Origin of the sequence: Nocardia sp. NPDC005746 (assembly GCF_040630785.1) — a bacterium.
Taxonomy (GTDB): Bacteria; Actinomycetota; Actinomycetes; order Mycobacteriales; family Mycobacteriaceae; genus Nocardia.
Genome location: NZ_JBEXYE010000009.1, coordinates 56189 through 111901 on the forward strand (window position 1 = coordinate 56189; position 55713 = coordinate 111901).

Below are 55713 nucleotides of genomic sequence, written 5' to 3' on the forward strand. Positions count from 1 at the left end.
CGAGCGGCCGGCTCGGCCGGGTGGGCGTGCTGCGCTGGGGAACGGCCGTGGCGGCCATCGGTTTCGGGGTCGTCGTGCTGTCCGGGTGGCTGCCGCTGACCGTGGCGGGGTGGGCGCTGTGCGGGATCGGCTTGTCCGGCGGCGTCCCGCAGGTGTTCACAGCCGCGGGCAATCTGGGCTCGGCGACGGCCGCGACGGATATGTCACGGGTCTTCGGGCTCGGCTATGTGGGCCTGCTGGCCGGTCCGGCCGTCATCGGCTGGCTCGACAAGCTGGTGCCGCTGACCGCGGCCATGACGGTGCCGCTGGCCGCGATGGCGTTGTGCGCGTGGGGCGCACGCGCGGTCGCCGCGCCCGTTCCGGCGCCGGCGAGCGACTGACGCTCAGCAAGGTCATGACGCCGACCACGGCGATGGCGGTGCCGTTGCTCGCAATGCTGTTGTGCGCGTAGGCCGCCCGCGCCGGCGCGGGACCCGCGCGCGGCTGACGATCAGGCGGTCTCGGGCCGGTCGCGGGCGGTGGCGCCGAGGTCGCCGATCGATTCGGCGTGGTCGAGGAAGGCGTCGACCATGCGGTGGTTGAGGGCGGAGACGGCCTTCAGGTCGTCGGTGGTCCAGTCGGCCAGGGCCTCGGCCATCCAACCCCGCATGACCTCCCTGATCGCCTCGACGGCGCGGCGGCCCGAGGCGGTAGGCCCGACCCGCTGGGCGCGGCCGTCGTCGGGATCCTGGACGCGTTCCACGTACCCGGCCTTCTCCAGGCGCTGGATCTGGCGGCTCACGTGCGGGGCCTCCACGTCCAGGCGGGTGGCGAGCTCGCCCAGCCGCATGGGTTCGGGGGCGTCGGCGAGCAGCCGCAGCAGCGGGACGCTGGCCCGGTCCATGGTCAGGCCGCACTGCACCATCGCTTTGTCGTGGCGGCGGACCCGGGTCAGCAGGTAGGCGACACGGGCCAGCGCGCGTTCCAGTTCGACGATGTGAGCTGCGTCAACTTCGATGGCGGGAATGGCTTCCGGTCGCGGCATGTGGTTATCTTACGAAACCATTTACTTAATTTTGGTAAGTAAACCAAAGGACCAACTTCATGACTACGACCGCTGTCGGTCAGGTCGACGTGACGAAACCCGTCGAACCTTCGAAGGCCCACCTCGGCCTCACCCTCCTGGCGCTGTGCGCGGCCGGACTGGTCGTGTCGCTGCAGCAGACCGTCGTGATTCCGCTGCTGCCCCGCTTCATCGTGCAGCTGCACACCGACGTCGCGGGCGTCACCTGGCTGTTCACCGCCGCGCTGCTCTCCGGCGCGGTCGCCACGCCCCTGCTGTCCCGCTTCGGCGACATGTACGGCAAGAAGCCGATGGTCATGGTCGCCATGGGCGTGCTCATCGCCGGCTCCGTGGTCTGCGCCTTCGCCACCACGCTGCCCGTCTACATCATCGGCCGTGCGCTGCAGGGCATCTCGTCGGCCATGATCCCGCTCGCCATCGGCATCATCCGCGACACCTTCCCGCGCGAACGACTGGTCAGCGCCATCGGCATCGTCTCCGGCACCATGGGCGTCGGCGGCACCATCGGCCTGCTCGCCACCGGCGTCATCGCCGACCACACCACCGACCCGCACCCCGTCTTCTGGCTCACCGCGGCCCTCGGCGTCATCGCCACCGTGCTGATCCAGGTGAGCGCCAAGAACAATGGCGTCCGCCACGGCGGCAAACCCGACTTCATCGGCGCGGCCCTGCTCGCCGCCCTGCTCGTCTGCCTGCTGCTCGGCATCAGCGAGGGCCCGCGCTGGGGCTGGGGTTCCGGCTCGGTGCTCGCGCTCTTCGCGGCCGCCGCGGCGCTCACCGCCGTGTGGGTGTTCGTGGAGCTCAAGGTGGAACAGCCGCTGGTGCGGCTGCAGCTGCTGGTCGGCCCGCAGTCGCTGTCCGCCAATGTCGCCTCGGCGCTGCTGGGCTTCTCGATGTTCGGCGCGTTCTCGCTGATCTCGAACTTCATCCAGACCCCGGCGGACAAGGTCGGCTACGGACTGTCCGGCACCGTGCTCTCGGTCGGCCTCTACGGCATCCCCAGCGCGGCGCTGATGACCTTCTTCTCCTTCAATACCGGGCGCATCTCCGCCAAGATCGGGCCCGCGTACACCCTGGCCATCGGCGCGGTGTTCGCCGGACTGTCCATGGGGTGGCTGGCCGTCTCGCACGGGCACGGCTACGACATGATCATCGCGAACATCCTGCAGGGCACCGGCTTCGGCATCGGCTACGCCGCGCTGGGCACCCTCGCCGTGCAGCACGTGCCGATGAGCGAGAGCGGCATCGCCTCGGGCATCAACTCGCTGGTGCGCACCGCGGGCGGCTCGATCGCCGGTGCGATCACGGGCTCGATCCTCACCGCGCACGTCCTGCACCTGGGCCCGCACGCCACCGTGCCGACCGAGGGCGCGTACGTCGCGAGCTTCGCGACCCTGGCCATCGGCGCCTTCGGCGCGGCGGCCGTCGCCCTGGGACACGGCCTGCGCCACAAGGGGAATTGACAGCTCTCGCCACTCGGGCCTCCCCGCGGCCGGCTTCGCCCTGAAACCCCGGCCCGAGACGACCGGAAAGCCTGCGCACTCCTCGGTGTGCGCGGGCTTTTTCCATGTCCTAGGTCAGGACCGTGGTGCTCTCACCGTCGACGACGACCACGTGGTCGTCGGTGAGCGCCCAGTGGGGAATCCCGGCGGAGACGTAGTCGCGCACCAGTTTCCGGGACAGGCCCTGCGGGTCGGTCGGGGAATCCAGATGCGGGACGATGCGTCGGTCGACCAGGCCGAGACCGTCCCAGCGCGGCTCGACACCGCAGGCGGCGCGGACCTCGCCCGGATCGTCGATGGCCTCGATGCCGTGGAAGTCGGGGGTCATCACGCAGGCTCCCGCGCTGTAACCCGCGTACACCAGGGCATCCTCGGCGAGCAGTTTCCTCAGGGCGAGATCGGCTCCGCTGCGGGCGAATTGGGCGCGCAGCACGAAGGTATTGCCACCGCGCACCCACACCGCCGGGAACTCGCGCAGCCGTCGCTCCACCTCGTCCGGGCGGCCGAGGTAGTCGCGCAGGTCCAGGACCTCGGGCTGGAAACCCAAGCGGCGCAGCGGAACCAGATCGCTGGTGACCGCGCTCTGCCAGGCCGAGGGCCAGGCGTCACAGGCATTGGCGATGACGGCCACCGGGCCGGGCGCACCCGTCAGTTCGAGCAACCGCCGCTGGTGCGCGCCGAAGCGGTAGCTGGACAGGAACAGTCGCACGGGTCAGATGGTGAAGGCGAGGCTGCGGACCAGGCGGTTGCCGAGATCCGTGTCACCGGCGAGGGTGATCTCCCCGGCGTGCGCGTCGGCGGTCGTGCGGCCGCCGCGCAGCCGGGCGAACAGGCGCGAGTCCAGGGTGACGACGGTGGTGGCCGGACCGTCGAGCGCCTCGACCAGGTTCGCCCGGCCGCCGTCGACCGCCACGTGCAGGGTCTGCGGCACCGGACCGGTCAGCTCGAAGGTGATGCGCGAACCGTCCGGCGCGCCCGCGCCCTTGACCGCGGCCCGGCCGAGAGCGGTCAGCAGTTCGGCGTAGGCCCGGGCGCCGCGCGCACCGCCCTCATCGACGGAGACGCCGAGCGCATCGGCGATGTCGTGCTCGTGCATCCAGCAGTCGAACAGGCGGATACGCATGAACCGGCCGTAGGGGGCCATACCCACCGGGGTCGGCACGAGCTCGGCCCACGTTTCGGGGGTGGTCTGTTCGAGGGCCTTCAGGCGGCGGCCGGTGACGTCGAGGAAACGCTCCAGCAGTTGCGTCCCGGCGAGCGGGCGCAGGGATTCGATCCACTTCTCGTTGAGCGCGCCGATGTCGTTGCGGATGTGGTCGCCCGACACCTCGGCGTCGGGGGTCGGCTCACCCAGCAGCATCGATTCGATGCCGATGACATGGGCGATCACGTCGAAGACCGTCCAGCCCGGCAGCGGCGATGACGTGCGCCACACGTTTTCGTCCAGCCCGTCCACCAGCCGGGTGAGGGCGTCCCACTGGTCGGATAAAAGGGCGGTGATCTCGGCGCGGTCCGGCACCGTGTCGGTCATGCGGTGGTCTCCCTCTCCTCGTCGGCGAGCCGGTCCAATCCGGCTCGCAGTGCCGCGGCGGTGCGCTCGGTGTCGTGCGGGCGGCGCAGCACGAAGCCCTTCGCGAAGCGCAGGGTGTCGCCGTGATGGCGGGGAATCACGTGCAGGTGCACGTGATGAACGGTCTGGAAGGCGGCCTTGCCGTCATTGATGAGCAGGTTCGCGCCGTCGGCCGTGAGGCCCGCCCGGCGCATGGACTTGGCCAGGCGGTGGCCGAAGCCGAACAGGCGGGCGCCCATCTCCGGGTCGAGCTCGTCGAGATCGGTCGCGTGCCGCTTGGGGATCACCAGGGTGTGCCCCCGGGTGATCGGCCGGACGTCGAGGAAGGCCACCAGATGGTCATCCTCGAAGATCTTGGTCGCGGGTGCGTCGCCCGCGACGATCCGGCAGAAGATGCAGCCACTCACCATGCAGACATTACGGCGTACAGGTGATGCGCGACACCCCCTACTCGACCCCGATACGGGCACAACCGGACCCAGAGCTACTGACCAGTAGCATCAGGGATTCGATCGTGTTCGACGCCGGGAGAACCCCGGCCGAGCACGGAGTTGTCCGGTTTTCTCGCCACACCATGTGATGGGCATCTCCGCTACGCTCACCGCGAACCAGGTACAGTTGCGAGAATTCTCACGAACTTACTGCACAGTAAGTTCGGACCACCGTTCAACCGGTGACACGGCTTGGAACCGACAGGTGGCCTGGACTCACCACGAGAAGGAAGTTTGACAAGTGGACACAACGCAGAGCGCACAGACCGCTGCGCCCCGCGGTGCGCGCGTCGGAGTGGTTCGCGAGACGAACCCGGACGAACGACGCGTCGCATTGGTGCCGAAGATCATTCCGGCCCTGCTGAAGCAGGGTGTCGAGGTGATCGTCGAGGCCGGTGCCGGTCTGGGCGCGTTGATTCCGGACGAGGCGTACACCGAAGCCGGTGCGACGCTGGGCGATCCGTACAGCGCCGACGTCGTCGTGAAGGTCGCGCCGCCCAATGACGGCGAGATCGGCAAGCTCGCGCCGGGCCAGACCCTCATCGGGTTCCTCGCGCCCCGCAACGCCGACACCAAGATCGGCGCGCTGAAGGCCGCGGGCGTGCAGGCCTTTGCCGTGGAAGCGATTCCGCGCATCTCCCGCGCCCAGGTCATGGACGCGCTGTCCTCCCAGGCGAATGTCGCCGGCTACAAGGCCGTGCTGCTCGCCGCGTCGGAATCCACCCGATTCTTCCCCATGCTGACCACCGCCGCGGGCACCGTGAAGCCGGCGACCGTGCTGGTCCTCGGTGTCGGTGTCGCCGGTCTGCAGGCCCTGGCCACCGCCAAGCGCCTCGGCGGCCGCACCACCGGTTACGACGTTCGCCCCGAGGTCGCCGACCAGGTGCGCTCGGTCGGCGCGCAGTGGCTCGACCTCGGCATCGACGCCGCCGGTGAGGGCGGGTACGCCCGCGAGCTCACCGATGACGAGAAGGCTCAGCAGCAGCAGGCCCTCGAGGACGCCATCAAGGGCTTCGACGTGGTCATCACCACCGCGCTGGTGCCCGGCCGCCCGGCCCCGCGCCTGGTCACCGCCGCCGCCGTCGAGGGCATGAAGCCCGGCAGCGTGATCATCGACCTGGCCGGCGAGACCGGCGGTAACTGCGAGTTGACCGAACCCGGCAAAACCATTGTGCGCCACGGCGTCACCATCGCCTCGCCGCTGAACCTGCCGGCCACCATGCCGGAGCACGCCAGCGAGCTGTACTCCAAGAACATTGCCGCCCTGCTCGAACTCATGCTCAAAGACGGTGCGCTGGCACCCGATTTCGAGGATCAGGTGCTGGCGGACTCCTGCGTCACGCGCGAGCGCAGCGAGCAGAGCACTCAGAAGGTGGAAGCCTGATGTACACCGAATTGTTGGCGAACATCGCGATCCTGGTGCTGTCCGGGTTCGTCGGTTTCGCCGTGATCTCCAAGGTGCCCAACACCCTGCACACCCCGCTGATGTCGGGCACCAACGCCATTCACGGCATCGTGGTGCTCGGCGCGCTGGTGGTCTTCGGCAAGATCGAGCACCCCTCGGTCCTGATGCAGATCATCCTGTTCGTCGCCGTCGTGTTCGGAACCCTGAACGTCATCGGCGGTTTCGTCGTGACCGACCGCATGCTGGGCATGTTCAAGGCGAAGAAGCCTGCTGCGCAAGAGAAGGCGGGCGAGTAACCCCATGGACAATCTGGTCAACGTTCTCTACATCGCCGCGTTCGCGCTGTTCATCTACGGTCTGATGGGCCTCACCGGCCCCAAGACCGCGGTGCGCGGCAACTGGATCGCCGCGGTCGGTATGGGCATCGCGGTCGTCGCGACGCTCATCTCCATCCGGCACACCAACAACTGGATCCTGATCGTCGCCGGTCTGGTCGTCGGCATCGGCCTGGGCGTGCCGCCCGCCAAGTTCACCAAGATGACCGCCATGCCGCAGCTGGTCGCCGCGTTCAACGGCGTCGGCGGTGGCACGGTCGCGCTCATCGCGTGGGCGGAATTCCTCGACACCAAGGGCTTCTCCCAGGTGCACGAGCAGCCGTCGGTGCACATCGTGATCGCCTCGCTGTTCGCGGCCATCATCGGCTCGGTCTCGTTCTGGGGCTCCTGCATCGCGTTCGCGAAGCTGCAGGAACTGCTGTCCGGGCGCCCGATCACCGTCGGCCGCCTGCAGCAGCCGCTGAACCTGCTGCTGCTCGCCGGCGCGATCGCCGCGGCCGTGGTCATCGGCATCGGCGCCACCAATGACGGTGTGCCGCAGTACTGGATGATCCTGGTGCTGGTGCTCGCCGGCATCCTCGGCCTGATGGTCGTGCTGCCCATCGGCGGCGCGGACATGCCGGTCGTCATCTCGCTGCTCAACGCCCTCACCGGTCTGTCGGCCGCGGCCGCGGGTCTGGCGCTGAACAACACCGCCATGATCGTGGCGGGCATGATCGTCGGCGCGTCCGGCACCATCCTGACCAACCTGATGGCCAAGGCCATGAACCGGTCCATCCCCGCGATCGTCGCCGGTGGATTCGGTGGCGGCGGAACGGCTCCGGGCGCGGGCGGCAGCGGCGAGCAGAAGCAGGCCAAGGCCACTTCCGCCGCCGACGCCGCGATCCAGATGGCCTACGCCAACCAGGTCATCGTGGTCCCGGGCTACGGCATGGCCGTCGCCCAGGCCCAGCACGCGGTCAAGGAGATGGCGGCCCTGCTCGAGGCCAAGGGCGTCGAGGTCAAGTACGCCATCCACCCGGTCGCCGGTCGTATGCCCGGCCACATGAACGTGCTGCTGGCCGAGGCCGAGGTCTCCTACGACGCCATGAAGGAAATGGACGACATCAACGGCGAGTTCGCCCGCACCGATGTCGCCCTGGTCATCGGCGCCAACGACGTCACCAACCCGGCCGCCCGCGAGGACGCCTCGTCCCCGATCTACGGCATGCCGGTCCTGAACGTCGACCAGGCCAAGTCGGTCATCGTGCTCAAGCGCTCGATGAACTCCGGCTTCGCCGGCATCGACAACCCGCTGTTCTACGCCGACCACACCTCCATGCTGTTCGGCGACGCCAAGAAGTCCGTCGGTGCGGTCACCGAGGAACTCAAGGCGCTGTAACCGCGACTCGACAGCGACGGCCCGCATCCCGGAAGGGATGCGGGCCGTTGGCGTTTCAGGGCTTGTCGATCAGCTGGGAGACGGTGACGAAGCGGTAGCCCTGGTCTTGGAGAGCCTTGGCGATGCGGGGGATGGCGCCGAGGGAGGGATCGCCGGCGGGATACATGGTGTGCAGCAGGATGATCGAGCCGGGGCGGACGTTCGCGAGGGTTTCGGTGACGATCTCGTCGGTGGTGGGGGTCTTGCCGGAGTCCGGTTCCACGTCCCAGGTGACGGTGGTGCGGTTGTGCTCGGACAGGTACCACGGGAGGGCGATCAGCTTCTTGCCGTTGGGCGGGCGGAAGGTGATCGGGCCGCGGTAGCCGGTTTTCGCGATCTCGGCGTCGGTGCGCTCGACCTCGTCGCGGACGAAACCGGGGGTCACGAAGATCATGCGTTCGTGGTGGTAGGTGTGGTTGCCGATCTCGTGGCCGGAGTCGGCGATGGCGCGGCCCTCGTCCGGGTGGGCGGCCAGTTCGCTGCCGATGAGATAGAAGGTGGCGGGGATGCCCGCGTCGGCCAGGGCCCGCAGGATCGCCGGGGTGCGTTCGGTGGGGCCGTCGTCGAGGGTGAGGGCCACGACCTTCTCGGCGGTGTCGACACGGGAGACCAGGCGGCCCGCCACCTGGTAGGTGCGGGAGTTCATGAGCACGTACAGACCGGTCGAGATCAGCACCAGCCCGGCCAGGATGAGCGCGCCCCGGACGAGCAGCTTGCGTCCCATAGTTCTTGACCTCCAGGTTCAAAACGGCTAGGTTCGATCACATGGGCAGACCACGCGGCTTCGACGCGGACACGGTAGTGGACCGCGCCATGGACGCGTTCTGGACCCATGGGTACGCCAACACCTCACCCGCACAGCTCGCCAACGCTACGGGAGTCGCGAAAGGCAGTCTCTACAACGCCTTCGGGAGCAAGCGGGAACTGTTCGACCTGTGCGTGGCCCGCTACGACCGAATGGGTACAGAGCTGGCCACCGAGGTGCTGAACCAGCCCGGCACCACCAAGGAACGGCTGCGGGCCTGGATGCGACAGGTCGTGGACAGCGACCTGGGACGGCCGGTGCGGCGGGGCTGCCTGGTGGCCAATACCGCCATGGAGCTGGGCGGGCACGACCCCGAGGCGACCACCGCGGTGGGTGTCGCGGTCGAGCACATGGTCGAGGCGTTCACCGCGCGCATCGAGCAGGGGCAACGCGACGGCGACGTGCGAGCCGAGATCGACGCCCGCGCGTACAGCGAGTTCCTGATGAATACCGTTGGCGGACTCCGCATCACCACGAAGGTCTCGGACGCGCAGACGCTGTACCGGATCATCGACACCGCCCTGTCCACCCTCTAGTTCCCGGGCCGCACCCTGCGGCCTTTTCTTTTACCCCAGTTTTTGACCCAGAGTTCAAGAAAGGTACGGATCATGGATCTCGGACTGAACGGAAAGACCGCACTCGTCACCGGCGCCAGCCGGGGCATCGGACTCGCGGTGGCCGAAGCGCTGGCCGACGAAGGCGTGCGGGTGGTGGGTGTGGCTCGCACCATCTCCCCTGAGCTCGAAAAGGTCGCGACGGCAACCGTTTCCGCCGATCTCAGCACCACTGAAGGCGCACTCGCCGCGGTCACGGGGGCGCTGGAGGAGCTCGGCGGCCTCGACATCCTGGTCAACAATGTCGGCGGCGGCGACGCCGACAAACTGGCCCTGGGCGGCTTCCTCGACATCCCGGACGAGCAGTGGCGAAAACTGTTCGACCTCAACCTGTTCGGCGTGGTCACCACCACCCGCGCGGCGCTGCCCAGCCTGATCGAGCGCCGGGGCGCGATCGTCACCGTGTCCTCGATCAACGCGCGGATGCCGGCATCCGGTCCCGCCGGCTACAGCGAGGCCAAGGCAGCACTCACCAATTTCGGCAAGCGGCTCAGCGAGGAGTTCGGCCCGCGGGGCGTGCGTGTGAACACCGTGTCACCGGGCCCGGTCGGCACCGACATCTGGCGTGGGCCCGACCATCTCGGGGCCCGGCTCGCCGCGGCGAACGGCGTGACGCAGGAGGACTTCCTGGCGGCTGTCCCGGCACAGTTCGCCATCGCGTCGGGCCGGATCGCCGAGGCCGACGAGATCGCCGCGCTCGTGACCTTCCTGACCTCGGAGCGGGCCGCGATCATCAACGGCGCGGATTACGTCATCGACGGCGGCATCGTGAAGACGGCCTGAGCTACAGGTACAGGCCGGTGCCGTGTTCGGGGTGGGTGTTGGCGACGGCGTGCAGATCACGTTCGCGCAGTACGTAATACGCCTGCGCCTGGATCTCCACCTCGAACTGGTCATCGGCGCTGAACAGCACCTGATCGCCCACGCTCACCGCGCGCACGTGCGAACCGACGCCGCACACCTCACCCCAGGACAGGCGCTTGGCGACCTGGGCGGTGGCGGGAATGAGGATGCCGCCACTGCTGCGCCGCTCGCCCGCCTCGGGGCTGAGTTTGACCATGACGCGGTCGTGCAGCATTTGGATTTCGAGCTTGGCATCGGACACCGCGGCAGTGTACTGCGCGGGATTGTCCGGTTCCGCCCCGGTGCCCGCCCGACCGCGTAGGTTCGGAACCGTGACGGGCCAAATCTCCGATATCGACGGTCTCCGGGCTCTCCTGCCCACGGGCATGGTGGTGACCGATCCGGATGTGCTGGGCGGTTATCGGCAGGACCGGGCGCTGGACCCGGACGCCGGGACCGCGCTCGCCCTGGTGCGGCCGCTCACCACGGCGCAGGTCGCGGTCACCGTGCGGTGGGCGGCCGAACATCGGGTGCCGATCGTGCCGCGCGGGGCCGGCACCGGGCTCTCCGGCGGGGCCACCGCCCAGCACGGGGCGCTGCTGCTGAGCACCGAGAAGATGCGTGAGATCAGCGTCGACACCGTGACACGCACCGCGGTGGTGCAGCCGGGGCTGCTCAATGCCGAAGTGAAGCGGGCCGTCGCCGAGAAAGGGCTCTGGTATCCGCCGGATCCCTCCTCCTTCGAGATCTGCTCGATCGGCGGCAACGCGGCCACCAACGCGGGCGGGCTGTGCTGTGTGAAGTACGGGGTCACAACCGATTACGTGCTCGGCATGGAGGTGGTGCTGGCCGACGGGACCGCGGTGCGGCTGGGCGGGCCGCGGCTCAAGGACTCCGCGGGCCTGTCGCTGACCAAACTGTTCGTGGGCAGCGAGGGGACGCTGGGCATCATCACCGAACTGACCCTGCGGCTGCTGCCCGCGCAACCGCCGCAGTCCACGGTGGTGGCGAGCTTCCCGACGCTCACCGCCGCCACCGACGCCATCCTGGCCATCACCGGCCAATTGCGGCCCTCCATGCTGGAATTCATGGATTCGGTGGCCATCAACGCCGTCGAGGACGAGCTGCGGATGGGGCTCGACCGGCAGGCGGCCGGGCTGCTGGTGGCGCGCTCCGACGCCCCGGGCGAGCACGCCGGGCACGAGGCCGACCTCATGCTGGCGGCGTGCGAGAAGGCCGGGGCCACAGAGGCTTTCCGCACCGACGATCAGGAGGAGGGCGAAGCCTTCTGCGCGGCACGGCGATTCGCCATTCCCGCCGTGGAGCGCAAGGCGCCGCTGCTGCTCGAGGATGTCGGGGTGCCGCTGCCCCGGCTGGGAGACCTGGTGAACGGGATCGCGGAGATCGCGGCTAACCGCCAGGTTTTGATCTCCGTCATCGCGCACGCGGGTGACGGCAACACCCACCCGCTGATCGTGCACGACCCGGCGGACCCGGAAGAATCCGAACGGGCGCATCTGGCATTCGGCGAGATCATGGAGCTGGCCATCGCCCTGGGCGGCACCATCACCGGCGAACACGGTGTCGGCCGTCTGAAGAAGCCGTGGCTGCCCGACCAGCTCGGCCCCGAAGTGATGGGGCTCACGCGCCGGATCAAGGATGCGCTGGATCCGGACGGGATACTCAATCCGGGTGCGGTGATGTGAACCCCTCAGGAACAATCGGCATCACAGAGGAGTTCACACAGGTCATGAGCACCAAGCTGGAACACAATGCCGACGCGACCCGCTACGAGATCTACCTCGACGGCACTCTCGCGGGCTACGCCGACTACGCGGAGCAGGTCGACGGCGACGTCAAGGTCCGCGATATCCAGCACACCATGACCTTTCCCGAGTTCCGGGGCCGCGGCGTGGCCGCGCAGGTGGTGGAGTACGCGTTGCGGGACGCCCGCACCGAGGGCTTCTCGATCATCCCCACCTGCTGGTATGTGGAGAAGTACATCGGCGAGCACCCCGAATACGCCGACCTGGTGGCCTGATTCGCTAGTTGGCGCGGTGGTGCCGGCGCTGCCAGACCCGGAAATGCCGGTCGGCGCTGCCCACCATCGCCTCCCCCACCTTCGCGTCGTCGAACCCCGGCAACGACTGCAACTTCGTCAGGAACACGGTGTCGGCGGCCGAGTAGGGCACCACGCACCCCTTACCGGTCGCCCCGATGAGCACGAAGAACACGTCCCCGGCGAACGGCCCGTCCGCCGCGGTGATGATGCGCACTTCCGCCAGTTCCGTCCACGCGACCTCTTCCACCCGCCCGTCGGCCAGTGTCCGCCGCACGAAGGTGTCGTTGATTTCGACTCCGGACATGGCTCCATAGTGCCCCCGGCATCCCGGCCCGAACAGCCCTCGAACCCGTGGTTCACCTGAGGAAGCGGGAAAGAAGAGTCCTGGCGAATCCCCCTGCCGCACATCGAGGGCGAACCGTTTCCCAGAGCAATTCTCCAGCTACTGAAGAGTTTTCGACGCGCCACGGACCCGCGCGTCATCCGGGCAACCGGTGGGTTCGCCGCGCCCGGCGAACCCGTCGGGGCGGGCCGGGTCGACCTCGGGTCCGCCCCGGCGGATTGCCTAATGCAGCAGGCTGCTGAGCAGGCCCCCGATCACAGGGATCGAGGAGGCGCTGCCCGCTCCTGCGCTCGAGCAAATTTCGGTTCGCCATCGCGAACCACGCAGAAGCTACAGCAAACCCGGGCGTCGACCGCGACAGGCGAATAGGCCATCGAATCGGTCTCTTCGAGCAGCGATTCACAGCAGATTCCATGCTGTGTGAAGTATTTACATTTCACCAGGCGGGCTAGTGTCCCGAAGCCCCCTCGACACAGGGGTTTTCGACAACTCGGGAGACACAGTCCTTATGAAGAAGTCGGTTCTCGCTCGATCGGGCGCCGGAATCGCGGGGGCCGCGGCCGTCGCCGCCGTCACCATCGCGATGGCCCCCGCCGCCTCGGCCCAGATCGCCATCACCACCTCGACGGCCTATTGCGCCGACACCACCTACACCGTCACGCTGCCCGCGGCCGACGCCGCCACCATGGCGAGCCAGTACGGGGACAACAACTTCGTGCTGCAGGCCACCAACACCAGCACCAATGTCACCTGGTGGTCGGCCGCGCAGGCCTCGGTCTCCGGGCAGGACCTGACCTTCCAGTGGACGCCGTCGCAGTCGATCCCGGCCTCGGGGACCGCCACCGGTACCTGGAGCCTCTACATCACCGAGGCGCACGTCGCGGCCACCGCGCTCGGGCCGGTGTCGGTCACCGTCGTGCAGACCGCGCCGCAGGGCACCACCTGCCTGCCGCAGACCAGCACCGGCAGCTCGACGCTGACGCCGCTGGGCAGCATCATCAGCAATCTGCTGAGCAGCCTCTCCGCCCAGTAGAGGCGAACTTCGGTCCAGCCCAACCCTGGACCGAAGCGACCGGAGGCGGCCCGAACGAAAGTCGGTGCCGCCTCCGGGTGTTCGTCACGTCGTCCGGAACGGAATCAGCGCAGGATCTGGCGGGACATGACCAGACGCTGGATCTGGTTGGTGCCCTCGTAGATCTGGGTGATCTTGGCGTCGCGCATCATGCGCTCCACCGGGAAGTCGGTGGTGTAGCCGGCACCACCGAAGAGCTGGACGGCGTTGGTGGTGACCTCCATGGCCACATCCGAGGCGAAGCACTTGGCTGCCGCGGAGATGAAGCCCAGGTTCTTCTCGCCACGCTCGGCGCGGGCGGCCGAGGTGTAGACCATCAGGCGGGCGGCCTCGACCTTCATGGCCATGTCGGCCAGCATGAACTGGGTGTTCTGGAAGTCGGCGATGGCCTTGCCGAACTGCTTGCGATCCTTGGTGTAGGCGATCGCGGCGTCCAGCGCGCCCTGCGCCAGACCGACGGCCTGCGCGCCGATGGTCGGGCGGGTGTGGTCCAGGGTCTGCAGCGCGGTCTTGAAACCGGTGCCCGGCTCGCCGACGATGCGGTCGCCCGGAACCTTGCAGTTCTCGAAGTACAGCTCGGCGGTCGGGGAACCCTTGATGCCCAGCTTGTGCTCCAGCGGGCCGACCACGAAGCCCTCGTCGTCCTTGTGGACCATGAACGAGGAGATGCCGTTGGCGCCCTTGTCGGCGTCGGTCACGGCCATGACGGTGTACCAGTCGGACTTGCCGCCGTTGGTGATCCAGCACTTGGAGCCGTTGATGATCCAGCCGTCGCCGTCCTGACGGGCACGGGTGCGCATCGAGGCGGCGTCGGAGCCGGCCTCACGCTCGGACAGCGCGTAGGAGGCCATCTTGCCCGCGACGATGTCGGCGAGCACCTTGGTCTTGAGCTCCTCGGAACCGTTCAGGATCAGGCCCATGGTGCCGAGCTTGTTGACGGCCGGGATCAGCGAGGAGGAACCGCAGACGCGGGCCACTTCCTCGATCACGATGCAGGTGGCGACCGAGTCGGCGCCCTGGCCGCCGTAGGCCTCGGGCACGTGCACGGCGTTGAAGCCGGCGGCGTTGAGGGCGGTCAGCGCCTCCTCGGGGAAGCGGGCGTTGCCGTCCACGTCCTTCGCGTAGGGGGCGATCTCCTTCTCACACAGGCCGCGGATGGCCTCGCGCAGCTCGTGGTGGAAGTCCTCGAGCTGGAACAGGTTGAAATCGGGGTTGCCCGCCATGGGGTTGTCTCCTGGTCGTCGCCAACTGATACGGCACTCAGTGCCATTTGCAGCCAACTATACGCCGCGATATCGCGAATACGTGCGGGTACTTCCTCACAAAGTTGTGGCACGCAGTGTCAAACCCCGCACTGCGGTCACTTCACAGCGTATCGAGACGACGGGCCAGCAGGTCCGCGACCTGCCGAGGCGCCAGATCACGGGGGAACACCGCCACCACCATCTGATCCGAACCCGCCGCCGCCTCGCGGCCCGCTCCCCCGCGCGGAATCGCCGCCAGCGCCGACCGCAGATCCTCCGGACTGGCCGCGGACTCGCCGCGCACCATGCGCCGCAGCAGATAGTTGTGGGTCGCCGTCACCGCGGCGGTGAACTGCACCAGCGCCAGATCCGAAATGCCCGGCAGCTTCCGGCGCAGGTAATCGGTGAACAACCGCTCGTAGCGGAACACCGTCACGATCTCGCGCTCGCGCAGGGTCGGCACCTGCCGCACCACCCCGTAGCGGCGGGCCGCGAGGTCACGCCACTGCGTGAACCGCTCGAACACCTCGACCACGGCCTCGCACACGGCATCCCAGGCATCCCCGCGCGCGGCCTCCAGGAAGGCCCGCGCCTGCGTCAGCTGCGACTCGTGATCGGCGAAGACCACATCTTCCTTGGACCGGAACTGCCGGAAGAAGGTGCGCCGCGAGATCCCCGCGGCCTCCGCGATCTCGTCGACCGTCGTTGCCTCGTAACCCTTCTCGGCGAACAACCGCAGCGCCTGGTCCACCACCGTCAATCGGCGTTCGGTCGAATCCGCGTCGGCGCGCGGCCGCGCGGGCTGGTCGTTGGGCATCCGCCAACGGTAGCCCGGCGCGGGAGCCCGGTGGCTCAGCCCAGCAGTTTGGTCCGCAGCGCCTCGTCCTTCTCCAGGACGAGGGTTTCCAGGTTGGCCTGGAATCGTTCCATGCGCGAACGCAATTCGGGGTTCGCGGTGGCCAGGATGCGCGCCGCCAGCAGGCCCGCGTTACGAGCGCCGCCGATGGAGACGGTGGCGACCGGCACACCGGCCGGCATCTGCACGATCGACAGCAGCGAGTCCATGCCGTCGAGGTACTTCAGCGGCACCGGGACGCCGATCACCGGCAGCGGCGTGGCCGAGGCGACCATGCCCGGCAGGTGCGCCGCGCCGCCCGCGCCCGCGATGATCACCTTGATGCCGCGGTCCGCGGCGGTCTTGGCGTAGTCGAGCATGCGCTGCGGGGTGCGGTGCGCGGAGACCACGCCCACCTCGAAGCGGATCCCGAACTCGGCCAGCGCTTCCGCGGCGGCTTCCATGGTGGGCCAGTCGGAGTCCGACCCCATGATGAGGCCAACCTGGGCGGTGTCAGTCATGGTGCGGATCCCATCCGTCGGTCCAGATCGCGTGCGACATCCAGTGCGCCGCGCGCTCGGCTTTCTCCCGGGTCTCGGCGGCGTCGTCGCCGAGGACATTGATGTGGCCGATCTTGCGGTCGGGGCGTTCGCCCTTGCCGTAGAGGTGCACCTTGGCCTCGGGGAGACGGGCCGAAAGATGGTGCAGGCGTTCGTCCATCGACATCTCGGGGGCTTCGGGCGCGCCCAGGATGTTGGCCATCACGGTGACCGGGGCCAGCGGCTTGGTGCTGCCCAGCGGGTAGTCGAGCACCGCGCGCACGTGCTGCTCGAACTGCCCGGTGCAGGCGCCGTCCATGCCCCAGTGGCCGGAGTTGTGCGGGCGCATGGCCAGCTCGTTGACGAACAGTTCGCCGGCGTGGGTCTCGAACAGCTCCACCGCCATCGCACCGGTGACGCCCAGTTCGGCGGCCAGCCGCAGGGCCAGCGCCTCGGCCTCGGTGGCCTTCGCCGACGACAGGTTCTGGGCGGGCGCGATCACGACCGCGCACTGGCCGTTGCGCTGCACGGTCTCGACGACCGGCCAGGCCGCGGCCTGGCCGAACGGGGACCGCGCCACCATGGCCGACAGTTCACGCTTCAGATCCACCTTGGCCTCGGCCATCAGCGAGACCCCGTGCGCCAGCTGGTCCTCGATGATCGGGGCGGCCTCGGCGGCGTCGGCGGGCATCCAGACGCCGCGGCCGTCGTAGCCGCCGCGCACCGCCTTCAGCACGAAGGGCCAGCCGTGCTCGTCGGCGAAGGCGACGGCGTCGGCGACCGAGTTCACCTCGGTGTAGGCCGGGATCGGCACGTCCAGCTCGGCCAGCTTGCGGCGCATGCGCAGCTTGTCCTGCGCGAAGATCAGCGCCTGCGGCCGCGGCTGCACATTGACGCCCTCGGCGATCAGCGCCTCGAGGTGCTCGGTGGGCACGTGCTCGTGGTCGAAGGTCAGCGCGTGCGAACCCATCGCGGCCTTGCGCAGCGCGGCCAGATCGTGGTGGCTGCCGAGCACCAGGTCCGGGGTGACCTGCGCGGCCGGGTCGTCGGGTCGTTCGGCGAGCACGCGCAGCCGCTGGCCCAGCGCGATGGCCGCCTGGTGGGTCATGCGCGCGAGCTGGCCGCCGCCGATCATGGTGACGGTGGGCATCGCGGAGGTATCGAAGGAACGGGCGCTCACGCTGCACTATGTTGTCATGACACCCACCGGCGGCTCGCCCGTGGGTCGCATGACAGGTATCGGCGAGTCTCCCGAAAGGCCGCTGCCCCGATTTGTACCGGCCCGACACAGCCCAGCCGAGAGACGTAGACTCGGCCCGTGTCATTTGTCGATGAAGTGGTCAATCGCCTGCCCGCGCCGCTGCGGGCCCTCGCGGACCGCCATTACGAACTCCTGAAGTTCGCGATTGTCGGTGCGACCACGTTCGTCATCGACCTAGGAATCTTCTACGTCCTGAAATGGACGATCATGGACACCAAGCCCACGGTGGCCCGCATCATGTCGGGCATCGTCGCGGTCATCGTGTCCTACATCCTCAACCGGGAATGGACGTTCGACAAGCGCGGTGGTCGCGAGAAGCACCACGAAGCGCTGTTGTTCTTCCTGGTCAGCGGTATCGGCGTCGGCCTGGCCGCGCTACCGCTGTGGGTGTCGAGCTACGTGTTCGACCTCCGCCAGCCCAATGTGAGTTTCACCGTCGAGAACATCGCGGACTTCTTCAGCGCCTTCATCGTCGGCAACCTGCTGCAAATGGCATTCCGATTCTGGTCCATGAAGAAGTGGGTCTTTCCGGACGAAATGCAGGAACTCCAGGACGAATTCGAGGACCTCGTCAACGAGAACGAGGAACAGCTGGGTCACAGCTGAGGGTGATGGTCAGGCGGACACCGCCTGCCGGATTTTCCCCGATTGTCGCGGTTCCGCCGTGTAAGCGGGCTTGCTGAACCACCAGCGCGAGACCCAGGCCACTGCCCTGCGTCGGGCTCGCCCGATAGAACCGTTCGAAGACCCGCTCGCGATCCGCAGCGGGAATGCCGCATCCGTTGTCGTCGATGGTCAGCACCGCGTGACCGTCCGCCGGGTGCGCCGCGATCTCGATCCGATCCGCGCCGCCGTGCCGCACCGCATTGGTGACGGCGTTGTCGACCACCGAGCGCAGGCCCGCGGCCAAGCCGCGCAGGCGAATCGGCTCGACCCCGTCCGTGCTGATCGTCACCCCCGGATACTGCCGCCGGGCGTCGTCCACCACCTGGTCGACCACCTCCCCCAGATCCAGATCCGCCCAATCGGATTCGGTGGTGAGATCACCGACCGCGAGCCGCTCCAGGGCGTGCAGGGTGGCCTCGACCGAGCTCTGCGCGCTCAGCACGTCATCCAGGATCTCGGCGCGTTCGGTCTCCGACAGCGGCATCGACCGCAGCACCTGGAGATCGGTGCGCATGGCCGTCAGCGGGGTGCGCAGTTCGTGCGCGGCGGTCGCGGCGAAATCCCGCGCCGTGACCAACGCCTCGTCGGTGTGGCGGCGCTCGGTGGCGATCCGCCCGAGCATGGTGTTCATGGCTCGCGCCAATTCCGTTGTCTCACTGGCCACCGGATGCCGCGGCGAGTCCAGGGTGAGCCCCTGCCCCAGCCCGGCCGTCGCCGCGGTCAGCCGCCGCAACGGCACCACGGCACGATGCGCCGCCAGCCAGCCGAGCACGCCGGCCAGCGCCACCCCGGTCAGACCGATCAGCACGATCCGGACCCGTTGCCGGGTGGCCGAATCCGAGGCGACCTCGGTGGGGACGGTCAGCGCGACCGGCTCACCGTTCACAGCGACGGTGCGCGAGAACTCCGCATCCGGATTGCCCGGATCGATGCGGGTGATCAGCACGCCGGGCGACGGGGAGGCGGGCAGCGCGGGCAAGGCGGTCGGCGGTTGCGCCGGAGCGCCGGGAACCGGTTGCGCGGGAACACCCGGTTCCGGCATGTGCACGGTGTCGGCGGGGGTCAGCGCGATCGCGCTCACGATCCGGCCCACCTGGTTCGACGCCTCCGCGGGCGCGAACGCGAACAGCACCACCGACATGACCGCGACCACCACCGCGGCCGTCGCGGCGCTGGCCAGTGCCACTCGGGCACGCAGGGACAGGGCCATCCCGCCACGCGGCCGCGGCGTCCGGATCACGGCTCGGCCCGCAGCACGAACCCGACGCCGCGGACCGTGTGGATGAGACGCGGGCACCCGGTGTCCTCGATCTTTCTGCGCAGGTAGGAGACGAACACGTCGACCACCTTGGTCTGGGTTTCGAAGTCGTAGCCCCACACCCGATCCAGCAGCTGCGTCCGGGAGAAGACATGCCCGGGGGCCGAGGCCAGCGCGGCGAGCAGATCGAATTCGCGTTTGGTGAGCTCGAGGGGGGCGCCGTCGATCGCTGCCCGGCGCGCGCCCGGCAGCACCGTGAGCGGGCCGACCGTGATGCGGTCGTCGGAGACGTGGGCGGGCGCGGGGGCCCGGCGCAGCATGGCGCGCAGCCGCGCCACCAGCTCACCCAGGTCGAAGGGCTTGGTCAGGTAGTCGTCCGCACCCGCCTCCAGGGCGTCGATGCGATCGGTGACCTCGGCGCGGGCGCTCAGCACGCAGATCGGGATGTCGTTGCCGAGCGCGCGCAACGCCGTCACCACCTGGACGCCGTCCAGATTCGGCATGTTCAGGTCCAGCAGCATGGCCTGCGGGGCGTCGGTGGCGATGTGGCGCAGCGCGGCGGCCCCGTCCGCCGCGGTCTCGACCTCGAAACCCGACATCCGGAGCCCCCGCGCCACCGAGGTCAGCACCCTGGCATCGTCATCCACAATCAGAATCCGGGGACCCGTCACGGCATCAGACGATACGGGCGCGGACTGAGAAAACTTCTCAGCGAGCCGGATTCAACACGATGGTGTGCGATGGCGAGTGACCGTCCGGCACCGCCACCACGGGACCGCCGGGCAGGGTGACGCCCGGCTCCAGCGGGACAGCCGGAATCGAGTCCGGCCCGATCGGCTCGCCGGGCTGGAGCCGCCGCACGATGACATTGCCGTCGCGGTCCTTGATCACCACCGTGCCCGGACCGGTCGGCTCACCCGGCAGGGCGGGCAGCGCCGGCTCCAGGGGCAGCGCCGGCTGGGTGGCCGGGGCCGGTCCGGAGCTACCCGTATCCGCCAGTCCGGCAATCGAATCCGGGGTGTCCGCGTATGCGGTCGCGGGCAGCGCCGCCACGGTGAGGGCGGCGGCGCCGATGACACCGGCGGTCAGAGTGCGGCGAACGGTGAACGTGGGCATGGGATCTCCTGTTCTTCGTCGACGATCGCTCGTCGGTTCCTGATGACCGGACCCACCGTAGGAACCGAGTTCTCAGGGCCGGATAACGAAGAGTTAGAGAACCGATAGAAGAATCAGCGCGGCTCGGCGCCCACCGAGATCGGCCGCGACGCCACCCCCGACGAGCCGAGGAACACCGCGAACAGGGCGGGGCGGCGGCGCTGCAGTTCCAGCCGGCCGCCGTCGGCCTCGATGAGCGCGCGGGCCAGGGCCAGCCCCACACCGGTGGACCCCGCCGCCGAGAAGCCGCGGTCGAAGATGTGTGGCGCCAGCTCGTCTCGCACCCCGTCGCCCTCGTCGGCGACCTCCACCACCACCAGCGGTTCGCGGTCGTCCAGGCGGCCCGCCACCGTGCGCACCGACACCGTGCAGGTGCCGCCGCCGTGCATGAGCGCGTTGTCGACCAGCACGGCCAGCGCCTCCCGCAGGCGCGAACCGGTCACCGGCGCTTTCAGGGTCGGGTCGCCGAGCAGCACCAGTTTGCGCCCGGCCTCGGCGAAGGGATGCCGCCATTCCGCTACGACACTGCGCAATTCGGCCACCACGGGCAGCGGATCACGTTCGGCCGCGCCCTCGTCGCGGGAGGCGCGCACCAGCTCGTCGATGGCGTCGGTGAGCCGATCCACCTGCGCCATGGCCTCTTCCGCCTCGTGCACCACGGCCGGATCGGCGTGCGCGGACAGTTCGTCCAGGCGCAGCCGCACCGCGGTGAGCCGGCTGCGCAGCTGATGCGAGACGTCGGCGACCAGCGCGTGCTCGCGTTGCAGCCGGCCCGCGATCTCCACGGTGGCCGAATCCAGCACGTCGGAGACGCGATCCAGTTCGGTGATGCCGTGCCTGCGCGGGTCGGCGCGGAAGTCGCCCATGGCCAGCCGGGCCGCGCGGGCCGCCACGTCCCGCAGCGGGTCGGCCACCCGGCGCGCGGTCACCACCGCCACCGCGATGCCCGCGCCCAGCGAGATGAGCACCAGGCCCAGCACCGCGCCGAGCGCCTGCCGCTGCATGGAATGCATGGGGGCGGAGGGGATCTCGAGGCGGAGCGAGCCGTTGATGCCCATCGACCAGGACTCGGCCAGCGGGTCGACCACCGTCTCCGCGCCGATGTCGATCTTCTTGTTGTTCTCCGACTGGGTCGGATAGATGATGGTCAGCTTGCCGTTGGCCGGGATCAGCAGCCGCACCGCCTTGGTGTCCAGCTCGCCGTACACCATGCCGTCGTGCTCCTGCCGCATCACCTCTTCGGAGATGCTGTTGAGCCGGTTGCGCAGTTCGTTGCGGCTGATGTCCTCGACCCACTTCCAGGCCGTGAACGCCAGCGGCACACCGAGAACCAGGGTGGTGAGGGTCAGCGCGGCCACCATGGACAGCAGGATCCTGCGTCTCATCGTCGAGATGCCTCGCTTCGCCGGGGCTTCGGGGTTCGCACGCGCACGGAACAGCACAACAGATCGATCGGCAGAGATTTCGAACGGCTAATCGGTATTGAACCGGAAGCCTACGCCGCGCACGGTCACGATACGCCGCTCGGCCACCGGACCCTCGTCACCGATCTTGCGGCGCAGCCACGACATGTGCATGTCCAGGGTCTTGGAGCCGCGCAGATCCGCATCCCCCCACACCTCGCGCAGGATGGTCTCGCGCGAGACCACCTGCCCGGCGCGGTCGATGAGCACCTTCAGCAGCTCGTACTCCTTGTTGGCGAGGTTCACCTCGATGCCGTTCACCAGCACCCGGCGCGCCGCCGGCTCCAGCCGGATACCGCCGACCTCCACTGCCTCGTCGCCGATTCCGCTGCGGCGCAACAGCGCCCGCACCCGGGCCAGCAGTTCGGCGAGCCGGAACGGCTTGCCCACATAGTCGTCGGCGCCCGCGTCCAGGCCGACCACGAAGTCCACCTCGTCGGTGCGCGCGGTCAGCATGAGCACCGCCAGCTCCGCGCCACGGGCCCGCACCTGACGGCACACCTCGAGCCCGTCCATGCCGGGTAGCCCGAGATCCAGGATGAGCAGGTCGTGACCGCCCTCCAGAGCCCGCTCGAGCACGGCGGGACCATAGCTCTCCACGGTCACCGAATAGCCCTCGCGGCCCAGCGCGCGCGACAGCGGCGCGGCGATGGCCTCGTCGTCTTCGGCCAGCAGTACTGCGGTCACGGCATCAGCCTACGGGTACGCACCGGCGGAACCCTAGAAGCCGCCGCCGTTCGGATTCTTCTGCACCACATCGAAGACCTGGTGGTAGAGCAGGTTGTGCACCCGCTGCACGTGCGGAATGTCGTCGTACTCCAGCGGATCCTCCGACGCCGACCCGATGATCAGGGTGCCGGTGCCCAGCATGCGATCGAACAACCCATGGCGGAACTGCACATTCGAGATCCGGTTCATCGGAATGTCGATGCCGGTGTGAGTGAGCACGCCCTGCCGGATCAGCACCCGGCGATCGGTCACGATGAAATGCGTCGACTTCCATCGGATGAGCGGAGCGACGCTGCGCCACAGCACGATCCCCGCCCACAGCGCGAGAATGCCGAGCAGCAGACCGGTTCGGAGACCGTCGTCGGTATTGCGCGCCGCCACCCCGGCGCCGAATCCGGCCAATGCCGTGATCAGGATGAAAGTCACAGCGGGCCAGAACAACATCTTCCAATGCGGATGGCGATGTAGGAGCAGCACCTCTTCGGGGGCCAGTGCCTCCTCCGGATAACCCATGCCGAAACCCTATCCCGCCGAGATGCCGGAATACCGCACGCGGCCCCGGGGACCGGGGCACAATCGTGCGGTTGCCGGTAGCATCGTCGGCACGCGTTTGCCGTTCGTCATCAGCAGGCTCCACCCGGTGTGCAAGACACAGGAGGCGTGTGTGACCCGAGAGTTGACGCAATACCAGATACTTCGCGAGCTCGAGCCCGTTGCCGAAGAGAACCTGAACCGGCATCTGTCGATGGCCAAGGATTGGCACCCGCACGACTACGTGCCGTGGGACCAGGGCCGCAATTTCGCCTCGATGGGTGGTGAGGACTGGGATCCGTCGCAGTCCACGCTGTCCGAGGTCGCCAAGGTCTCGATGATCACCAATCTGCTCACCGAGGACAACCTGCCCTCCTACCACCGTGAGATCGCCGAGAACTTCTCCCAGGACGGCGCCTGGGGCACCTGGGTCGGCCGCTGGACCGCCGAGGAGAACCGCCACGGCATCGTCATGCGCGACTACCTCGTGGTGACCCGCGGTGTGGATCCGGTGGCCCTGGAACAGGCCCGCATGATCCACATGACCGGCGGCGCGCAGTCACCCGACGAGTGGGGCGGCTTCCTCGACAATGTCGCGTATGTGACGTTCCAGGAGCTGGCCACCCGCGTCTCCCACCGCAATACCGGCCGCGTCTGCGACGACCCCATCGCCGACCGCATGCTGCAGCGCATCGCCGCCGACGAGAACCTGCACATGATCTTCTACCGCACCCTCTGCGGCGCGGGCCTGGATCTGGTGCCGGATCAGGCGATCGACGCCATCACCCGGGTGCTCACCGGTTTCGTCATGCCCGGATCGGGCATGCCCAACTTCCGCCGCAACGGCGCGCTGATGGCCAAGCACGGCATCTACGATCTGCGCCAGCACATGGACGAGGTGGTCGCGCCGGTGCTGAAGAATTGGAATGTCTTCGAGCGCAACGACTTCGGACCGGCCGGCGAGCAGGCGCGTGAGACCCTCGCCGCGTACATGGAGAAACTGGGCAAGGACGTGGTCAAGTTCGAGGAGCAGCGCGACCGCCTGCTCGCGCGGGAAGCCGCCCGCGGGGTGTTGCAGACCGCATGACCGTCACCCGCGTGCGGCGCGGGTGAAACAAATTCGGTTCGCTATGGTAGTCCCCCAGTGTGACGAGAGGAACTCCGTTGGGGGATGGCTATCTGGGCCGGTACCGCCTCGACGAACTGCTCGGCAGCGGCGGGTCGGCGGAAGTGTGGCGCGCCCACGACACCGCGGCGGATCGCACCGTCGCGTTGAAGCTGCTGGCGCCCGTGCTGACCGCCGACCCCGAATACCGGGAACGGTTCGAACGGGAGGCGCGGGCCGCCTCGATGCTGCACGGACCCCACGTGGTCGCGGTGCACACCTACGGCGAGCTCGAGGGGCGACTGTTCATCGAGTCCGAGTTCGTCGACGGCCTCGATATCGAAGCCCTGCTCGAATGGGAGGGGCCGATGGCCCCGGACGCGGCCGTCGGGCTGATCGCGCAGGTCGCCTGCGCCCTCGACGAAGCCCACACCGCCGGGCTGGTGCACCGCGACGTCAAACCGCAGAACATCATCGTGGCGCCCGACGACGTCGCCTACCTGATCGACTTCGGCACCGCGCTGCAGGACGGGCAGACCGCCATCACCCAGACCGGCATGCTGATCGGCACGCCCGCCTACATGGCGCCCGAACGCTTCGACGGCACCGTCTCGGTCCGCTCGGACGTGTACTCGCTGGCCTGCGTCCTCTACGAATGCCTCACCGGCGAGCGGCCTTTCCGGGTCAAGAACCCCGCCCAGCTGATGCGCGCCCATCTGGAACGCATGCCGGAACCGCCATCCAAGCGCTCCCCGGCCGTCCCCGCGGCCCTCGACCGCGTCGTCGCCCAGGGCCTGGCCAAGAATCCGGCCGAACGGTACGCCACCGCAGGCGAATTCGCGGACGCCGCCCGCGCCGCGCTCACCGAGTCCGCGATGCCGGGGACGGTCACCGAGCCGGAACCCGATGACCGGGCGACCGTGAGCATTCCGATGCCCCGCCCGCCGGCGCCGGCGAACATCCCCTCCGGACAGCGCGATTCGCCCGAACCCGACCCGGATACGCGAACCGTCGCGCTGCCGATGGATTCGCTCACCGCCGAGGCCCCGCCCGTCCACCGGTGGACGAAACAGCGCAAGGTCGCCGCCGCCGGTATCGCCGTCGCGGCGCTGGTGCTGACCCTGGGGGCGGCCTGGATCGGCGGGAGCTCCGCCGACCCCGAGCCCCGGCAGACGCGGGCGCCCGGCACGGTCGCGAAAACGCCTATCCAGGAATCGGTTCCGACGACGACCGAACAGCCGGTGCAGGAGCAGCTCCCGCCGCCGGAGTCGAGCGGGCCCGAGGTCCCGGAGCAGCCCGCACCGGTCGTACCCGTCATTCCGCTGCCGACCGTGCCGTGGAACCTGCCCAATCTCCCCGATCTCCGCAATATCCCGGCTCCCGACCTGTGGCCCGACACCAATCCGAGGAAGCCGGGCGGCGATCGCCGCGGGCACGGAAGCAAGCAGTAGCCGGATCCGGGTGCGGCGGATCGGTTTCCGCTCAGTACTCGGCGCGCAGATGAGTGACGTCACCGGCGGAGACGGCGCGGTCTCCGATCAGCAGGCGGCCGTTCTCGTCGATGCCGGTGGCGACGCCGGTGAGCACCTCGCCGCCCGGCAGCTCCGCGCGGACCTGCGCGCCGAGGGTGGCACAGCGTTCCCGATAGGCGGCCGCCAGCTCCGTGATGTCCCAGCCCGCCGCCTCCCAGGCGGTGAAGCGACACGCGAACTCGCGCAGCATGGCCTGGGCCAGCGCGGTCCGGTCGACACCGGGCGCGCCGGCCAGCAGTAGCGAGGTGCCGTGCGGGACAGGCAGTTCGGCATCGGTGAGCGAGACGTTCAGGCCGACACCCACCACGACCGCCGGATCCGGGCCCACCGCGGCGATCTCGGCCAGGATGCCGGCCAGCTTGCGGGCGTCCACCAGCACGTCGTTGGGCCACTTGAGGACCGCCTTCAGACCGGTCTCGGCCCGCACCGCGTCCACCGCGGCGATCCCGGTGAGCAGCGGCAGCCAGCCCAGCACCGCCGGGTCGATGCCGCGCACCCGCACCAGCACCGACATGGCGATCTGCGCCCGCGCGGGGCTCACCCACTGCCGGTCGTAGCGGCCGCGGCCGTGCTCCTGCGCCTCGGCGATCAGCACCAGCCGATCGGCACTCGAATCCGCGGCCCGCGCAACCAGATCCGCGTTGGTCGAACCGGTCGACTCGACCACCTCGATGGCCGAGAAGAACCCCAGCTCCGGCGACTCGGCAATGCTCCGGCGCAGTACATCGGCGTCCAGCGGCGACCTCTCCATGACCCCAGACGCTACCCGTCCCGCCTCTCCGGGCCTTCAGCGGACAGCTAAGTGTCGTCGACAGTCACACTGCCGTGCCGGCGGTTGGGTACCGAACCGATTTCGGACGTACCCCCGGAGTTACCCCGACCGGCACGAGATCAGTGGTCACGTTGGGATACGAGGAATCCCATCCAAGCCCGTCCGGCTCACAATAGCCCGCGAGCGCGGCGAACAGCTCGGCGAGGGCGCGCTCGGAGACATCGGTGTACGCGCCGTCGTCCGCCTCCCCGCATTTGTCCTCGGTCTCGTCGAATTCCGGGTCGGTCACGGTCGGTTCCGGGTCGCGTATCCGCCACGCGGTGAACGATCCCGCCGCCGCCCGATCAGCCTGGTGTCTGCTCCATTCCCACATAACCGCCTCCCCTGGTCGTCGGTTCCGGATGCGATTCCAGACTGACGCACGACAGGGGCCGGGCACGAGTGATTTTCCGGCGGACGAATACGATCTCCGCTGGTGAACAGGCATTTTCGGGAATTGATCAGGTTTCCGGACCGGACAACCGGACGACGATCTCAGGCGTCGACGGGGTCCAGGCCGAGCGCGCCCGCGGTGAAACGGCGGACCGAGACCAGGCCGTCCTCGAGGGCGGAGTCGTATCCGGAACGGGCCCAGCCGGTCACGGTCGCGGTGCCGTCGGGATGGGGGTGCACGCCGATCTCGGCGACCAGTTCGGCGGTGGTCGGCACGCACACCGCCCACGAGAAGTGGCTCTCGTCGGCCCATTCCGCGGTACGGCGCTCCACGTAGCCGGGATCGGTGATGCCGCCGTCGGCCAGGGCCGGGCGGTCGTCGATGCGCTCGTCGGCGCGCAGGGCCCGCAGATACCAGCTGCCCGCATTGATCTCGATGGGTTCCATCAGTCCTCCTGTCCGCGGTCGAGCCGCCGCCGTCGATCCCGGCGCTCGCCCCGCTTGCGGCGTTCTCGGCCGCTCTCCCCGAACAGCACCGCGCCCGCGAGCGGGATCAACAGGAACACCCACCACTGATGCGTGATGAGGAACAGGATCACCGCGACGATCGGCACCACCGGCATGATCCGCTCCGGCGGAATCGAACCGAACGGCATCCGGCGCGGCGCCGGAGCGGGCTTGTCCGCCACCGGTTCCGGCAGATCGGTGAACACCCGCTCCAGGTCGCCGCGGGTCAGCGCCGCGGCCACGACGCCACTGCGTTCGTCGAACTCGGCCACGCTGAGCCGTCCCGCCGCGAAATGGTCCGACAGCCGTTTCATCGCGTCCTCGCGCTCGACGGTGCCGATACGGATCTCCGGTGGTTCAGCCATGCCACGACATTAGCGCGAGTGGCCGCTCACCTTGCAGGTGAGCGGCCACTCGCGAATTGTCTTGCGTTACTTGATCTCGGCCAGGACGGTGCCCTGGGTGATGGCCGCGCCGGCCTCCACCGCGAGACCCGTGATGACACCGGCCTTGTGGGCGGTGACCGGGTTCTCCATCTTCATGGCCTCGAGCACCACGACCAGGTCGCCCGCTTCGACGGACTGGCCCTCTTCGACGGCCACCTTGACGACAGTGCCCTGCATCGGGGCGGTCACGGCGTCACCGGAGGCGGCACCGGCGCCCGCGCCACCGCGCTTGCGCGCCTTGGGCTTCTTGCGGACGACGCCCGCGCCATTGGCGGACGCGGCGGCGCCGACCGAGAACTGACCCGGCAGCGACACCTCGAGGCGACGGCCACCGACCTCGACGACGACCTTCTGGCGCGGAGCCTCTTCGTCCTCTTCGATGGCGACAGCGCCCGTGTAGGGCTCGATCGGGTTGTCCCACTCGTTCTCGATCCACTTGGTGTAGACGTCGAACTTCTCGCCGTCACCGATGAACGCGGGGTTCTCGACGATGTGGCGGTGGAACGGGATGACGGTCGCGAGACCCTCGATCTGGAACTCGGCCAGCGCGCGAGCGGCACGCTGCAGCGCCTGCTCACGGTTCTCACCGGTCACGATCAGCTTGGCCAGCATGGAGTCGAACTGACCGCCGATGACCGAACCCTCGACCACACCGGAATCGACACGCACACCGGGGCCCGCGGGCTCGCGGTAGACGACGACCGGGCCCGGCGCCGGGAGGAAGCCGCGACCGGCGTCCTCACCGTTGATGCGGAACTCGAAGGAGTGGCCGCGCGGAGTCGGGTCCTCGGTGATGGACAGCTCGTGGCCCTCGGCGATGCGGAACTGCTGACGCACCAGGTCGATACCGGCGGTCTCCTCGGTGACCGGGTGCTCGACCTGCAGGCGGGTGTTCACCTCGAGGAAGGACACGGTCTCGCCCTGCACCAGGTACTCCACGGTGCCGGCGCCGTAGTAACCGGCTTCCTTGCAGATGGCCTTGGCGGAGGCGTGGATCTTGCCGCGCACCTCGTCGGACAGGAAGGGGGCCGGGGCTTCCTCGACGAGCTTCTGGAAGCGGCGCTGCAGCGAGCAGTCACGGGTACCGGCGACCACGACATTGCCGTGCTGGTCGGCGATGACCTGGGCCTCGACGTGACGGGCCTTGTCCAGGTACTGCTCCACGAAGCACTCACCACGACCGAACGCCGCGATGGCCTCACGAGTCGCGGACTCGAACAGCTCCGGGATCTCCTCGATGGTGTGCGCGACCTTCATGCCACGACCACCACCACCGAAGGCGGCCTTGATGGCCACCGGAACACCGAACTCCTTGGCGAACGCCACGACCTCGTCGGCGTCCTTCACCGGATCCTTGGTACCCGCGGCCATCGGCGCCTTGGCGCGCTCGGCGATGTGGCGGGCGGTGACCTTGTCACCCAGATCCCGGATGGACTGCGGCGACGGACCGATCCAGATCAGTCCCGCGTCGATCACAGCCTGCGCGAAATCGGCGTTCTCCGACAGGAACCCGTAACCCGGGTGGATCGCGTCCGCGCCGGCCTTCGCGGCGGCGTCGAGGATCTTGTCGAACACCAGATAGGACTCGGCCGAGGTCTGACCACCGAGAGCGAACGCCTCATCGGCGAGCTTCACGAACGGCGCGTCGGCGTCCGGTTCGGCATACACGGCCACACTGGCGATACCGGCGTCCTTGGCGGCCCGGATCACGCGCACGGCGATCTCGCCTCGGTTGGCTACGAGGACCTTTGTGATCTGCGCGTTGGCATGGTTGGGCACTGAGCCTCCTGTGCTCTGGATACTTTCGTCTGTCGGCAGTGTAGGCATCGTGCCAACAATGACCGAACCCGGCTAGGGCTACCAATGAGTAGGCCCAGAGAGTGGGCATGCGACTCTCGAGGCCTAATTTTTAGAACCTGTTCTACCAGACTCCGCGGAAGCCTCCACAGGGAATCCCCCGAAGGGGGTTCGGGCGTTACGAGCTTGCCACGACCGAGGGCGCCGCGCCGGGTTCTTCACCGATCACGATGGGCGCACCCACGGCATTGGCCCACTCGGTCCAGGAGCCGTCGTAGTTGCGCACCCCGTCCACACCCAGCAGGTAGGTCAGGACGAACCAGGTCAGCGCCGACCGCTCCCCCACCCGCGAGTAGACCAGCGGCGCGACGCCTTCGATCACCCCGCCGTAGATGACATCCAGCTCGACCCGGGGCCGGAAACGGGCGTCCGCGCCCACCGACGAGGTCCACGGGATATTGACCGCGGTCGGGATGTGACCCGCGCGCAGCGCCTGCTCCTCGGGACGGTCCAGCACCACCAGATCGCCGGTGTACTCCTCGAACGCGCGCGAGTCGATGAGCGGCCCGCCCAGGTGCGCCACCACGTCCTGCCGGAAGGCGCGCGCGGACTTGTCGTCGCGATCGGCCACCGGGTACTGGCCCAGCCCGGCGGCGGGCACCTCGAAGGTGGTGTCGCGAGCCTCGGAGATCCAGGCGTCGCGGCCGCCGTCCAGCAGGCGCGCGTCCTCGTGCCCGAAGAGGGAGAACACCCACAGGGTGGCGGCCGCGGTGCCATTGGATTTATCGCCGTAGATGACCACGGTGTCGCCGCGTTCGATGCCCTTGGCCCGCATAAGGTTGGCGAAGGTCGCGCCGTCGACGACATCGCGAGTACGCGGATCGATCAGCTCGGTCCGCCAGTCGATCTTGATGGCACCGGGGACATGGCCGATGTCGTATAGCAATATGTCTTCGTTGGACTCGATGATCTTGAGTCCCGGCGTGCCGATGTTTGCCGACAGCCACTCTGTGGTTACTAGTCGGTGAGGATGTGCGTAGGAGCCGAATGAGTGATGCGGATCCGGAGCGACAGGCACGGTGTGGTCCTTCACGCGTGGTGGGTTAGGTATTGGCGGTTCGATTCTCTGCACCGATCGTAGGCATGTGGCGGTTACGAAACTCGTTTCAGATCACGAATCGGATGATTGGACGAATTAAGCGCAGCTTCATCCGATAAAGTCTCTCGAAGAGGAGGGGTGATCTATGTCCGATTCTTGGCCGCGACGGCGACTGCTGGCGATCCTACGTGGCGCCAGCGAGCCTCTCGACGCCCAGGAACTCGCGCGCGTCACCGGACAGCATGTGACAACGGTGCGTTTCCATTTGGATGTGCTGACCCGGGAATCGCTGGTCCGCCAATTCCAGCAGCCGCCCCGCGGCCGCGGCCGCCCGCGCATCGGCTATACCGCTGTACAGCGATCGGTGGGTTATCAGGAATTGGCGCAAGTGCTGGCAGATCAGCTCGGCAGCGACCCGCGCCGCCGCTCGGAAGCCGCCATCAGCGCCGGCCGGGCCTGGGGCTCGAAACTCGAAGCCGCCGACCAGCCCATCGAATCGCTCGAGGACGCCAAGGACCTCACCGTCACCCTGATGTCGGAACTCGGCTTCGCGCCCGAACGCGATCAGGCCGGCGAGACCGACGAATCCGCCATGATCCGCATGACCGCGTGCCCGCTGCGCGAACTCGCCCGCACCCACTCCGAGGTGGTGTGCGGCGTACACCTGGGCCTGATGCGTGAAGCCCTGGACCGCAACGGCGGGCGGGAGAACGTGAACGTGCGCCTGCACCCGTTCGTGGAGCCCGAATTGTGCGTGGCGCGACTGGAATTGCTGCAGGGCCGCCCCGGCGAGGACGCGCGCGACGGTCAGGCCGAGACCGACGAACCCCGATCAGCCACCGGCGAGCCCAGATTGGCGCCCTCGGCCGGGCGGATCGCGCCGCAACTACGCGCGGCCACCGATCCACAGCCGCGCAATGCCGACACCCACCTCGGCAAGCAGTCGACGAACCAGTGGTAGTCCGATACCGATGACACTCGACGGGTCGCCGTCGATCTTGTCCACGAACCAGCCGCCCATGCCGTCCAGCGTGAAGGATCCAGCCACCTGCAGCGGCTCCCCCGTCGCGATGTACGCGTCGAGTTCCTCCGGCTCGGGTTTGGCGAAATGCACCGTGGTGGAACTGCAGTCGGCGGCCTCGCCGACGATCTCTCCGGCATTCAGCCGCAGCACACAGTGACCGGTCAGCAGATCAGCGCTGCGTCCGGCCATCTCGGCCCAGCGCGCGCGGGCGACCTCGGGGGTCAGGGGTTTGCCCTGCAGAACGCCGTCGACGAGCAGCATCGAATCGCAGCCCACGACAACGGAATCGGTGAAGGCGGGATCACCCGCCAGCTGCCCGGCCACCTCCAGCGCCTTGGCGCGGGCCAGCTCGATCACCACTCGATCGGGCGGGGTGTCCGGGGGAAGAGCCTCGGCCACGGCGTCCTCGTCCACGTGGGAGACCCGGACGACCGGCTCGACGCCCGCGTTGCGCAGGACGCCGAGCCGAGCCGGAGATTGTGACGCCAGTACGAAGACGGTCACAAGCCGTCAGTCGCGCAGGTGCGAGAGGGCCGGAAAGGCGTAGGGGGAGAACGGCGAACTGCCGCGGTGCAGCAGGGTCGGGCGACCCCACATGTCCGCCGGGCCACGGTCGGCCGGAGCGGCGGCGGTCGCCGACGCGGCGGCGAACACGCTCACCAGGGCGGCGAGCTCGAGGTCGGTCGGGTTGCCCTTCAGGACCTGGATGACCGGACCGGTGCTCGCCGGTTCGATCTCCGCGACGGCGGTGTCGATGGCGTCCGCCAGATCCTCGACAGCCAGATCCAGTTCGGCGGCGCGCAATACCTCTTCATCGGCCATGGTCGTCACAGCGCCAGTCCTCCTGTCCTTCGCCGCGGGGGTGGTGCGGCGTTCCTTCATCTTTGCCCGGATGAGGCGATCGTGCGCGGTACGAGTCCCACTGTCCTGTTCGACAGTGTGCGCCTCACACCGCGCATATCGCATTTTCAGAGCGGAATGTTGCCGTGCTTCTTCGGCGGCAGGGACACCATCTTGCGCTCCAGCAGACGCAGCGCCGACACGATCTGACCGCGGGTGTGCGACGGCGGGATGACCGCGTCGACGTAGCCGCGCTCGGCCGCCACGTACGGGTTCACGAGGGTGTCCTCGTACTCGTTCTGCAGCTCGAGGCGCAGAGCGTCGACGTCGTTACCCTCGGCGGCCGCGGTCTGCAGCTGCTTGCGGTACACGAAACCGACCGCTCCGGAAGCACCCATGACCGCGATCTGAGCGGTCGGCCACGCCAGGTTCACATCGGCGCCCATGTGCTTGGAACCCATGACGTCGTAGGCGCCGCCGTAGGCCTTGCGGGTGATGATTGTGATCTTGCCCACAGTGGCCTCACCGTAGGCGTAGAGCAGCTTGGCGCCGCGGCGGATGATGCCGTTGTACTCCTGGCCGGTGCCCGGCAGGAAGCCCGGCACGTCGACCAGGGTGATGATCGGGACGTTGAAGGCGTCGCAGGTGCGCACGAAGCGCGCGGCCTTCTCCGAGGCGTCGATGTCCAGGCAGCCCGCGAACTGCGAGGGCTGGTTGGCCACGAAGCCGACGCTGCGGCCGTCGATGCGGGCGAAGCCGACGATCACGTTCATCGCGCGCTCGGCCTGGACCTCGAGGAACTCCTCGTCGTCCACCAGGCGCTTGATGACCTCGTGCATGTCGTACGGCTGGTTCGGGGAGTCCGGGACGATGGTGTCCAGCTCGAGGTCGGCCTCGGTGAGGTTCTCCTCGATGGCGCCCGCGGCGGCGGTGGCCGGGAAGCGGGGGGCCTCGGCGCGGTTGTTGCTGGGCAGGTAGCCGAGCAGGTCGCGCACGTAGTCCAGGGCGTCCTGCTCGCCGGAGGCGACGTAGTGCGCGACACCGGACTTGACCATGTGGGTGTGGGCGCCGCCCAGCTCCTCCATGGTGACTTCCTCGCCGGTGACGGTCTTGATCACGTCGGGGCCGGTGACGAACATCTGCGAGGTCTGGTCGACCATGACGACGAAGTCGGTGAGGGCGGGCGAGTAGACGTGGCCACCCGCGGCCGGGCCCATGATCAGCGAGATCTGCGGGATGACACCCGAGGCCTGGATGTTGCGGTGGAAGATCTCACCGTAGAGGCCCAGGGAGACGACGCCCTCCTGGATGCGCGCGCCGGCGCCCTCGTTGATGCCGACGAGCGGACGACCGGTCCGCAGGGCCAGGTCCATCACCTTGACGATCTTCTCGCCGTAGACCTCGCCGAGGGAGCCACCGAAGACGGTGACGTCCTGGGAGAAGATGCAGACGTCGCGACCGTCGATGGTGCCGTAGCCGGTCACCACGCCGTCGCCCAGCGGACGCTGGTTCTCCAGGCCGAAGTTCACGCTGCGGTGCCGGGCCAGCGCGTCGAGCTCGACGAAGGAACCCTCGTCCAGCAGGGCGAGGATGCGCTCACGCGCGGTCATCTTGCCCTTGGCGTGGACCTTGTCGACCGCCGCCTCACCCATCGGGTGCTTGGCCTCTTCCAGCCGATTGCGCAGGTCAGCCAGCTTGCCGGCGGTGGTGTGGATATCGGGGGCACCCGCCGGACCCGGCGAAGGCTGATGCTGGACACTCGTCATGCCCCGGAGTGTAACCAGTACCAGACCCGCTTCGTAATCCAGTCGGGGCTACTCGCGAGTACGGCTATTGACTACCCGCCAGTAAAAACCCGCAGGTAGAGCACGATATCCGGCTGCTCCGCCGGGCAAACTCGAACAATGTTCAATAGTGGATCTCGCCAGTCATCCCGGCAAGCTTTTGGCGGGGTCCACACTTCGGTTCACCGCGCTACTCCTCGGTCCGACCGAGCCGCCGCCGGAACCGGCGACGGCTCAACGCATTACGCCGGTGTGGCCCGTCGAGTACCGGCCCGGCTGCGGCCAGATGGTGAGCCCGTGCGCCCCGCGGCCGACCGGAATCCGGGCCAGCAGCTTCCAGTCGACGATGTCGATGGCGTACACCTCGCCGTGGTTGCGGCCCGAGACCCAGAACACCCGCCCGTCCGCGGACAGGTTGCCCATGTCGGGGCTGCCGCCGCCGGGGATGCGCCAGGTGTCGGCCAGCCGCCCGGTGGCGAAGTCCCAGACCGAGATGCTGCCCTCGCCGCGGTTGGTGATGAGCATCCGCTTCGAGTCGCGGGTGATGTAGAGGCCGTGGGTGCCGCGGCCGGTCTGGACGAAACCGGTGTTGTCGAAGGTCCGGGCATCGAAGACGTAGATACCGCCCGCCATCATGTCGGCCACGAAGAAGGTGCGGCCGTCGGGCGAGAGCTTGACGTCCTGTGGCATGCCCGAGGAGCCGCCGGGCAGGTCGATCATGCGCAGCAGGCTCAGGCCCGCGATGTCGACCACGGCCATGCGCCCGCCGAATTCGCAGCTGACCAGGGCCGTGCGGCCGTCGGCGGTGAAGTCCATGTGATTGACGCCGTGGCATTCGGGCACCGCGATGTCGTGCAGTTTCTGCCAGCTGTGCGGGTCGTAGAAGTCCAGGGACCGGTCGGCCTCGGCGACGACCAGGGCGTATTTCCCGTCCGGGGTGAAGTACATGTTGTACGGGTCACGGACGGGGATGGGGTCGCCGGGCTTGCCGGTGCGCGGGTCGATGGGCAGCAGGCTGCCGCCGCCGATGGGCAGATCGTTGTTGGCGTAGAGCGTCTGCAGGTCGTAGGAGGGCACGACATGCTGGGGTTCGCTGCCACCGGAGGGGTAGCTGTCGATGACCTCGAAGGTGGCGGGGTCGATGACGGTGATGGTGTGCGACTCGCTGTTGGGGACGTAGACGCGGGTGGGCTGGCTGGTGACGGCGGGGCTCATCTCCCGGGTGGCGGCGTAGACGTCGGTGGGCGAGAGCGGCGGCGGCATGCCGGGCAGGAGGTGCGGCGCTTCGGCCGCGGCGGGCGCCGCGCCGGCCGGGGCGGAGGACGGTGCGGCGGTCGGCGATGCGGGACCGGTGTCACCGTTCGAGCAACCGGACAGCATCGCCAGTGAGAGAATCAGACCCAGACGTGCACCCCGCGCGATCACAGGGTGCACCGTGCCATGCCGACATTGCGGTGAGCTGACATGTCATTGCGGTGAGCTGACATGTGGTCGAATAGTAGGCGGCGACACGGATGTTCGCGGCGACAACGCGGGGTGTCGCCACGCCGCGCGCTTCGGGCAAAAGCCATCATTCAGCAAATGCGGACGGGCCGGATCGGGCGATCCGGCCTGCGGCTCAACCCAATACGCGGTCGAGAGCGTCCACGGCCTCGTCGAGTTCGGCGGCGGTCACCGTGAGCGGCGGCCGGAAGCGGATGCCGCGTTCGCCGGTGCCGAGGATCAGGACGTGCTCCTGCTCGCGCAGGCGGTTCACCACATCGTTGCGGAGCGCCGCGGATTCGAGGGTGATCGCGCACATCAGGCCGCGGCCGCGCGGATCGGTGACTTCCGCATGGGCGGTGGACAATTCGATCAGACGGTCGAGCAGGTGGGGGCCGAGGTCGCGGGCGCGGGAAACCAGGTTCTCGTGCTCGATCACCTCGAAGACGCGGCGGGCGCGCACCATGTCGGCGAGGTTGCCGCCCCAGGTGGAGTTGAGGCGGGAACTGACCCGGAAGACGTTGTTGGGCACCTCGTCGACGCGGCCGCCGGCCATGATGCCGCACACCTGGGTCTTCTTGCCGAAGGCGACGATGTCGGGCTCGAGCCCGAATTGCTGGTAGGCCCACACGGTGCCGGTCATGCCGACGCCGGTCTGCACCTCGTCGAGGATGAACAGCGCGTCGTGCTCGTGGCACAGCTGCTGGATCGCGGACAGGAACTGCGGCCGCAGGTGCCGGTCGCCGCCCTCGCCCTGGATCGGTTCGGCGATGAAACACGCTATGTCATGCGGGTTTTCATGGAAGGCGCGGCGGGCCTGGCCGAGGGCGTGGCGTTCGGCGGCCTCGATGTCGAGGTGGTCGGGCCCGAGGTAGGGGGTGTCGATGCGGGGCCAGTCGAACTTCGGGAAGCGCGCGGTCTTCACCGGATCGGTGTTGGTGAGCGAGAGCGTGTACCCGCTGCGCCCGTGGAAGGCCCCGGTCAGGTGCAGCACCTTGGTGCCGAGTTCGGCTGGGCGGCCGTGGGTTTCGTTGTGCCGGGACTTCCAGTCGAAGGCGGCCTTGAGGGCGTTCTCGACGGCGAGCGCGCCGCCGTCGATGAAGAACAGGTGCGGCAGTCGCGGATCGCCGAGCACGCGCACGAAAGTGTCTATGAAGCGCGCCATTTCGACGGTGTAGATGTCGGAGTTGCTGGGCTTGTTGAGCGCGGCGGTGGTGAGACCGGACAGGAAGCGCCTGTCGCCGAGCAGGGCCGGATGATTCATGCCCAGCGTGTTGGACGCGAAGAAGCCGAACATGTCCAGGTACGAGGTGCCGTCGCGGGCGTCGACCAGTCGGAGTCCACGTGACTTGCGCAGGTCCAGTACGAGGTCGAAGCCGTCGGCGAGGATGCTCGCCGACAGGATCTCATGCACCCGGGCGGGGGTGACAACGGTGGTTTCGGCGGCCGCCCCGAGCCGATCGAGTTCGAGGGTCACGCCCTCAGGGTAAATGAATATTTACGGCAATGCCCGTAAGTTCCGGAATAATTACGTCCGTAACCGTGTCGTCATCCGAATGTCTGCGGCTTGACCGGGGCTACTTGTCATAGAATGTTTGCAGAATGATGGTGCTTCGCGTCCTGACGTTGGCCGTAGCGCGGATCTCCTGCAGCAGCTGCTCCAGGTGTCTGGGCGAGGCCACCCGCACCATGAGCATGTAGCTCTCGTCTCCGGCCACCGAATGACACGCCTCGATGCCCGGAATGTGCTGCAGCAGTGCGGGTGCGTCATCGGGTTGTGACGGGTCGAGAGGAGTGATCGCGACGAAAGCCGACAGCATCTGGCCCAGCGCCTCGGGATCGACGTTCGCCGTGTAGCCGCGAATCACGCCCCGCGCCTCGAGCCGCCGCACCCGCGACTGCACCGCGGACACCGAAAGGTTGGCCTTCTCCGCCAGATTGGACAGGGTGGCGCGACCATCGGCAATCAGCTCACGGATCAGCAGTCGATCGATGTCGTCGAGTACAGGTTTCGCCGGTGTATCCGCCATCAGCGAAGGCTAACGCAGCGAAACGAACTCGGTTGCCGGAACCCAACCTGGAGCATGTAATGACTCACGCACCGACCCAGACCGCGACCCGTGAGCTCCGTGAGCAAACGGAGACGCTGCTGCGACGGCTGGGCGTCGACACGCCCGAGCCGGGTGAACTCTCGGCCCGCACCCCGATCACCGGCGGTGAGCTGATCACCCTGCGCGCGAGCGACTCCGCCGCCGTGGACGCCGCCATCGGCCGGGCGCACGCGGCCTTCCGGGACTGGCGCACGGTCCCGGCGCCGCAGCGCGCGGCGGTGGTGCGGCGGCTGGCGGCGCTGCTCACCGACCATCGGGACGACCTGGGCGAACTGGTCACCCTGGAGGCGGGCAAGATCGGCGCGGAGGCCCGCGGCGAGGTCCAGGAGATGATCGATGTCTGCGAGTTCGCCATCGGCCTGTCGCGGCAGCTGTACGGGCGGACCATGCCGTCGGAGCGGCCCGGCCACCGGCTGATGGAGACCTGGCATCCGCTCGGGGTGGTCGGGGTGATCTCGGCGTTCAACTTCCCGGTCGCGGTGTGGGCGTGGAACACCGCCATCGCGCTCGTGTGCGGGGACACGGTGGTGTGGAAGCCGTCGGAGACGACGCCGCTGACCGCGCTGGCCTGTCACGCGCTGCTGCGCCGGGCGGCGGTCGACGTGGGCGCGGATCCCGAAGTGCACCAGTTGATCCAGGGCCCGGCGGCGGTCGGCGAGCAGCTGGTGGACGATCCGCGGGTGGCGCTGGTGAGCGCGACCGGGTCGGTGCGGATGGGTCGGCTGGTCGCGCCGCGGGTGGCGGCCCGGTTCGGGCGCTGCCTGCTGGAGCTGGGCGGCAACAACGCCGCCATCGTCGCGCCCTCGGCGGATCTGGAGCTGGCCACCCGGGGCATCGTGTTCGCGGCCGCGGGCACGGCCGGTCAACGCTGCACCACGCTGCGCCGATTGATCGTGCACGCCGAAGTGGCCGAGCCGCTGCTGAATCGGATTTCGGCGGCGTATCGGCAACTGCGCGTGGGTAATCCGCTCGAGGAGGGCGTTCTCGTCGGGCCGCTCATCAACGAGCGGGCCTACGACGGCATGTGCGCGGCGATCGATCGGGCACTGGCCGACGGCGGCGAACTGCTGTGCGGTGGTGAGCGTTTCGAGGGGCCGGACGAGAACGCCTTCTACGTCCGCCCGGCCCTGATGCGCATGCCCGCGCAGACCACGGTGGTGCGGGAGGAGACCTTCGCGCCGATCCTGTACGCGATGACCTACCACGATCTGGACGCGGCGATCGAGCTGCACAACGCGGTGCCGCAGGGTCTCTCGTCGTCGATCTTCACCCGCGATCAGCGGGAGGCGGAGCGGTTCCTGGCCGCCGACGGGTCGGACTGCGGCATCGCCAATGTCAATATCGGCACCTCGGGGGCCGAGATCGGCGGCGCGTTCGGCGGCGAGAAGCAGACGGGCGGTGGCCGCGAGTCCGGGTCGGACTCGTGGAAGGCGTACATGCGCCGGGCCACCAACACCGTCAACTACTCCACCGAACTGCCGCTGGCGCAGGGCATCCGGTTCGAGTGATTAGTCCTCGGCGTTGATCGCGCGCACCTGCTCCTCGTACCGTGCGCGCACCTGCTCGTCGGCGGGGTGCAGGGCCCGGTCGCCGTTGAAGAGCCGGCGGACCAGCCGGACCGCGGGCTCGGGCGCGGCGGCCAGGGCGACGTCGATGGGGCCCAGGTAGTTCGGTACGGCCACCTCCGCGCGACGGCTGCGGACCGTGCCGACGATGGCCTCGGCCACGTCCTCGGGGTCGACGGTGGGCATGCCGCCGCCCAGCGCGAGGCCCGAGGACAAGCGGGTGCGCACGGCCGAGGGCATGACGCAGCTGACGCTGACGCCCCGCGGCGCGAACTCCAGACGCGTCGCGGCGGAGAGGCCCACGGCGGCGAACTTGCTGGCGTTGTACACGGCCAGACCGGCGACCGGGATCTTGCCGGCCAGTGAGGCCACGTTCACCACATGGCCGTGGCCGCGCTCGATCATGCCGGGGACCACGGCGCGCATGCCGTGGATGAGTCCCCAGACATTGACGTCGATGGTGGTGTGCCCCACCGCGTCCGCCTCGTCGAGGAAGGCGCCGGCGGGCATGACGCCGGCGTTGTTGACCAGGATGTCGACGCGGCCGAAGTCGGCGACGACCTTGTCCCACCGGGCCCGATCGCGCACGTCGAGCTCGAACGCCTGCCCGTCCAGCGCGGCCGCGGCGGCCTGCGCGGCGGCGGTGTCCACATCGGCGATGGCGACCTGCGCGCCCTTGCTCGCGAACAGTTCGGCCGTGCACTGGCCGATACCGCGGCCCGCGCCGGTGATCAGGACTCGCGCTCCGGCGAGATCGATGGCCGGGTAACCGTTTCCGAAGAGGCTCATGCGAAGACTCCCTGCTCGACCCGGCCGCGGAGGCTGCCGAGGCTGTGTTCGAAGGTGGGCAGACGGCGGCGGCCGTCCATGAAGTTCGGGCCCATGACCGCGAGGTCATCGGCGGTGGCGTCGATGCGCAGCACCTTGACCCCGCTCGCGCGCAGCCGGGCGATCTCACCATCGAGCTTCTCGCTCATGCGGTTTCGCAGCTGCCGCTCGACGAAGTGGCCGGCGCTGGTGACGGGCAGGCGGCCGGTGGAGGCCATGGGCGTGATCACCACGACCTCGTCGAGCCCGGCCGGGATGAGCAGGTCGGCCGAGGCGGTGGACGCCGCGCCGCCGTCGATGAACCGCCGGCCCGCGATCGGTACGGCCGGGAACCAGCCGGGCACCGCCCACGAAGCCCGCAGGGCCGCACCGAGATTCGTGTCCGGCGCGGACGGCGATCCGAACGCGACGCGTTCACCACTGGCATTGTCCATGGCCACCAGCCAGGTCGCCGGGTGCTGGACCCAGTCGCGGCCCGGGTTGAGGCGTTCGGCCAGGGACTGCAGCCAGGCCGGGTTGCCGCCCCCCAGCGGCAGCAACCCGCTGCCCGCGGTGAGCAGGGCGTGCCCGTTTCCGGGGCGGGCCAGCAGTTCTCGGACCGCGCGGCCGGGCGCGCCCAGGCGCGGGCGCGGCAGCGGCGGGAATCGTCCGGGCTCCGAACGTATGTGGGCGGTGAGGATCGGGTTGGTCGAGGTGCCGCGCTGCATGGCGACCAGTTCGTCGACGCCGACCCCGCTGCCCAGCATGGTGAGCGCCTCCGCGCCCGCGGAGGTGCCGATCATGACGTCGGCGGTGCGGGGATCCCAGTCCAGGACGTCCTGGACGGCGGCGAGCGCGGCGACGATCCAGGCCATCCCGACGGTGCCGCCGCAGCCGATGGCCAGGCCACGTCGCTGTGACCCGTTCCTAGTACTCATGGTTTCACACACTAGCAGTTTTCAAATACCGTCGGTATCCCAAATCTGGGAGAACCTAGAATCTCAGTCATGGCACGACTGACCAGGACCGAGAGCCAGGCCCGCACCCGCGCGGACCTCCTGGCCACCGCGCGCGACATGTTCCTGACAGACGGCTACGCCAAGACCAGCCTGGAACGGGTGGCCGAGGAGGCCGGGTACTCCAAGGGCGCGGTCTACTCCAACTTCCGGACCAAGTCGGCGCTCTGCCTCGAGGTGCTCGCCCTCATTCACGAGACCAAATTCGGGGAGGTCAGCGAACTGCTCGCGGGCGAGGACACCCTGGAGACCCGACTCGACCGCTTCCAGGACTGGGCCGAACACACCCTCGGCGACGTCGGCTGGACCATGCTGGAATTCGAGTTCGCCATCGTGGCCCGCGACGACCCGGCATTGCAGGCCGCCCTGGTGTCGAACCTGAGCCTGGTGCGCGGCACGGTCGCGGCGCAATTGCAGGCGCTGGCCGACTCCACGGGCCTGGCGCTGCCGATGCCGGCCGACGACGCCGCCACCGCGGTGCTGAGTCTCGGTCTGGGACTGGGCATTCAGCGCGCCATCGATCCGAGCCTGCCCGCCCGGCTGATCACCGACGCCGTGCGGGCCATGGTGCTGGCTAACGGAAGTGCAGCGTCCATTCGCCGCGATAGTGCAGCCGGGTCACGCTGACCGGCGGAACGTCGATGCGCCAGAACGAATTCGCGGGCGCGTCCAGGGTGACGAGCAGTGCGGCGCGGATCACCGCCGGGTGCGTGATGGCGATGGTCGGCTCACCGTCGAGGGCGATATCGGCGAGCCACTCCCCCGTGCGCTCGATGACGTCGACGACCGCCTCGCCGCCGTGGCCGCGAAAGTTCGGATCGGTGAGCCAGAGGTAGAGGTCCTCCTTGGGGACGGACATGAGCTCACCACCGCGCCACGCCCCCGCGTCGAGGTCGCGTAATCGGTCGTCCTCGTCACCCATCAGGCCCATGAGAGTGGCGGTCTCGACGGTGCGGCGCTCCGGGGCAGTGATGACGCGCGCGGCATGCAGCCGCCCGCACGAGGAGACCGCGCGGCGCCCGGCTTCGGTGAGGGGTTCGTCGACGGGGAATCGTGCCTTGCGCATGGCCTCGGTCATGCCGTGACTGACCAGGTCCAGCCGGAGCACCTTCTGCACGGTCCGAAGCCTACGCGCGGGGCCGGGCACCGCGACGGGATTGCCTGCCCTTCACTCTGCGCCCGCGCCCTGGTTCGCGGGCTCTGTCGGTGGGCGGGTGCAGACTGGGACGATGGATCGGTTCTCGCCCGCGACTCGAGAGTGGTTCGACGGCGCCTTCCCCGCGCCGACGGCCGCTCAGCTGGGGGCCTGGGAATCCATCGCGGCGGGGCAGCACACGCTGGTGATCGCGCCCACCGGGTCCGGCAAGACGCTGTCGGCGTTCCTGTGGGCCATCGACCGGCTGGCCGCCCGGGAACCAGAGCCGGGGCCGCGCAAGACCTCCGTCCTCTATATCTCGCCGTTGAAAGCGCTGGCGGTGGACGTGGAACGGAATCTGCGCGCGCCGCTGGTGGGGATCACGCAGACGGCGAAACGGCTCGGGGTGGCCGCGCCCGAGATCCGGGTGGGGGTGCGGTCGGGTGACACCAGCGCGGCGGATCGCCGGGGCATGCAGCGCACGCCGCCGGACATTCTGATCACCACGCCGGAATCGCTGTTCCTCATGCTGACCTCGGCGGCGCGGGAGACGCTGAGCGGGGTGCACACGGTCATCGTCGACGAGGTGCACGCCATCGCGGGCTCCAAACGCGGTGCCCACCTGGCGCTTTCGCTGGCACGGCTGGATCTGCTGCGTTCGGAGCAGTCGGCACCGGCCGCCCAGCGGATCGGCCTGTCGGCGACGGTGCGGCCACCGGAGGAGGTGGGGCGGTTCCTGGTGGGGAGCGCGCCCATCACCATCGTCGCGCCGCCCGCGCCCAAGACCTTCGACCTGTCGGTACGGGTGCCGGTGGCGGATATGACCGAACCCGATGCGGGAGCGGAGGATTCGGATCAGCCCGGCTCGATCTGGCCGCACGTGGACGAGGCGATCGTGGATCTGGTGCTGGAGCACCGGTCCTCGATCGTGTTCGCGAATTCGCGGCGGCTCTCCGAGCGGCTCACCGCTCGCTTGAACGAGGCGTATTCGGCGCGGATCGGGGAATCGGTGGACACCGAGCACGCGCCGCCCGCGCAGCTGGGGGCGTCCACCGAGGTGATCCACGGCGCGACAACGCTGCTGGCGCGCGCCCACCACGGCTCGGTGAGCAAGGAGCAGCGAGCGCTCATCGAGGACGACCTCAAGACCGGGCGGCTGCGGTGCGTGGTCGCCACCAGCAGCCTCGAACTCGGCATCGACATGGGCGCGGTGGATCTGGTGGTGCAGGTCGAGGCGCCGCCTTCGGTGGCGTCCGGACTGCAGCGGGTCGGCCGGGCCGGGCACCAGGTGGGCGAGATCTCGCGGGGTGTCATCTTCCCCAAGCACCGCACCGACGTCATCCACTGCGCGGTGGCGTCGCAGCGCATGGTGGCCGGGCAGATCGAACAGCTCCAGGTCCCCGCGCATCCCCTCGACATCCTGGCGCAGCAGACGGTCGCGGCCTGCGCGCTGGAGCCCATCGACGCCGACGCCTGGTTCGACACCGTCCGCGGCACCGGAAGCTATGCGGCGCTGCCCCGTTCGGCCTACGAATCGGTGCTGGACCTGCTGGCGGGCCGCTACCCCTCCGACGAGTTCGCCGAGCTGCGGCCCCGCATCGTGTGGGATCGCGACGCCGGGACGCTCACCGGCCGTCCGGGGGCGCAGCGGCTGGCGGTGACCTCCGGCGGCGCGATCCCCGATCGCGGCCTGTTCCCGGTGTTCATGGTCGGCGAAAAGGCTTCCCGGGTCGGCGAACTCGACGAGGAGATGGTCTACGAGTCGCGGGTGGGCGACGTCTTCGCCCTCGGCGCTACGAGCTGGCGCATCGAGGAGATCAGCTTCGACCGGGTACTGGTGACGCCGGCCTTCGGCCAACCCGGGCGTCTCCCCTTCTGGCACGGCGACTCCCTGGGCCGTCCCGCCGAGCTGGGCTCGGCCCTGGGCGAATTCGTGCGACAGGCGGGGCAGGCCGTCGAGCAACACCGCGCGCCCGCTCGAACCGCGGCCGACGGGAAGACGGCGGCCGCAGGAAAGGCCACCGCTCGAAAGGCCACCGCCGCGACGGCCGAAGGGCGTGCGCCCGTCGAATTGGCCCGAGCGCTGACCGAATTCGCCGCGGCCCACGACACCGAGGCGACGGCGGCGGACTCGTCGAGAACCGGTGTCTCGCGAGCACGCGCCTCGAAAGCCGGTGCGACCGGCCGCAAGGCCGCACCGGAGACAGAGCTGGAGCGGGTCTCGCGGGTGGCGGGCCTGGATGCGAACGCGACCGGGAATCTGGTGTCGCTGCTGGCCGAACAGCGGGAGGCGACCGGGCAGTTGCCGACGGACAAGACGCTGGTCGTGGAACGCTTCCGGGATGAGCTGGGCGACTGGCGGGTGGTGTTGCACTCGCCGTACGGGCTGCCGGTGCACGCACCGTGGGCCTTGGCGGTGGGAGCGCGGCTGCGGGAGCGGTTCGGGGTGGATGCCGCGCCCACGCCGTCCGATGACGGGATCGTGGTCCGGCTCCCGGACACCACCGATGATCCGCCCGGCGCGGAACTGTTCGTCTTCGAGACCGACGAGATCGACGACCTGGTCACCGAACAGGTCGGCGGCTCCGCGCTTTTCGCGTCCCGCTTCCGGGAGTGCGCGGCCCGGGCGCTGCTGCTGCCGCGCCGCGACCCCGGCAAACGCGCGCCGCTGTGGCAGCAGCGGCAGCGGGCCGCCCAGCTGCTGGACGTGGCGCGCAAGTTCCCCGAATTCCCGATCCTGTTGGAGACGGTCCGCGAATGCCTGCAGGACGTGTACGACCTGCCGTCGCTGCGGGATCTGCTGGGCCGGGTGGCGCGGCGGCAGATCCGGCTGGTCGAGGTGGAGACCGCCGCCCCGTCGCCGTTCGCGAACTCGCTGCTGTTCGACTACATCGGGCAGTTCATGTACGAGGGCGACAGCCCGCTCGCCGAACGACGCGCGGCCGCCCTGTCCCTGGACTCCAGCCTGCTCGCGGAGCTGCTCGGCCGGGTCGAGCTGCGCGAGCTGCTCGATGCTGCCGTCCTCGAGCAGACCGAGCGGGAGTTGCAGCGGCTCACGCCCGAACGCCATGCCCGGGATATGGAAGGACTCGCGGACCTGCTGCGGCTGCTCGGGCCGTTGACCGCCGCGGAGGCCACCGAGCGGTGCGTGGACGATCCCCGGAAGTGGTTCGCCGACCTCGTGACATCACGCCGCGCACTGGAGGTTTCCTTCGCCGGGTCGCGGTGGTGGGTGGCCATCGAGGACGCGTCCCGCCTTCGTGACGCCCTCGGCGTCCCGCTGCCGATCGGCGTCCCCGCCGCTTTCATCGAGCCTGTCGCCGACCCGCTGGGCGACCTGATCGGCCGCTACGCCCGCACCCACGGACCGTTCACGCTAGCCCAGGCCGCCCACCGTTTCGGTCTCGGTCCGGCCGTGGCGGCGACCGCCCTGCACCGCTTGGCCCTCGAAAAGCGCGTGGTGGAAGGCGAATTCACGCCCGGCGCGGCGGGCACCGAGTGGTGTGACAGCGAAGTCCTGCGCCGCCTCCGCCGCCGCTCCCTGGCCGCCGCCCGCAAGGAGGTGGAACCGGTCGCCACCGCCGCCCTGGGCCGCTTCCTCCCGTCCTGGCAGCACGTCGGCACCGGCGAACTCCGCGGCGTGGACGGCGTCGCGGCCGTGGTGGAACAGCTTGCGGGCGTGCCGATCCCGGCCTCGGCCTGGGAATCCTTGATCCTCCCGCTCCGGGTCCGCGATTACTCCCCCGCCATGCTCGACGAACTCATGGCCACCGGCGAGGTGATCTGGTCCGGCCACGGCTCCATCACCGCCAAGGACGGCTGGATCGCGCTGCACCCCGCCGAGCAAGCGGGCCTGACCCTGCCCCCGCCCGACGACATCGACCTGTCCGACCGGCACATCAGCCTGCTGACGGCCTTGGGCGCCACGGTGATCGGCGGCACCCTGCCCCCGGGCGTCGGCTCGGCCGGCCGTGCCGGTGTGCGCGGTGCGGCGAGCCCGGACAACACCCTACGCGACGACAGGACCACCGCCGCCGGCGCGGGCGACGACGCGTCCGGCCACCGCGACAGCGCGGGTTTCGGCGGTGAGGATTCGGAGCCGGTCGGCGTCGCGCTGCCGCAGGGCGAGTACCAGGTCGTCGCGGGCAGCACCGGGGGCGCGTACTTCTTCCGGCAATTGCTGGACAGCGTCAGCTCCGCGGGCTCGGCCGGTGGCATCGGTCCCCGGGGCGCGAGCGACCGTGCCCCGATCCGTTCCGGCGGCGATGTCGGTCCCGGTGGTGGGTTCGATGCGGCGAGCGGCGTCGAGGAGGCCGCGGTGACGGCGGCGCTGTGGGATCTGGTGTGGGCCGGTCACATCGGCGGCGACACCTTCGCCCCCGTGCGTGCCCTGCTGGCGGGGACCGCTCGCACCACCACCGCGCATCGGACTCCCCGGCGCGCGCCACGCGGCCGGATGTACCTGCCGCGCGGTGGAATGCCGGCGCGCACGTCCTCCCCGCAGGTGGCCGGGCGCTGGTCGTTGCTGCCGGAGCGGGTGGCCGACCCGACCGTTCGCGCGCATACCACCGCGGATGTGCTGCTGGAGCGGTACGGCGTGCTGACTCGGGGTTCGGTGCAGAGCGAAGGGGTGCCGGGCGGGTTCGCGCTCATGTACCGGGTGCTGACCGAGTTCGAGGACCGGGGGCGTTGCCGTCGCGGCTATTTCGTGGATTCGCTGGGCGGTGCGCAGTTCTCGACCACCGATGTGGTCGATCGGTTGCGGTCGTTCGACACCGATCGGAACCGGTCGGTCGGAGATGGCTTCTCGCACGAGCCGGCGGGTAGGGCCGTGGTGCTGGCCTCCTGCGATCCGGCCAATCCCTACGGCGCGGCGCTACCCTGGCCCAAGGCTGCGGCCGAGGGCGCGGGACATCGGCCGGGCCGCAAGGCGGGCGCGCTCGTGGTGCTGGTGGAAGGCGAGCTGGCGCTGTATCTGGAACGCGGCGGCAAGACGTTGCTGACCTTCACCGAGGATCCGGCCGTGCGGACGGCCGCGGCCGCCGCGCTGGCGGGGCTGGTCCACGATCGCCGGGTCGATTCGCTGGTCATCGACCGGGTGAACGGCGAATCGGTACACGGCAACACTTTCGCCGGTTTCCTGGCCGAGGCCGGTTTCGCCGCCACGCCGAAAGGCTTCCGGCTGCGGAGCCGACCATGAGTCGCCTCTCGCACCCGGTTCCGAGGGCCGGGGCGTGGGACCGGCCGGACACCCGCCGACCGCGGTCGGATACACGGTGTGGGACCCCGGTCGCCGTCGCAGCCCGAGCGTCGCGCCCGGCGGTCCCCACCTCGGGGCGCGACGCGCCGTCCTCGGACCGCGTCGGAGTCGGCTGTGCCTGAGGGCGATGCCGTCTTCCACACCGCCGCGCGCCTCCGGAAGGCGCTCGACGGCAAGGTGTTGACGCGCAGCGACTTCCGGGTGCCGCGGTACGCGACCCTGGATCTGCGCGGGCAGCGGGTCGAGAGTGTCGGCACCTACGGCAAGCATTTGTTCGTGCGGACGCCCGAGCTGAGCGTTCACACGCATCTGAAGATGGAGGGTGAGTGGCGGGTGTTCGCGCCCGGGCAGCGGTGGAATCGGCCCGGGTTCACGGCACGGCTGGTGCTGGGCACGGAGGACGCGGAGGCGGTCGGGTTCTCGCTGGGGCTGGTGGAGGTGCTGCGGCGGGGTGAGGAGCACACCGTCACCGACCATCTCGGGCCGGATCTGCTCGGGCCGGAGTGGGATGCCGCCGAGGCGGTGCGCCGGTTGCTGCGGGAGCCCTCGACGCCGATCGGGGTGGCGTTGCTGGATCAGACCAATCTGGCCGGGATCGGCAATATCTACCGGAGTGAGATCTGCTTTCTGCGGCGCGTCCACCCGGTGACGCCGGTGGGTGAGGTCGACGATCTGCCCGGTCTGGTCGAGGAGGCGCATCGGGTGCTGATGCAGGCGGCGCACGAACCGCCTTGGCGAGCATTGGCTTACGGTCGTCAGCGGCGCCCGTGCCGACGCTGCGGCGCCAACCTGGTCGTGCATCTGCTCGGTGACGACGCGCATGCCGATCGGGCCGAACGGGGCGTCTATTTCTGCCCCCGCTGCCAGCTCCCACCGGACAGTTGACCAGCTCGTACCGGGCGGGTGGCCCGGTGCGCACGGTGACGAGCGGGTTTCAATGGCCCCGAAAGGTGTTCCAGGGCTGGGTTTCCGGGCCTAGGGTGGGCGGCATGAAAATCGGAATCCTGGGTACCGGGGCGGTCGGGCGCACCCTGTCGGCGCGGTTGGCAGAGCTGGGACACGATGTGGTGATCGGCACCCGCGATGTGGCCGCCACCGAGGCGCGGTCGGAGGATCCGTTCCCGGCTCCGCTGGCCACCGCGGCGGAGGCGGCCGCGGGCGCGGAATTGATCATCAATGCGACCGCCGGACAGGCCAGCGTGGTCGCATTGGACGGCGCGGGGGCCTCGAATCTGGCGGGCAAGGTGGTGATCGACGTGTCGAACCCCCTGGACTTCTCGGAGGGGTTCCCGCCATTCCTCGCGGTCTGCAATACCGATTCGGTCGGTGAGCGGGTGCAGCGGGCGTTCCCCGAGGCACGGGTGGTGAAGACGCTCAATACCGTGACCGCCGAGGTGATGGTGCATCCGGAGCGGGTGGCGAGCGGCGACCACACCATCTTCCTGTCCGGCGACGATGCCGCCGCCAAGGGCGTCGTCACCGATCTGCTGCGCGAGTTCGGCTGGGACGACATCGTCGATCTGGGCGACATCACCACCGCCCGCGGCACCGAGATGATGCTGCCGCTGTGGGTGCGGCTCATGGGCGCGCTGGGCACCACGGAGTTCAACTACAAGCTGGTGCGCTGAACGGCGAACCCGGCGCCGCGGAATCCGTGGCGCCGGTTCGTCCGGCCGGGCTCAGACCGACTCGTGCTGGTTGATCGGCACCGGGTCGAGCACTTCCCGCCGCGCCTCGGGCGCCTCCGAGCGCAGCGCGTCGGCGGAGGCGTCGTCGGGCTGGGTCTGGGATTCGATCTCGGCCCGCACCCGGGCCTGGTACACGCTCACCTCGCGTTCGATATCGGCCTCGGACCAGCCGAGCACCGGGGCCACCAGCCGCGCCACCTCGTCGGCGGAATCCACGCCGCGGTGGGCGTATTCGATACTGATTCGGGTGCGCCGGGCCAGGATGTCGTCCAGGTGCAGGGCGGCTTCGGCGGCGGCCGCGTAGACGGCTTCGACCCGCAGGTAGCCGGGTGAGTCGGTGATCGGTTGCAGCAGATCGGGTTTCCCGGCGGCGAGCCCGAGCACCTCGTCGATGAGGGAGCCGTACCGGTTGAGCAGGTGCTGGATCCGGTACGGGTGGACGCCGTACTTCTCGGCCAGGTGCGGGGTCTGGTTCATCAGCGCGTGGTAGCCGTCGGCGCCGAGCAGCGGCACCTTCTCGGTGATGGTGGGCGACACCCGGCGCGGAATGTCCTGTGCCGCTTCGTCGACGGCGTCGTAGGCCATATTGCGGTAGGTGGTGTACTTGCCGCCCGCGATGGCGACCAGGCCGGGCGCGATGCGGGCGACGGCGTGTTCACGGGAGAGTTTGGAGGTCTGGTCGCTCTCCCCGGCCAGCAGCGGCCGCAGGCCCGCGTACACGCCGGTGATGTCGGCGTGGGTGAGCGGCGTGACCAGCACCGAGTTGATGCGTTCGAGCAGGTAGTCGATATCGGATTTGGTGGCGGCGGGATGCGCGAGGTCGAGGTTCCAGTCGGTGTCGGTGGTGCCGATGATCCAGTGGTCGGTGCTCCAGGCGATGACGAAGAGCACGGACTTCTCGGTGCGAAGGATGATGGAGGTGTCGCTGGCGATGCGGTCGCGCGGCACCACGATGTGCACACCCTTGGACGCTCGCACATGGAATCGCCCTCGTTGCTTCGCGAGGGCCTGGATTTCGTCGGTCCAGACTCCGGTGGCATTGATGACGACGCTGCCGTGCACCTCGGCGGTGCGCCCGTCCTCGCTGTCGCGCACCTTGACTCCGACGACCCGGTCGGCCTCCTTGAGGAAGCCGACCACCTGGGTGGAGGTGCGAATGACCGCGCCGTAGTGGGCGGCGGTGCGGGCCACGGTCATGGTGTGGCGGGCGTCGTCGACGACGGTGTCGTAGTAGTTGACGCCGCCGGTGAGGGCGTCCCGTTTCAGGCCGGGCGCCTGGCGCAGGGCCGCGGACCGGGTCAGATGATGCTGTCCGGGAACCGATTTCGCGCCGCCCATGGTGTCGTAGAGGACGAGACCGGCGGTGACATAGGGGCGTTCCCAGCCGAGGTGGGTGAGCGGGTAGAGGAATTTGAGCGGCTTGACCAGGTGCGGCGCGAGGGTGGACAGCGCCAGTTCGCGCTCCTTCAGCGCCTCGCGGACCAGCCCGAATTCCATCATCTCCAGGTAGCGCAGGCCGCCGTGGAACATCTTCGAGGACCGGCTGGAGGTGCCGGACGCCAGGTCGCGGGCCTCGACCAGGGCGACTTCCAGCCCCCGGGTGGCCGCGTCCAGGGCGATGCCCGCGCCGACCACGCCGCCGCCGATCACGATGACGTCGAAGGTGTCCTTGCCGAGCTGTCCCCACGCAGCTTCGCGCTGCTCGGGGCCGAGGAACTGCGATCGCGGTTGATTCGTCATACGGAGACTCCTCCGGGCTAATTTTCGGCTACCCAGCGCTACCGTAGCCCACACTAGCCCGGCGGCCGGACCGTCGTCGGTTAGCCTCGATCAATGCGTCGCTATGTGGCCGCCATCGATCAGGGCACGACGTCGAGTCGTTGCATCGTCTTCGATCAGCAGGGCCGAATCGCCGGAGTCGCCCAGCGGGAACACGAGCAGATCTTCCCGAAACCCGGATGGGTCGAGCACGATGCCGAATCCATCTGGCGCAATACCGAATCCGTGATCGCCGAGGCCCTGCAGTCCTGTGGAATCGGGGCGTCGGACGTGGCGGCCGCCGGGGTCACCAATCAGCGCGAGACCACCGTGGTGTGGGAACGCGCCACCGGCAAGCCGATCCACCACGCCATCGTCTGGCAGGACACCCGCACCGCCGACCTGACCACCCTGCTGGCCGGCGACCAGGGCCCGAACCGGTACGCCGACCGCACCGGACTGCCGCTGTCCACCTACTTCGCCGGACCCAAGCTGCGCTGGATCCTGGACACCGTGCCGGGCGCCCGGCCGCGCGCGGAGTCCGGGGAACTGTGCTTCGGCACCATGGACAGCTGGATCCTGTGGAACCTGACCGGCGAGCACGTCACCGACGTCACCAATGCCTCGCGCACCATGCTGATGGATCTGCGCACGCTGCGCTGGGACCCGCAGATCTGCGCCGAGTTCGACATCCCGTTGGCCATGCTGCCCGAGATCCGCAGCAGCTCCGAGGTTTACGCGCCCATCACCTCCGGCGCGCTGGCCGGGGTCCCGGTGGCGGGCATTCTCGGCGACCAGCAGGCCGCCACCTTCGGCCAGGCCTGCCTGTCCCCCGGCGACACCAAGAACACCTACGGCACCGGCAATTTCATGCTGATGAACACCGGCACCACCCCGGTGTTCAGTGAGCACGGCCTGCTCACCACGGTCTGCTATCAGCTGGGCGACCAGCCCGCCGTGTACGCGCTGGAGGGCTCCATCGCCGTCACCGGTTCGCTGGTGCAGTGGCTGCGCGACAATCTCGGCATCATCTCCTCGGCCGAGGAGATCGAACCGCTGGCCCGCACTGTGGCCGACAATGGCGGCGCGTACGTGGTGCCCGCCTTCTCCGGCCTGTTCGCCCCGCGCTGGCGGCCGGACGCGCGCGGCGTGGTGGCGGGCCTGACCCGCTTCGTGAACAAGGGCCATCTGGCGCGAGCGGTGCTGGAGGCCACGGCTTTCCAGACCCGCGAGGTCATCGACGCCATGCGCGCCGACGCCGACGCGCAGCGCCTGGACGTCGAGAAGGTGACCCTGAAGGTGGACGGCGGCATGGTCGCCAACGAACTGCTCATGCAGTTCCAGTCCGACATCCTGGACGCCACGGTGGTGCGCCCGGTGGTCACCGAGACCACGGCGCTGGGCGCGGCCTACGCGGCGGGCCTGGCCGTCGGCTACTGGTCCTCCACCGACGACATCCGGGCCAACTGGGCCGAGGACAAGCGCTGGACCCCGAACATGCCGGCCGCCGACCGCGAGCACCTGCTGCACGAGTGGAACAAGGCGGTGGAGCGCACCTACGACTGGGCGTGAGCCGCCGCCAGCCGATCGATCGCCTGCTCGAGGGTGGCTTCCCCGGAGGTGGTGAAGCACAGGCGCATCGAGCGGGTGTAGTCGGTGGAGACGGCGAAGGCGTTGCCGGGCACGTAGGCGACGCCCGCGTCCAGGGCGCGCGGCAGCAGGGCGGCGGTGTCGGTGCCGTCGGTGAAGTCGACCCAGACGAACATGCCGCCGGAGGCGTCGGTGCTGACCACGCGGTCCCCGAAGCGGGACCGCACCGCGCCGACCAGCGCCTTGGCCCGGGCGCCGTACACCTGGCGCACCGAATCCACGTGGGCGGCAAGCCAATCGGTGTCGGCGAGCAGGTCGGCGGCGATCTGCTGGGTGAGGGCCGAACCGCACAGGTCCGCACCCTGCTTGAGCAGCTCCACCGCGCGGCAGACCTGGGTCGGCGCGATCATCCAGCCCGCGCGCAGCGTGGGGGCCAGGATCTTGGACGCGCTGGACAGGCGAATCACGTTGGGTGAGTAGGTCGCGACCGGCGCGGGTGAGGGCCGATCGAACCAGAGTTCGCCGTACGGGTCGTCCTCGATGATCCAGAAGCCGTACCGCTCGGCCAGCTCCGCCAGCTCGCGGCGGCGCTCCGGGACCAGGGTGACTCCGCCCGGATTGTGGAAGTTGCTGACCGTGTGCACCACGGCGGGCCGCTCACCGGCGTCCAGGAGCTCGCGCAGAGCGTCGACGCGCATGCCCTCGGCATCCAGGGGAACAGCCTCGATTCGAGCTCCGGCGGCCCGGAAGACCTGCAGCGCGCCGACATATGCGGGATCCTCGACCACCACGAGCGCGCCCGGATCCAGCAGCACCTCCGACAGCAGCGACAGCGCCTGCTGCGAGCCGTGGGTCACGAAGATCTCCTCGACCGGCACCGGGCGGCCCAGCCGGGCGGACTCACGGACGGCCAGCACCTCACGCAGCGGACCCCAGCCGGGCGACTCGGTGTACTGCAACCGGGCGCGGTCGGACAGGGCGGCGTCGGCGGCCGCGGCGATGCGGTCGCGGGGCATGAGTTCGGCGTCGGGCAGACCTCCGGCCAAGCTGATGATGTCCGCGCGCGAGGTGAGTTTGAGCAGGTCACGGATCGCCGAGCTCTGCAGGCCGTCGAGCCGCCGCGCGAGGGGCGGGAAGGTCGCGGACATGAACCACCTCCGAGGGAACGCCGGGGTATGCGAAACTCCACCATGTCACACGGCGACCAGGATATGAAATCCATTTCCCGCATAGTGAGATGCGGGAATCAGCCGCCGCGTTTGTCGATGAAGAAGATCAGGTGCTTGCCCTCCCGGACGACGGTGACGACCCGCTGCGGATACACCTGTGTGATGCCGTCAACACCGTGCTCGGTGACGTCGACGTCGTAGGTCTCGGGACCGATCTCCACGATCCGCAGGCAGTACGAGGTGCCCGCGGCCACCTGATCGATGCCCTGCTGCTGAATGACCTCGGCGGGCGAGACGGTCGCCGAGTCGGGCGCGACGAACGTGCGCGCCTTCACACCGCTGCGGTCGGTGTAGAAGGCGTGCTGGAAGCCGAGGATCGCGTCCACGCCGCTGCCGGTGCCGCCCGCGCCGTTGCCGATGGTGAGCTTGCCGTCCCGCTTGGCCGGGCAGCTCAGCGCCGCCACCGTGGGCGAGGGCTTGCCGGTGGTGACCCCGGCCGTCGGAGCGGTGTCGGCGCCGCCCCGGGTCAGCGCGAAGGTGACGCCGCCGGCCACCGCGAGCACCGTCACCGCCGCGCCCGCGATCAGCCCGATCTTGCGCCACGACCGCGGCTCGGGTTCCGGTTTACGTTGCGGGGCAGTGATTTTCGGTGCGAGCGCCTTGGCGATCGGATCGTCGGCCCAGGACAGCGACTCCTCCGGCCCGGCGGCCGATTCCGCCGGCGGCGCGGGCGGGAATCCACTGGGCGCGGACCGCCACCAGGAGTCGGCGGACCCGTCGGCCTCGGCCGGGGCCGAATTCCGTTCCGCGGCCACCGAATCGGCCTCGGGGATCCTGGTCGTCCGCTCCACGTCCACGGCGGCCGATTGCGGCCCGCCAGGCGGGATCTTGACAGTCTCTTCGATGTCGGGGGTAGCGGGAACCTGCGCCACGGGGTTCACGGCCGGATACTGGCCCGTGGACGGTCCGGGCACGGCCGGATACTGCCCGGTGGTGGGCTGCCACGCGTCGGGGGCCCGATACTGCGGCGGCGCGCCCGCGGGGCGCCAGGCCAGATCGGGACTCTGCGGACCCGGGACCGGGCTCCAGCTCGGGCCGTCGGCGACCGGGGCCGGGCCGAAATCGTTGAGGGACGGCCCGAAATCATTGAGCGAGGGCCCGAACTCGGACTCCGGCGCTCCCCCCTCGGATGCCTGACGGTCCGCGGATTCGTCCCTGCCCGAAACCATCACCCGTCCTTTCGCCACAGACGCGTGGGGCGGTCGCTACCGACCGCCCCACGCGACGACACTGCTTCTACCGGCACCGTTCCCGGTGTTTCGAACGGCCGGTCAGTACTGGACCGAACCACCCGTCTGCGCGGTCACGCCACCGATGTCGATCGACTGCGACGGCCGCTCGCCTTCGGGGAGCCTACCAATCTGGGCCACCGCCTCGAGCACTGTGGCGCCGCCCGGGAGCAGGCGGATGAAGTTCTCGGCATTGGCCTTCGCGGCATTGGCCGCGGCCGTGTCCAGCACGAACTCGACCTTCTGGTCGTTGTCCGGGCCGCTGCCCGCGAACGCCGCCACCTTGATCTGGTTGACCG

The 55713-nt window shown here is 69.2% G+C and carries 56 protein-coding genes (2 of these 56 only partly in view); 20 read left to right on the top strand and 36 right to left on the bottom strand.

From position 1 onward, the window contains the following. Positions 1–380, top strand: partial view of an MFS transporter gene (locus tag ABZ412_RS18530; RefSeq protein ID WP_357282115.1) — the 3' end only. Its footprint begins 868 nt before the window's first position; only the last 380 of its 1248 coding nucleotides appear in the window; its start codon lies beyond the left edge, outside the window; the stop codon is at positions 378–380. Between the two features lie 110 nt (positions 381–490). On the opposite strand, the gene ABZ412_RS18535 is transcribed toward ABZ412_RS18530, so the two are convergent. Then, on the bottom strand, positions 491–1024 hold the full coding sequence (locus ABZ412_RS18535; protein WP_357282117.1) for a MarR family transcriptional regulator: 534 nt from the start codon (positions 1022–1024) through the stop codon (positions 491–493). A 59-nt stretch (positions 1025–1083) separates the two neighbouring features. Here ABZ412_RS18535 and ABZ412_RS18540 point away from each other — a divergent pair, with 59 nt between their 5' ends. Beyond that, a complete protein-coding gene (locus ABZ412_RS18540; RefSeq protein WP_357282118.1) occupies positions 1084–2526 on the top strand; it encodes an MFS transporter in 1443 nt (480 codons plus the stop codon). A 109-nt stretch (positions 2527–2635) separates the two neighbouring features. On the opposite strand, the gene ABZ412_RS18545 is transcribed toward ABZ412_RS18540, so the two are convergent. Genes ABZ412_RS18545 through ABZ412_RS18555 form a run of 3 tightly spaced genes read right to left on the bottom strand, consistent with a single transcriptional unit; the run spans position 2636 to position 4542 of the window. After that, on the bottom strand, positions 2636–3274 hold the full coding sequence (locus tag ABZ412_RS18545; RefSeq protein WP_357282120.1) for a Type 1 glutamine amidotransferase-like domain-containing protein: 639 nt from the start codon (positions 3272–3274) through the stop codon (positions 2636–2638). 3 nt (positions 3275–3277) lie between these two features. Continuing rightward, positions 3278–4096 (bottom strand): maleylpyruvate isomerase family mycothiol-dependent enzyme, encoded by an 819-nt coding sequence (locus ABZ412_RS18550; RefSeq protein ID WP_357282121.1) that lies wholly within the window; start codon positions 4094–4096, stop codon positions 3278–3280. Beyond that, positions 4093–4542 carry an HIT family protein gene (locus tag ABZ412_RS18555; protein ID WP_357282123.1) on the bottom strand — a complete coding sequence of 150 codons (450 nt, stop codon included), beginning with the start codon at positions 4540–4542 and terminating at the stop codon, positions 4093–4095. Before ABZ412_RS18555 ends, ABZ412_RS18550 begins: the two co-directional genes overlap by 4 nt. A 325-nt stretch (positions 4543–4867) precedes the next feature. Between ABZ412_RS18555 and ABZ412_RS18560 the strand changes: the two genes are divergently transcribed. The 3 genes from ABZ412_RS18560 to ABZ412_RS18570 are packed head-to-tail and all read left to right on the top strand — an operon-like array spanning position 4868 to position 7747. Then, entirely contained in the window at positions 4868–6010 is a 1143-nt protein-coding gene (locus ABZ412_RS18560; RefSeq protein WP_357282124.1) for a Re/Si-specific NAD(P)(+) transhydrogenase subunit alpha, read from the top strand. Further along, positions 6010–6327 (top strand): NAD(P) transhydrogenase subunit alpha, encoded by a 318-nt coding sequence (locus ABZ412_RS18565; RefSeq protein WP_357097688.1) that lies wholly within the window; start codon positions 6010–6012, stop codon positions 6325–6327. Before ABZ412_RS18560 ends, ABZ412_RS18565 begins: the two co-directional genes overlap by 1 nt. 4 nt (positions 6328–6331) lie before the next feature. Beyond that, positions 6332–7747, top strand: coding sequence for an NAD(P)(+) transhydrogenase (Re/Si-specific) subunit beta (locus ABZ412_RS18570; protein WP_357282125.1), 1416 nt, complete (start codon positions 6332–6334; stop codon positions 7745–7747). 55 nt (positions 7748–7802) lie between these two features. On the opposite strand, the gene ABZ412_RS18575 is transcribed toward ABZ412_RS18570, so the two are convergent. Then, a complete protein-coding gene (locus ABZ412_RS18575; protein WP_357282127.1) occupies positions 7803–8510 on the bottom strand; it encodes a polysaccharide deacetylase family protein in 708 nt (235 codons plus the stop codon). A gap of 41 nt (positions 8511–8551) precedes the next feature. Between ABZ412_RS18575 and ABZ412_RS18580 the strand changes: the two genes are divergently transcribed. Together ABZ412_RS18580 and ABZ412_RS18585 are read left to right on the top strand one after the other, a co-directional pair. Next, positions 8552–9127 (top strand): TetR/AcrR family transcriptional regulator, encoded by a 576-nt coding sequence (locus ABZ412_RS18580; RefSeq protein ID WP_357282129.1) that lies wholly within the window; start codon positions 8552–8554, stop codon positions 9125–9127. A 72-nt stretch (positions 9128–9199) separates the two neighbouring features. Further along, entirely contained in the window at positions 9200–9988 is a 789-nt protein-coding gene (locus ABZ412_RS18585) for an oxidoreductase (RefSeq protein ID WP_357282130.1), read from the top strand. Position 9989: 1 nt separating this feature from the next. Here ABZ412_RS18585 and ABZ412_RS18590 read toward each other — a convergent pair whose 3' ends face one another. After that, complete coding sequence (locus ABZ412_RS18590; protein ID WP_033085091.1) at positions 9990–10310, bottom strand: co-chaperone GroES; 321 nt, start codon at positions 10308–10310, stop codon at positions 9990–9992. A gap of 124 nt (positions 10311–10434) precedes the next feature. Between ABZ412_RS18590 and ABZ412_RS18595 the strand changes: the two genes are divergently transcribed. Both ABZ412_RS18595 and ABZ412_RS18600 read left to right on the top strand, forming a co-directional pair. Further along, complete coding sequence (locus ABZ412_RS18595; protein WP_357282378.1) at positions 10435–11754, top strand: FAD-linked oxidase C-terminal domain-containing protein; 1320 nt, start codon at positions 10435–10437, stop codon at positions 11752–11754. 44 nt (positions 11755–11798) lie between these two features. Further along, positions 11799–12089, top strand: a complete 291-nt coding sequence (locus ABZ412_RS18600; protein ID WP_357282132.1) for a GNAT family N-acetyltransferase — start codon at positions 11799–11801, stop codon at positions 12087–12089. Positions 12090–12093: 4 nt separating this feature from the next. On the opposite strand, the gene ABZ412_RS18605 is transcribed toward ABZ412_RS18600, so the two are convergent. Next, positions 12094–12414 (bottom strand): hypothetical protein, encoded by a 321-nt coding sequence (locus tag ABZ412_RS18605; protein WP_357097672.1) that lies wholly within the window; start codon positions 12412–12414, stop codon positions 12094–12096. A 547-nt stretch (positions 12415–12961) separates the two neighbouring features. On the opposite strand from ABZ412_RS18605, the gene ABZ412_RS18610 reads away from it, so the two are divergent. Beyond that, positions 12962–13486 (top strand): hypothetical protein, encoded by a 525-nt coding sequence (locus tag ABZ412_RS18610; RefSeq protein WP_357282133.1) that lies wholly within the window; start codon positions 12962–12964, stop codon positions 13484–13486. 104 nt (positions 13487–13590) lie between these two features. On the opposite strand, the gene ABZ412_RS18615 is transcribed toward ABZ412_RS18610, so the two are convergent. The 4 genes from ABZ412_RS18615 to ABZ412_RS18630 form a co-directional block, all read right to left on the bottom strand. After that, positions 13591–14748, bottom strand: coding sequence for an acyl-CoA dehydrogenase (locus ABZ412_RS18615; protein ID WP_357097668.1), 1158 nt, complete (start codon positions 14746–14748; stop codon positions 13591–13593). 142 nt (positions 14749–14890) lie between these two features. Then, the gene (locus tag ABZ412_RS18620) at positions 14891–15586 is read right to left on the bottom strand and encodes a TetR family transcriptional regulator (RefSeq protein WP_357282134.1); all 696 of its coding nucleotides are present in this window, start codon (positions 15584–15586) and stop codon (positions 14891–14893) included. A 35-nt stretch (positions 15587–15621) separates the two neighbouring features. Continuing rightward, positions 15622–16125 carry a 5-(carboxyamino)imidazole ribonucleotide mutase gene (gene purE, locus ABZ412_RS18625; RefSeq protein WP_357097664.1) on the bottom strand — a complete coding sequence of 168 codons (504 nt, stop codon included), beginning with the start codon at positions 16123–16125 and terminating at the stop codon, positions 15622–15624. Beyond that, positions 16118–17293: a 5-(carboxyamino)imidazole ribonucleotide synthase gene (locus ABZ412_RS18630; RefSeq protein WP_357282380.1), complete on the bottom strand. Its 1176-nt coding sequence runs from the start codon at positions 17291–17293 to the stop codon at positions 16118–16120. The genes purE and ABZ412_RS18630 overlap by 8 nt, the downstream gene beginning before the upstream one ends. Before the next feature lie 168 nt (positions 17294–17461). On the opposite strand from ABZ412_RS18630, the gene ABZ412_RS18635 reads away from it, so the two are divergent. Then, complete coding sequence (locus tag ABZ412_RS18635) at positions 17462–18010, top strand: GtrA family protein (protein ID WP_357282135.1); 549 nt, start codon at positions 17462–17464, stop codon at positions 18008–18010. Here ABZ412_RS18635 and ABZ412_RS18640 read toward each other — a convergent pair. From ABZ412_RS18640 to ABZ412_RS18665, 6 genes are all read right to left on the bottom strand, one after another. After that, entirely contained in the window at positions 17976–19256 is a 1281-nt protein-coding gene (locus tag ABZ412_RS18640; RefSeq protein ID WP_357282137.1) for an ATP-binding protein, read from the bottom strand. The two genes, ABZ412_RS18635 and ABZ412_RS18640, sit on opposite strands and share 35 nt — an antisense overlap. 50 nt (positions 19257–19306) lie before the next feature. Further along, positions 19307–19999, bottom strand: a complete 693-nt coding sequence (locus ABZ412_RS18645; RefSeq protein ID WP_357282139.1) for a response regulator transcription factor — start codon at positions 19997–19999, stop codon at positions 19307–19309. Between the two features lie 37 nt (positions 20000–20036). After that, positions 20037–20444 (bottom strand): hypothetical protein, encoded by a 408-nt coding sequence (locus tag ABZ412_RS18650; RefSeq protein WP_357282141.1) that lies wholly within the window; start codon positions 20442–20444, stop codon positions 20037–20039. Positions 20445–20557: 113 nt separating this feature from the next. Beyond that, complete coding sequence (locus tag ABZ412_RS18655) at positions 20558–21868, bottom strand: HAMP domain-containing sensor histidine kinase (RefSeq protein WP_357282143.1); 1311 nt, start codon at positions 21866–21868, stop codon at positions 20558–20560. An 87-nt stretch (positions 21869–21955) separates the two neighbouring features. Then, positions 21956–22633, bottom strand: coding sequence for a response regulator transcription factor (locus tag ABZ412_RS18660; RefSeq protein ID WP_040805082.1), 678 nt, complete (start codon positions 22631–22633; stop codon positions 21956–21958). A 33-nt stretch (positions 22634–22666) separates the two neighbouring features. Next, positions 22667–23188 carry a PH domain-containing protein gene (locus tag ABZ412_RS18665; RefSeq protein WP_357097655.1) on the bottom strand — a complete coding sequence of 174 codons (522 nt, stop codon included), beginning with the start codon at positions 23186–23188 and terminating at the stop codon, positions 22667–22669. Between the two features lie 151 nt (positions 23189–23339). Here ABZ412_RS18665 and ABZ412_RS18670 point away from each other — a divergent pair, with 151 nt between their 5' ends. Beyond that, positions 23340–24293: an acyl-ACP desaturase gene (locus ABZ412_RS18670; protein WP_357282144.1), complete on the top strand. Its 954-nt coding sequence runs from the start codon at positions 23340–23342 to the stop codon at positions 24291–24293. A 59-nt stretch (positions 24294–24352) separates the two neighbouring features. After that, entirely contained in the window at positions 24353–25762 is a 1410-nt protein-coding gene (locus tag ABZ412_RS18675; protein ID WP_357282145.1) for a protein kinase, read from the top strand. 31 nt (positions 25763–25793) lie between these two features. On the opposite strand, the gene ABZ412_RS18680 is transcribed toward ABZ412_RS18675, so the two are convergent. The 6 genes from ABZ412_RS18680 to ABZ412_RS18705 all read right to left on the bottom strand — a co-directional run bounded on the left by ABZ412_RS18680 (position 25794) and on the right by ABZ412_RS18705 (position 30875). Further along, positions 25794–26594: a biotin--[acetyl-CoA-carboxylase] ligase gene (locus tag ABZ412_RS18680; protein WP_357282147.1), complete on the bottom strand. Its 801-nt coding sequence runs from the start codon at positions 26592–26594 to the stop codon at positions 25794–25796. Between the two features lie 64 nt (positions 26595–26658). Then, positions 26659–26904: a hypothetical protein gene (locus tag ABZ412_RS18685; protein ID WP_357282149.1), complete on the bottom strand. Its 246-nt coding sequence runs from the start codon at positions 26902–26904 to the stop codon at positions 26659–26661. A gap of 245 nt (positions 26905–27149) precedes the next feature. Continuing rightward, positions 27150–27494, bottom strand: coding sequence for a hypothetical protein (locus ABZ412_RS18690; protein ID WP_357282150.1), 345 nt, complete (start codon positions 27492–27494; stop codon positions 27150–27152). Continuing rightward, a complete protein-coding gene (locus ABZ412_RS18695) occupies positions 27494–27919 on the bottom strand; it encodes a DUF1707 domain-containing protein (RefSeq protein WP_357282152.1) in 426 nt (141 codons plus the stop codon). The genes ABZ412_RS18690 and ABZ412_RS18695 overlap by 1 nt, the downstream gene beginning before the upstream one ends. A gap of 66 nt (positions 27920–27985) precedes the next feature. Then, the gene (locus ABZ412_RS18700) at positions 27986–29779 is read right to left on the bottom strand and encodes a biotin carboxylase N-terminal domain-containing protein (protein ID WP_357282153.1); all 1794 of its coding nucleotides are present in this window, start codon (positions 29777–29779) and stop codon (positions 27986–27988) included. Between the two features lie 196 nt (positions 29780–29975). Next, positions 29976–30875, bottom strand: a complete 900-nt coding sequence (locus ABZ412_RS18705) for a sulfurtransferase (RefSeq protein ID WP_357282381.1) — start codon at positions 30873–30875, stop codon at positions 29976–29978. A gap of 166 nt (positions 30876–31041) precedes the next feature. Between ABZ412_RS18705 and ABZ412_RS18710 the strand changes: the two genes are divergently transcribed. Then, positions 31042–31857: a transcriptional regulator gene (locus ABZ412_RS18710; RefSeq protein WP_357282154.1), complete on the top strand. Its 816-nt coding sequence runs from the start codon at positions 31042–31044 to the stop codon at positions 31855–31857. On the opposite strand, the gene ABZ412_RS18715 is transcribed toward ABZ412_RS18710, so the two are convergent. The 6 genes from ABZ412_RS18715 to ABZ412_RS18740 all read right to left on the bottom strand — a co-directional run bounded on the left by ABZ412_RS18715 (position 31783) and on the right by ABZ412_RS18740 (position 38056). Then, positions 31783–32424, bottom strand: a complete 642-nt coding sequence (locus ABZ412_RS18715; protein WP_357098483.1) for a Maf family protein — start codon at positions 32422–32424, stop codon at positions 31783–31785. The two genes, ABZ412_RS18710 and ABZ412_RS18715, sit on opposite strands and share 75 nt — an antisense overlap. 6 nt (positions 32425–32430) lie before the next feature. Then, positions 32431–32742, bottom strand: coding sequence for an acyl-CoA carboxylase subunit epsilon (locus tag ABZ412_RS18720; RefSeq protein WP_357098496.1), 312 nt, complete (start codon positions 32740–32742; stop codon positions 32431–32433). Positions 32743–32888: 146 nt separating this feature from the next. Next, complete coding sequence (locus ABZ412_RS18725; protein WP_357282155.1) at positions 32889–34526, bottom strand: acyl-CoA carboxylase subunit beta; 1638 nt, start codon at positions 34524–34526, stop codon at positions 32889–32891. A 252-nt stretch (positions 34527–34778) separates the two neighbouring features. Continuing rightward, positions 34779–35969, bottom strand: a complete 1191-nt coding sequence (locus ABZ412_RS18730; protein WP_357282156.1) for a YncE family protein — start codon at positions 35967–35969, stop codon at positions 34779–34781. Between the two features lie 193 nt (positions 35970–36162). Next, positions 36163–37503, bottom strand: coding sequence for an L-lysine 6-transaminase (gene lat / locus ABZ412_RS18735; protein ID WP_357282157.1), 1341 nt, complete (start codon positions 37501–37503; stop codon positions 36163–36165). A 100-nt stretch (positions 37504–37603) separates the two neighbouring features. After that, a complete protein-coding gene (locus ABZ412_RS18740; RefSeq protein WP_033085113.1) occupies positions 37604–38056 on the bottom strand; it encodes an Lrp/AsnC family transcriptional regulator in 453 nt (150 codons plus the stop codon). A 59-nt stretch (positions 38057–38115) separates the two neighbouring features. Between ABZ412_RS18740 and ABZ412_RS18745 the strand changes: the two genes are divergently transcribed. Then, positions 38116–39645, top strand: a complete 1530-nt coding sequence (locus ABZ412_RS18745) for an aldehyde dehydrogenase family protein (protein WP_357282159.1) — start codon at positions 38116–38118, stop codon at positions 39643–39645. Here the strand turns inward: ABZ412_RS18745 and ABZ412_RS18750 are convergent, their stop codons facing one another. Together ABZ412_RS18750 and ABZ412_RS18755 are read right to left on the bottom strand one after the other, a co-directional pair. Then, a complete protein-coding gene (locus ABZ412_RS18750; protein ID WP_357282161.1) occupies positions 39646–40491 on the bottom strand; it encodes an SDR family oxidoreductase in 846 nt (281 codons plus the stop codon). Next, complete coding sequence (locus tag ABZ412_RS18755) at positions 40488–41447, bottom strand: patatin-like phospholipase family protein (protein WP_357282162.1); 960 nt, start codon at positions 41445–41447, stop codon at positions 40488–40490. The genes ABZ412_RS18750 and ABZ412_RS18755 overlap by 4 nt, the downstream gene beginning before the upstream one ends. A gap of 69 nt (positions 41448–41516) precedes the next feature. Here ABZ412_RS18755 and ABZ412_RS18760 point away from each other — a divergent pair, with 69 nt between their 5' ends. Then, the gene (locus ABZ412_RS18760) at positions 41517–42152 is read left to right on the top strand and encodes a TetR/AcrR family transcriptional regulator (protein WP_357282163.1); all 636 of its coding nucleotides are present in this window, start codon (positions 41517–41519) and stop codon (positions 42150–42152) included. Here ABZ412_RS18760 and ABZ412_RS18765 read toward each other — a convergent pair. Continuing rightward, entirely contained in the window at positions 42100–42642 is a 543-nt protein-coding gene (locus ABZ412_RS18765; RefSeq protein ID WP_357282165.1) for a histidine phosphatase family protein, read from the bottom strand. The genes ABZ412_RS18760 and ABZ412_RS18765 overlap by 53 nt on opposite strands. Positions 42643–42754: 112 nt before the next feature. Between ABZ412_RS18765 and ABZ412_RS18770 the strand changes: the two genes are divergently transcribed. The 3 genes from ABZ412_RS18770 to ABZ412_RS18780 all read left to right on the top strand — a co-directional run bounded on the left by ABZ412_RS18770 (position 42755) and on the right by ABZ412_RS18780 (position 49548). Beyond that, the gene (locus ABZ412_RS18770) at positions 42755–47860 is read left to right on the top strand and encodes an ATP-dependent helicase (RefSeq protein WP_357282166.1); all 5106 of its coding nucleotides are present in this window, start codon (positions 42755–42757) and stop codon (positions 47858–47860) included. 174 nt (positions 47861–48034) lie between these two features. Then, complete coding sequence (locus tag ABZ412_RS18775) at positions 48035–48805, top strand: DNA-formamidopyrimidine glycosylase family protein (RefSeq protein ID WP_357282168.1); 771 nt, start codon at positions 48035–48037, stop codon at positions 48803–48805. Between the two features lie 104 nt (positions 48806–48909). Then, positions 48910–49548 (top strand): NAD(P)-binding domain-containing protein, encoded by a 639-nt coding sequence (locus ABZ412_RS18780; RefSeq protein ID WP_357282170.1) that lies wholly within the window; start codon positions 48910–48912, stop codon positions 49546–49548. A 51-nt stretch (positions 49549–49599) separates the two neighbouring features. Here ABZ412_RS18780 and glpD read toward each other — a convergent pair whose 3' ends face one another. Beyond that, positions 49600–51348 carry a glycerol-3-phosphate dehydrogenase gene (gene glpD / locus ABZ412_RS18785; RefSeq protein WP_357282171.1) on the bottom strand — a complete coding sequence of 583 codons (1749 nt, stop codon included), beginning with the start codon at positions 51346–51348 and terminating at the stop codon, positions 49600–49602. A gap of 93 nt (positions 51349–51441) precedes the next feature. On the opposite strand from glpD, the gene glpK reads away from it, so the two are divergent. Next, positions 51442–52938, top strand: a complete 1497-nt coding sequence (gene glpK, locus ABZ412_RS18790; RefSeq protein WP_357282173.1) for a glycerol kinase GlpK — start codon at positions 51442–51444, stop codon at positions 52936–52938. Here the strand turns inward: glpK and ABZ412_RS18795 are convergent. From ABZ412_RS18795 to ABZ412_RS18805, 3 genes are all read right to left on the bottom strand, one after another. Then, complete coding sequence (locus ABZ412_RS18795) at positions 52923–54104, bottom strand: PLP-dependent aminotransferase family protein (RefSeq protein ID WP_357282174.1); 1182 nt, start codon at positions 54102–54104, stop codon at positions 52923–52925. The genes glpK and ABZ412_RS18795 overlap by 16 nt on opposite strands. A 98-nt stretch (positions 54105–54202) precedes the next feature. Next, positions 54203–55354 carry a hypothetical protein gene (locus tag ABZ412_RS18800; protein ID WP_357282175.1) on the bottom strand — a complete coding sequence of 384 codons (1152 nt, stop codon included), beginning with the start codon at positions 55352–55354 and terminating at the stop codon, positions 54203–54205. 102 nt (positions 55355–55456) lie between these two features. Further along, positions 55457–55713, bottom strand: the final stretch of a protein-coding gene (locus tag ABZ412_RS18805; RefSeq protein ID WP_357282177.1) for a hypothetical protein. 985 nt of this gene lie beyond the right edge of the window; the window shows 257 of its 1242 coding nt (coding positions 986–1242); the start codon falls outside the window, past its right edge; it ends in the stop codon at positions 55457–55459.

Excerpts from the sequence above, each read along its gene's own strand:
- ABZ412_RS18610 (WP_357282133.1), top strand. The coding sequence starts at position 12,962 with ATGAAGAAGTCGGTTCTCGCTCGATCGGGCGCCGGAATCGCGGGGGCC.
- ABZ412_RS18800 (WP_357282175.1), bottom strand. The coding sequence starts at position 55,354 with ATGGTTTCGGGCAGGGACGAATCCGCGGACCGTCAGGCATCCGAGGGG.
- ABZ412_RS18760 (WP_357282163.1), top strand. The coding sequence starts at position 41,517 with ATGGCACGACTGACCAGGACCGAGAGCCAGGCCCGCACCCGCGCGGAC.
- ABZ412_RS18795 (WP_357282174.1), bottom strand. The coding sequence starts at position 54,104 with ATGTCCGCGACCTTCCCGCCCCTCGCGCGGCGGCTCGACGGCCTGCAG.
- ABZ412_RS18750 (WP_357282161.1), bottom strand. The coding sequence starts at position 40,491 with ATGAGCCTCTTCGGAAACGGTTACCCGGCCATCGATCTCGCCGGAGCG.
- ABZ412_RS18710 (WP_357282154.1), top strand. The coding sequence starts at position 31,042 with ATGTCCGATTCTTGGCCGCGACGGCGACTGCTGGCGATCCTACGTGGC.
- ABZ412_RS18680 (WP_357282147.1), bottom strand. The coding sequence starts at position 26,594 with ATGGAGAGGTCGCCGCTGGACGCCGATGTACTGCGCCGGAGCATTGCC.
- ABZ412_RS18745 (WP_357282159.1), top strand. The coding sequence starts at position 38,116 with ATGACTCACGCACCGACCCAGACCGCGACCCGTGAGCTCCGTGAGCAA.
- ABZ412_RS18740 (WP_033085113.1), bottom strand. The coding sequence starts at position 38,056 with ATGGCGGATACACCGGCGAAACCTGTACTCGACGACATCGATCGACTG.
- ABZ412_RS18630 (WP_357282380.1), bottom strand. The coding sequence starts at position 17,293 with ATGCCCACCGTCACCATGATCGGCGGCGGCCAGCTCGCGCGCATGACC.
- ABZ412_RS18725 (WP_357282155.1), bottom strand. The coding sequence starts at position 34,526 with ATGACGAGTGTCCAGCATCAGCCTTCGCCGGGTCCGGCGGGTGCCCCC.
- glpD (WP_357282171.1), bottom strand. The coding sequence starts at position 51,348 with ATGACGAATCAACCGCGATCGCAGTTCCTCGGCCCCGAGCAGCGCGAA.
- ABZ412_RS18605 (WP_357097672.1), bottom strand. The coding sequence starts at position 12,414 with ATGTCCGGAGTCGAAATCAACGACACCTTCGTGCGGCGGACACTGGCC.
- purE (WP_357097664.1), bottom strand. The coding sequence starts at position 16,125 with ATGACTGACACCGCCCAGGTTGGCCTCATCATGGGGTCGGACTCCGAC.
- ABZ412_RS18755 (WP_357282162.1), bottom strand. The coding sequence starts at position 41,447 with ATGAGTACTAGGAACGGGTCACAGCGACGTGGCCTGGCCATCGGCTGC.
- ABZ412_RS18540 (WP_357282118.1), top strand. The coding sequence starts at position 1,084 with ATGACTACGACCGCTGTCGGTCAGGTCGACGTGACGAAACCCGTCGAA.
- ABZ412_RS18585 (WP_357282130.1), top strand. The coding sequence starts at position 9,200 with ATGGATCTCGGACTGAACGGAAAGACCGCACTCGTCACCGGCGCCAGC.
- ABZ412_RS18690 (WP_357282150.1), bottom strand. The coding sequence starts at position 27,494 with ATGGAACCCATCGAGATCAATGCGGGCAGCTGGTATCTGCGGGCCCTG.
- ABZ412_RS18580 (WP_357282129.1), top strand. The coding sequence starts at position 8,552 with ATGGGCAGACCACGCGGCTTCGACGCGGACACGGTAGTGGACCGCGCC.
- ABZ412_RS18570 (WP_357282125.1), top strand. The coding sequence starts at position 6,332 with ATGGACAATCTGGTCAACGTTCTCTACATCGCCGCGTTCGCGCTGTTC.
- glpK (WP_357282173.1), top strand. The coding sequence starts at position 51,442 with ATGCGTCGCTATGTGGCCGCCATCGATCAGGGCACGACGTCGAGTCGT.
- ABZ412_RS18665 (WP_357097655.1), bottom strand. The coding sequence starts at position 23,188 with ATGGGTTATCCGGAGGAGGCACTGGCCCCCGAAGAGGTGCTGCTCCTA.
- ABZ412_RS18720 (WP_357098496.1), bottom strand. The coding sequence starts at position 32,742 with ATGGCCGATGAAGAGGTATTGCGCGCCGCCGAACTGGATCTGGCTGTC.
- ABZ412_RS18600 (WP_357282132.1), top strand. The coding sequence starts at position 11,799 with ATGAGCACCAAGCTGGAACACAATGCCGACGCGACCCGCTACGAGATC.
- ABZ412_RS18695 (WP_357282152.1), bottom strand. The coding sequence starts at position 27,919 with ATGGCTGAACCACCGGAGATCCGTATCGGCACCGTCGAGCGCGAGGAC.
- ABZ412_RS18565 (WP_357097688.1), top strand. The coding sequence starts at position 6,010 with ATGTACACCGAATTGTTGGCGAACATCGCGATCCTGGTGCTGTCCGGG.
- ABZ412_RS18650 (WP_357282141.1), bottom strand. The coding sequence starts at position 20,444 with ATGCCCACGTTCACCGTTCGCCGCACTCTGACCGCCGGTGTCATCGGC.
- ABZ412_RS18595 (WP_357282378.1), top strand. The coding sequence starts at position 10,435 with ATGGTGGTGACCGATCCGGATGTGCTGGGCGGTTATCGGCAGGACCGG.
- ABZ412_RS18655 (WP_357282143.1), bottom strand. The coding sequence starts at position 21,868 with ATGAGACGCAGGATCCTGCTGTCCATGGTGGCCGCGCTGACCCTCACC.
- ABZ412_RS18535 (WP_357282117.1), bottom strand. The coding sequence starts at position 1,024 with ATGCCGCGACCGGAAGCCATTCCCGCCATCGAAGTTGACGCAGCTCAC.
- ABZ412_RS18575 (WP_357282127.1), bottom strand. The coding sequence starts at position 8,510 with ATGGGACGCAAGCTGCTCGTCCGGGGCGCGCTCATCCTGGCCGGGCTG.
- ABZ412_RS18550 (WP_357282121.1), bottom strand. The coding sequence starts at position 4,096 with ATGACCGACACGGTGCCGGACCGCGCCGAGATCACCGCCCTTTTATCC.
- ABZ412_RS18615 (WP_357097668.1), bottom strand. The coding sequence starts at position 14,748 with ATGGCGGGCAACCCCGATTTCAACCTGTTCCAGCTCGAGGACTTCCAC.
- ABZ412_RS18780 (WP_357282170.1), top strand. The coding sequence starts at position 48,910 with ATGAAAATCGGAATCCTGGGTACCGGGGCGGTCGGGCGCACCCTGTCG.
- ABZ412_RS18620 (WP_357282134.1), bottom strand. The coding sequence starts at position 15,586 with ATGCCCAACGACCAGCCCGCGCGGCCGCGCGCCGACGCGGATTCGACC.
- ABZ412_RS18770 (WP_357282166.1), top strand. The coding sequence starts at position 42,755 with ATGGATCGGTTCTCGCCCGCGACTCGAGAGTGGTTCGACGGCGCCTTC.